This window comes from Wenyingzhuangia aestuarii (genome assembly GCF_011927765.1).
Taxonomy (GTDB): domain Bacteria; phylum Bacteroidota; class Bacteroidia; order Flavobacteriales; family Flavobacteriaceae; genus Wenyingzhuangia; species Wenyingzhuangia aestuarii.
The window spans coordinates 1-57,671 of record NZ_JAATJG010000012.1; the positions used below are offsets into that span (position 1 = coordinate 1).

34 protein-coding genes (1 of these 34 running past the window's edge) are annotated in these 57,671 nt (G+C 32.8%); 1 reads left to right on the forward strand and 33 read right to left on the reverse strand.

Translation table 11 applies throughout. From position 1 onward, the window contains the following. Positions 1–178: 178 nt before the first annotated feature. The 29 genes from GGR97_RS11450 to GGR97_RS11590 form a co-directional block, all read right to left on the reverse strand. Positions 179–370, reverse strand: a complete 192-nt coding sequence (locus GGR97_RS11450) for a cold-shock protein (protein ID WP_167898661.1) — start codon at positions 368–370, stop codon at positions 179–181. Positions 371–528: 158 nt separating this feature from the next. Then, entirely contained in the window at positions 529–3,411 is a 2,883-nt protein-coding gene (infB, locus tag GGR97_RS11455; protein WP_167898662.1) for a translation initiation factor IF-2, read from the reverse strand. Positions 3,412–3,470: 59 nt separating this feature from the next. After that, a complete protein-coding gene (nusA, locus tag GGR97_RS11460; protein ID WP_167898663.1) occupies positions 3,471–4,721 on the reverse strand; it encodes a transcription termination factor NusA in 1,251 nt (416 codons plus the stop codon). A 9-nt stretch (positions 4,722–4,730) separates the two neighbouring features. Beyond that, positions 4,731–5,195, reverse strand: a complete 465-nt coding sequence (gene rimP / locus GGR97_RS11465; protein ID WP_167898664.1) for a ribosome assembly cofactor RimP — start codon at positions 5,193–5,195, stop codon at positions 4,731–4,733. Positions 5,196–5,380: 185 nt separating this feature from the next. After that, the gene (locus GGR97_RS11470; RefSeq protein WP_167898665.1) at positions 5,381–6,943 is read right to left on the reverse strand and encodes a sulfatase family protein; all 1,563 of its coding nucleotides are present in this window, start codon (positions 6,941–6,943) and stop codon (positions 5,381–5,383) included. A gap of 132 nt (positions 6,944–7,075) precedes the next feature. Beyond that, positions 7,076–8,977: a right-handed parallel beta-helix repeat-containing protein gene (locus GGR97_RS11475; RefSeq protein ID WP_209272372.1), complete on the reverse strand. Its 1,902-nt coding sequence runs from the start codon at positions 8,975–8,977 to the stop codon at positions 7,076–7,078. Between the two features lie 136 nt (positions 8,978–9,113). After that, on the reverse strand, positions 9,114–11,465 hold the full coding sequence (locus GGR97_RS11480) for a glycoside hydrolase family 2 protein (protein WP_167898666.1): 2,352 nt from the start codon (positions 11,463–11,465) through the stop codon (positions 9,114–9,116). A gap of 5 nt (positions 11,466–11,470) precedes the next feature. Continuing rightward, positions 11,471–12,964, reverse strand: a complete 1,494-nt coding sequence (locus tag GGR97_RS11485; protein WP_167898667.1) for a sulfatase family protein — start codon at positions 12,962–12,964, stop codon at positions 11,471–11,473. Positions 12,965–13,044: 80 nt separating this feature from the next. Further along, positions 13,045–14,454, reverse strand: a complete 1,410-nt coding sequence (locus tag GGR97_RS11490; RefSeq protein WP_167898668.1) for an arylsulfatase — start codon at positions 14,452–14,454, stop codon at positions 13,045–13,047. 4 nt (positions 14,455–14,458) lie between these two features. Further along, positions 14,459–15,814, reverse strand: a complete 1,356-nt coding sequence (locus GGR97_RS11495; RefSeq protein WP_167898669.1) for a sulfatase — start codon at positions 15,812–15,814, stop codon at positions 14,459–14,461. A 167-nt stretch (positions 15,815–15,981) separates the two neighbouring features. Then, complete coding sequence (locus GGR97_RS11500) at positions 15,982–17,040, reverse strand: glycoside hydrolase family protein (RefSeq protein WP_167898670.1); 1,059 nt, start codon at positions 17,038–17,040, stop codon at positions 15,982–15,984. Between the two features lie 216 nt (positions 17,041–17,256). Continuing rightward, on the reverse strand, positions 17,257–18,654 hold the full coding sequence (locus GGR97_RS11505) for a sulfatase-like hydrolase/transferase (protein ID WP_167898671.1): 1,398 nt from the start codon (positions 18,652–18,654) through the stop codon (positions 17,257–17,259). Between the two features lie 47 nt (positions 18,655–18,701). Next, positions 18,702–20,486: an arylsulfatase gene (locus GGR97_RS11510; protein WP_167898672.1), complete on the reverse strand. Its 1,785-nt coding sequence runs from the start codon at positions 20,484–20,486 to the stop codon at positions 18,702–18,704. 6 nt (positions 20,487–20,492) lie between these two features. Next, on the reverse strand, positions 20,493–22,694 hold the full coding sequence (locus GGR97_RS11515) for a glycoside hydrolase family 3 C-terminal domain-containing protein (RefSeq protein ID WP_167898673.1): 2,202 nt from the start codon (positions 22,692–22,694) through the stop codon (positions 20,493–20,495). 11 nt (positions 22,695–22,705) lie between these two features. Next, a complete protein-coding gene (locus GGR97_RS11520; protein ID WP_167898674.1) occupies positions 22,706–24,481 on the reverse strand; it encodes an arylsulfatase in 1,776 nt (591 codons plus the stop codon). A gap of 72 nt (positions 24,482–24,553) precedes the next feature. Next, positions 24,554–27,076 carry a glycoside hydrolase family 2 TIM barrel-domain containing protein gene (locus tag GGR97_RS11525; protein WP_167898675.1) on the reverse strand — a complete coding sequence of 841 codons (2,523 nt, stop codon included), beginning with the start codon at positions 27,074–27,076 and terminating at the stop codon, positions 24,554–24,556. Between the two features lie 212 nt (positions 27,077–27,288). After that, positions 27,289–28,545: a glycoside hydrolase family 117 protein gene (locus GGR97_RS11530; protein ID WP_167898676.1), complete on the reverse strand. Its 1,257-nt coding sequence runs from the start codon at positions 28,543–28,545 to the stop codon at positions 27,289–27,291. An 11-nt stretch (positions 28,546–28,556) separates the two neighbouring features. Continuing rightward, the gene (locus GGR97_RS11535) at positions 28,557–29,822 is read right to left on the reverse strand and encodes a family 16 glycosylhydrolase (protein ID WP_167898677.1); all 1,266 of its coding nucleotides are present in this window, start codon (positions 29,820–29,822) and stop codon (positions 28,557–28,559) included. Between the two features lie 12 nt (positions 29,823–29,834). Further along, positions 29,835–31,634: a metallophosphoesterase family protein gene (locus tag GGR97_RS11540; protein ID WP_167898678.1), complete on the reverse strand. Its 1,800-nt coding sequence runs from the start codon at positions 31,632–31,634 to the stop codon at positions 29,835–29,837. A 264-nt stretch (positions 31,635–31,898) separates the two neighbouring features. Continuing rightward, a complete protein-coding gene (locus GGR97_RS11545; RefSeq protein ID WP_167898679.1) occupies positions 31,899–33,263 on the reverse strand; it encodes a sialate O-acetylesterase in 1,365 nt (454 codons plus the stop codon). A gap of 122 nt (positions 33,264–33,385) precedes the next feature. After that, positions 33,386–35,011, reverse strand: a complete 1,626-nt coding sequence (locus GGR97_RS11550) for a sulfatase-like hydrolase/transferase (protein WP_167898680.1) — start codon at positions 35,009–35,011, stop codon at positions 33,386–33,388. Between the two features lie 38 nt (positions 35,012–35,049). Next, a complete protein-coding gene (locus GGR97_RS11555) occupies positions 35,050–38,754 on the reverse strand; it encodes a VPS10 domain-containing protein (protein ID WP_167898681.1) in 3,705 nt (1,234 codons plus the stop codon). A 211-nt stretch (positions 38,755–38,965) separates the two neighbouring features. Then, a complete protein-coding gene (locus tag GGR97_RS11560) occupies positions 38,966–40,798 on the reverse strand; it encodes a sulfatase-like hydrolase/transferase (protein ID WP_167898682.1) in 1,833 nt (610 codons plus the stop codon). Positions 40,799–40,817: 19 nt separating this feature from the next. Then, complete coding sequence (locus tag GGR97_RS11565; RefSeq protein ID WP_167898683.1) at positions 40,818–42,194, reverse strand: family 43 glycosylhydrolase; 1,377 nt, start codon at positions 42,192–42,194, stop codon at positions 40,818–40,820. A gap of 7 nt (positions 42,195–42,201) precedes the next feature. Then, the gene (locus tag GGR97_RS11570) at positions 42,202–44,811 is read right to left on the reverse strand and encodes a WD40/YVTN/BNR-like repeat-containing protein (protein ID WP_167898684.1); all 2,610 of its coding nucleotides are present in this window, start codon (positions 44,809–44,811) and stop codon (positions 42,202–42,204) included. Between the two features lie 33 nt (positions 44,812–44,844). Further along, positions 44,845–45,732 carry a family 16 glycosylhydrolase gene (locus GGR97_RS11575; protein WP_167898685.1) on the reverse strand — a complete coding sequence of 296 codons (888 nt, stop codon included), beginning with the start codon at positions 45,730–45,732 and terminating at the stop codon, positions 44,845–44,847. 172 nt (positions 45,733–45,904) lie between these two features. Next, positions 45,905–48,265, reverse strand: coding sequence for a glycoside hydrolase family 3 N-terminal domain-containing protein (locus GGR97_RS11580; protein WP_167898686.1), 2,361 nt, complete (start codon positions 48,263–48,265; stop codon positions 45,905–45,907). A gap of 2 nt (positions 48,266–48,267) precedes the next feature. After that, positions 48,268–49,791 carry a sulfatase family protein gene (locus GGR97_RS11585; RefSeq protein WP_167898687.1) on the reverse strand — a complete coding sequence of 508 codons (1,524 nt, stop codon included), beginning with the start codon at positions 49,789–49,791 and terminating at the stop codon, positions 48,268–48,270. Between the two features lie 23 nt (positions 49,792–49,814). After that, the gene (locus GGR97_RS11590) at positions 49,815–51,458 is read right to left on the reverse strand and encodes an apiosidase-like domain-containing protein (protein ID WP_167898688.1); all 1,644 of its coding nucleotides are present in this window, start codon (positions 51,456–51,458) and stop codon (positions 49,815–49,817) included. Positions 51,459–51,812: 354 nt separating this feature from the next. Between GGR97_RS11590 and GGR97_RS11595 the strand changes: the two genes are divergently transcribed. After that, the gene (locus GGR97_RS11595) at positions 51,813–53,243 is read left to right on the forward strand and encodes a tetratricopeptide repeat protein (RefSeq protein ID WP_167898689.1); all 1,431 of its coding nucleotides are present in this window, start codon (positions 51,813–51,815) and stop codon (positions 53,241–53,243) included. A 56-nt stretch (positions 53,244–53,299) separates the two neighbouring features. Here the strand turns inward: GGR97_RS11595 and GGR97_RS11600 are convergent, their stop codons facing one another. The 4 genes in view from GGR97_RS11600 to GGR97_RS11615 are tightly spaced (at most 38 nt apart) and all read right to left on the reverse strand, a layout consistent with a single transcriptional unit that may run on beyond the window. After that, a complete protein-coding gene (locus GGR97_RS11600) occupies positions 53,300–55,204 on the reverse strand; it encodes an outer membrane protein assembly factor BamB family protein (protein WP_167898690.1) in 1,905 nt (634 codons plus the stop codon). Next, a complete protein-coding gene (locus tag GGR97_RS11605; RefSeq protein WP_167898691.1) occupies positions 55,205–56,215 on the reverse strand; it encodes a cytochrome-c peroxidase in 1,011 nt (336 codons plus the stop codon). A gap of 4 nt (positions 56,216–56,219) precedes the next feature. Continuing rightward, positions 56,220–57,539, reverse strand: coding sequence for an L-fucose:H+ symporter permease (gene fucP, locus GGR97_RS11610; RefSeq protein ID WP_167898692.1), 1,320 nt, complete (start codon positions 57,537–57,539; stop codon positions 56,220–56,222). 38 nt (positions 57,540–57,577) lie between these two features. Continuing rightward, positions 57,578–57,671: the 3' end of a DUF1552 domain-containing protein gene (locus GGR97_RS11615; protein WP_167898693.1), read on the reverse strand. It continues 1,259 nt past the right edge of the window; 94 of the gene's 1,353 nt are visible here — the last part of the coding sequence; its start codon lies beyond the right edge, outside the window — the gene reads right to left on this strand; its stop codon occupies positions 57,578–57,580.

Here is a 57,671-nt window from a genome sequence, read left to right on the forward strand (position 1 = left end):
TTTAGAGCTCAGTTCAGAGGTGTTAAAAACGTTGAATTCTTCCTCTTTAGATTGACTAATATTTTTGCCTAAAACACAACTTTTAGGTATGATCCACTTAAATTTAATAGCTAACTATAAGACCTAAAAAAACCTGATACTACAAGGCATCAGGCTTAATTTTGTAAAGGAATATATATTATAAAACGCTTACTTCTACTGCGTTTAACCCTTTTCTACCTTCTTTTAAATCGAATGTTACCTCGTCACCTTCACGAACTTCGTCGATTAATCCAGAGATGTGTACGAAATAATCTTGTTGTGTCTCGTTGTCAGTAATGAATCCAAAACCTTTAGATTCATTAAAAAATTTTACTGTACCTTTTTTCACTTTGTAATTGTAATAAATATTTAATAATAACAAACTTAGTGTTTAATAAATTAATTTTACAATTAAATCCTATTAATTTTAGTTCTAATAAAAATTGTAAAAGCAAAAAGCTCACCAAATGGTGAGCTTTTTGCTTAATTTATGTAGTATTTAAAAGACTATAATTTCTTTTTAATCTCTACTATATGGTATGATTCAATTACATCACCTATAGCAATATCGTTGTAGTTCTTAATCTGAACACCACAATCATATCCTTTAGTAACTTCTTTAACATCATCTTTAAATCGTTTCAATGCAGTTAACTCACCATCATGAACAACAATTCCGTCTCTAATAATACGTATTTTAGAATTTCTAGTAATCTTACCTTGAATTACCATACATCCTGCAATATTTCCTACTTTAGAAATCTTATAAACTTCTCTAATTTCTACGTTACCTAATACCTCTTCTTTAGTGTCTGGAGATAACATACCTTCCATCGCATCTTTTAAGTCATTAATAGCATCGTAAATAATAGAGTATGTTCTAATATCAACTTCTTCTGTATCTGCAACCATTCTTGCATTACCAGCAGGTCTAACATTAAATCCTACAATAATTGCATCAGAAGCAGAAGCTAATAATACATCAGATTCAGTAATAGCTCCAACACCTTTGTGTAATATATTTACTTGAATTTCTTCTGTAGATAATTTTTGGAAAGAATCTGTTAAAGCTTCTACAGATCCATCTACATCTCCTTTTAAGATAATATTCAATTCCTTGAAATCTCCTAAAGCAATACGACGACCAATTTCGTCTAATGTTAATGTTTTCTGAGTTCTTACAGATTGCTCACGTTGTAATTGAGAACGTTTAGATGCAATTTGTTTTGCTTCTCTTTCATCTTCAAATACATTAAACTTATCTCCCGCTTGTGGAGCTCCATCTAATCCTAATATAGATACTGGTGTTGATGGTGGTGCAAATTCTACATTTCTACCACGCTCATCAAACATAGCTCTTACCTTACCAGAGTGTTTACCTGCTAAAAGATAATCTCCAATTTTTAAAGTACCACCTTGTACCATAATAGTAGATACATAACCACGTCCTTTATCTAATTGTGCTTCTACAACAGTTCCTAATGCAGATTTATTTGGATTTGCTTTTAATTCTAAAATTTCAGATTCTAAAACAATTTTCTCTAATAAGTCTTCTACACCTAATCCTGTTTTAGCAGAAATTTCTTGACATTGATATTTTCCACCCCAGTCTTCTACTAACAAGTCCATGCTAGCTAACTGTTGTTTTACATTATCAGGATTTGCAGTTGGCTTATCAATTTTGTTTAAGGCAAACACTATTGGTACACCTGCTGCTTGTGCATGACTAATTGCTTCTTTTGTTTGAGGCATTACATCATCATCCGCTGCAATTACAATTACAACTAAATCGGTAACTTGAGCACCACGAGCACGCATTGCTGTAAAGGCCTCGTGACCCGGTGTATCTAAAAATGCAATTTTTTGACCTGTTTTAATCTTTACAGAATAAGCACCTATGTGCTGTGTAATTCCTCCTGATTCACCTGCTATTACATTTGCTTCACGAATATAATCTAGTAAAGATGTTTTACCATGATCTACGTGTCCCATAATGGTAACAATAGGAGCTCTATCAATTAAATCTTCGTCTTTATCTTCAACCTCAATAACTGACTCTTCAACCTCTGCACCAACAAACTCTACTTCGTAGTTAAATTCTTCTGCTACAATTTTGATCGTTTCAGCATCTAAACGTTGGTTCATTGTAACCATCATTCCTAACATCATACATGCCGAAATAATTTCAGTTACCTGAACATCCATCATGGTTGCAACTTCACTTACGGTAACAAATTCAGTTACTTTTAAGATTTTACTTTCTGCAGCCTCTTGTGCTTGTACGTTGTCAGCTTGTTGACGGTGTAAATCACGTTTTTCTCTACGGTATTTAGCACCCTTGTTCTTTTTAGATTTTCCTTGCAGTCTTTCTAAAGTTTCACGTACTTGTTTTTGTACTTCTTCATCCGTAGGCTCTTCTTTAGTAACAGGTGCAGAAAATCTTCCACCTCCTCTATTAGCAGGTCCTCTACGGTTTCCTGGTCCACCTCCTGGTCTGTTATTTCCTGGTCCTCCTGCTCTATTGTTAGGGTTTGGAGTTCCTGGTTTTACAATTCTCTTACGTTTCTTTTTAGCATCTGCACTATTTGCATTTGCTTTAGGATCTGGCTTCTTTTTCTTAGGTCTTTCAAATTGTTTTAAATCAATTTTAGTTCCCGTAAGTTTTGGTCCAGATAATTTTTGATATTGCGTTTTTAAAGCTTCTGGTTCTCCACCTTCTTCTGGTGATTTCCCTTCGTTTCCTTTAGGTTCAACTTTTTCAGCTTTTGGAGCTTCTTTTTGAACAACAGGTTTTGCTTCTTCTTGCTTTTTCTCCACTTTTGGAGCCTCAACAACTTTCTTTTCCTCTTTTACAACAGGTTTTGGTTTGGCTACAGGAATAGGAGCAGATTTTACAATTTTTAATCCTCCTAACTTAGGAGCACTAGCTTTGATAATTTCTGGTTCCTTAGGTGTTACCACCTCTGGAGCTTTTACTTCTTCTTTTGCTTTTGGAGGAGCTGGGGTTGGTTCAGGAGTAGCAGCTTTCACAACTTCTTTAGGCTTATTTAAATCTATTTTACCAACAGTTTTAACTTCAAGCTTTTCAGCTTTAGCCTTTAAGATTCTAGTTCTTTCTTCTTCTTCTTTACGCTTTTTTTCCTCTTGAGCTAAGCGTAGCTCTTCTTTTTCTTTACGCTTTTCTTCACCAACTTCTTTAGAAACGGCTTTCTTTTGCGCATCGGTTTGAAAACCATCTAACAAGATTTGATATTCTTGATTAGAGATTTTTGCAGTAGGACGTGCTTCGATTTCTATCCCTTTCGCTGAAAGGTGTTCTACCGCCCTATCTAACGATATGTTTAATTCTCGTAAAACTTTGTTAAGCCTTAATGTTTTGCTTACAGACATATATACTTTTTACTATTTTTTATTTAAGAAGATGTTTTGAAATACGGCTACTGACTACCCTATTTATCAAATTCTTCTTTTAATATACGTTGAACCTCCATTATGGTTTCTTCTTCCAAATCGGTTCTGCTCACTAATTCAGCCACATCTTTGTCTATAACACTTCTTGCAGTATCTAAACCAATGCTTTTGAACTCGTCAATAATCCATGCTTCTATTTCATCAGAAAACTCTGTCAATTCAACATCTTCATCGTCTTCTGCTCCTTCTCTTAACACGTCAATTTCGTAACCTGTTAATTGAGTTGCTAATCTAATATTTACTCCGTTTCTACCAATTGCTTTTGATACTTCTTCTGGACGTAAATATACTTCTGCTTTAGGTTTGTTATCACCTTCTGCTTCAAAAAGTTCCATTTTCACCACTTTAGCTGGGCTTAATGCTCTAGAAATGTATAATTGAGTGTTTTTTGTGTAATTCACCACATCAATATTTTCATTTCCTAATTCACGAACAATACCGTGAATTCTTGATCCTTTTATTCCCACACATGCTCCAACAGGGTCAATTCTATCATCGTAAGAATCTACTGCTACTTTTGCTTTTTCTCCTGGGATACGAGCTACTCCTTCTATAGTGATTAAACCATCAAATACTTCAGGAATTTCTTGTTCAAATAATTTTCTTAAGAACTCTGGAGAAGTTCTAGATAAAATGATAGCAGGTTTGTTTCCTCTTAACTCTACAGTTTTGATAATTCCTCTTACAGAATCTCCTTTTCTAAAGAAATCAGAACGAATTTGCTCACTCTTAGGTAATACAATTTCGTTTCCTTCATCATCTAATAAAATAACCGCATTGTGTTTAATGTGGTGTACTTCTGCTGAATAAATATCACCTTCTAGTTCTTTAAACTTTTTGTATAAGTTAGTACTATCGTGCTCATAAATTTTAGAGATTAAGTTTTGACGTAAAGCTAAAATTGCTCTACGACCTAATTGATGTAACTTAATTTCTTCTGAAACCTCTTCACCAACTTCAAAATCTGGTTCAATTTTTCTAGCTTCAGCCAATTCAATTTCTTCGTTATCGTCTTCCGAAAACCCATCTTCCACAACCACACGGTTACGCCATATTTCTAAATCCCCTTTATCTGGATTCACAATAATATCAAAATTATCATCAGAACCATATTTTCTCTTTAAAGCAGCTCTAAAAACTTCTTCTAAGATAGACATTAACATTACACGATCAATATTCTTGTCGTCTTTGAACTCTGAAAATGAATTGATTAAATCTATATTCTCCATTTAAATATTTTAACTAAATAATATTTTAACTTTTGTTTCCTTTATCTCGTTGTAAGTAAGAGTTGCAGTTTTAGCTACGGTTACTTTCCCTTTACCTACAGGTTTTGGCTCTCTTGCTTCCCAAGTTAACACAATGTTATCTTCGTTTACTTCTGCCAAAGTTCCTTCATATTTTTCTTCTGCGGTAACAACACTTACAATTCTACCTATATTTTTAACATATTGTCTTTTCATTACAATAGGCTTTGCAATATCTGGTGTAGCAACCTCTATACTGTAGTCTTCTTCTTCTCTGTCTAAGTCTCCTTCAACAAATCGACTAACGCGTATACATTCTTTTAAAGGGACTCCATTGTCACCATCTATAGTTACTGAAATTTTATTTTCAGCTCCTATGGTTAAATCAACTAAAAACAAAGAAGAATTTTCTTCTAATGCGTTATTAACTAATTTTTCAACCTTATTCTTGTCCATATATATGTATAAAAAGTGGGGCATTAAAGCCCCACTAATCCTTTTCAATTATTCCAACGCAAATATAAGAGTTTTTTCTTGATATACAAGAATATAGTCCCCAGTATTTTAAAACAAAACAATCCTACAAAGCTATTCAACTTAGTAGGATTGTTTTAACACCTATTTAGGAATTAGATTTCTACTTATTTTAAATCTAATTTCTTAGTATTTGAATAATCTTTACCTCTTATTGCCTCAAAACTAGCAATCATATCTTTTAAAACGTCAGGTTTAGACTTTGCCAAGTCATTTTCTTGTCCTAAATCTTCTTTTAAATTGTACAACTGAAAATCTTTTCCGTTCCCTAATTCAATATTTACTTTATCTGCTACTTTAGGTCCTTTGTAAGGTGGAATTAAAATCCAATCTCCTTTTCTTAAAGCTGTTCTTGTGTTTGCTTCAATAATTAAAGACTCTCTTCCTTTATCACTCTTACCTAAAAACGTATCTAATATATCTTGACTATCTGTGGTTTTTTCTTCCGAACCAATTAAAGTAGCTAAAGAAGCTAATAAATCCATTTGACAAACCAAAGCATCAGATACTTTTGGTTGAATGTGTCCTTTCCAATAAGTAATAAAAGGAACTCTTGTACCTGCTTCATACAAGCTGTACTTTCCTCCTCTTAATCCTCCTTTAGGATCGTGTAGATCTAAAGTTTCATCAGCACCATCATTATATCCATCATTTAAAACAGGACCGTTATCACTAGAGAATACAATTAATGTATTTTCTAAAATTCCTTCTTCTTCTAATGTTTTAATAAACTCACCAATTACCCAGTCAGCTTCTAAAATAACATCTCCTCTAGCTCCTAATCCAGATTTACCTACAAAACGTGGGTGTGGAGTTCTTGGCACATGTGGTTGTTGCATTGCATAGTATAAAAAGAAAGGACTCTTTTTGTGTTCTTTTACATAGGTTTTTGCTTTGGCTAAGAAATGATCTGCCATGTCTTCATCTTTCCATTTAGCAGCTTCACCACCTTTCATGTATCCAATACGTGGAATTCCGTTTACAATACTACTATTGTGTCCGTGGTGCCACATCATTTTTAACATTTCTGGATTGTCTACTCCTGTAGGTTGTCCTTCGAAATTTTCTTTGTAATTAATTTCAATAGGATCGTTTGGATCTAAACCAACTACATCGCCATTTTCTATATATACAGTAGGAACTCTATCTTGAGTTGCAGCCATAATGTAAGAAGACTCAAAACCAACTTCGTTTGGTCCTGGAGAAATATGCTTGTTCCAATCTGTATGTCCATCTCCTAATCCTAAATGCCATTTTCCAACAATACCTGTTTGGTATCCTTGGGCTTTGAACATTTTTGGTAATGTTTGTTGTGTAGTAGATATTAATAGAGGTGCTGTACCTGGTAAAATTCTAGCATCTTTGTTTTTCCAAGGATATACACCTGTTAACAAAGCAAATCTACTTGGTGTACATGTTGCAGATGATGCATAACCGTTAGTGAATTGTACTCCACCAGCTGCTAATTTATCTATATTAGGAGTTTCTAAACCTTTTCCTCCGTAAGCACTAACGTCTCCATAACCTAAATCGTCTAAATAAATAACGACTACGTTTGGTTTTGTTACTGTTTCTGATTTACTTTCTTTTTCTCCTTTAGATTTGCACGAAATAGTGCTACCTATAGCTAATACGACCAAACTAGATAAAAGGACTCTTCTTATATTCATATTTTTGTATTTAAGTTTTTTTTCGAGTTCGAATTTAACAAATTATCAACTATGTTATACTATAATTTACCTAGACTTTAACATGACATTTATTAATTATCAACTTTAATGCTTGTAATTTGATTTATTTAATTACCTAAACTTTAATTTAGAAATAGATTTATCTTTCTTTAAGATTATACCTGCCTTTCCTTTGTATTTATTTTTCTTAAAAACAATGTTTTTTGAACTCTTAACCGTTACCACAGGATTTTCTGGATGTAACATTTTAAAAGTTCCAGAATTGGTAATTGTATTTTTAGAAAATGTTAATCCATCCGTATTGGCTATTTCTAAAATTAAATTGTCAAACTGGTTGAATGTATTATTCGTAATGCTAATATTTTTAAACGCAATATTTTCATTATCGTCATCAGTAACAAAACGAATTACTCCTCTGTTTTGTCCACTATGTGTACAATCTTGAAAAACATTGTTTTCTATAACAATATTAGCTCCATTTCCAGATTCATACCAATGTCCACTTTCTACAGGAATTAAAATGGCTTCCATTTCTGTACTAAAAAAGTTATTTCTTACAATAGTATTTACTGGATTAGAAATTAACAATCCTCTTGCACGGTTATTACTTATAGTACAATTTTCTACCAACAAATCTGGATAGGCATCTAAATTTTCTATTAAATCTCCAGCTTTTACTTCTGTAGGTAATTCTTCATTAAAAGTAATAATTTGGTATCGTCCGTTAATAAACTGTACTTCTTTAATAGTTAACTTATTGTATGGAAAAAAAGAATCACTCAACCTTACCAAACCAATAACATCTCCTTTTTTTCCTATTTGAAAACCTTGTTGTTGTGAATGTCCCATTCTAACTCCAATACGATTTCCATCTAATACATCTACAATTTTTTGATACGTTCCATGAACATTCATAGCATCATCTAATTGATTTTGGAACGTAGAGTTTTTCAATACCACTTTACCTCTACATCCTACAAAATGCGTAGCATCTGCTGTCGTAGAAACCATTCTTCCTCTAGAGGGAGTAATGTTAAAATTATCTAAAATTAAGTCCGAAGAATTTTCTGCAATAATTCCCATTCCACCAGCATGATGAATATTTACATTGGTTCCGTTAAACCCATCAGTATTGGTAACTCTAAAAGCAGGTGCTAATCTGTTAAAAGATTGATCTCCTTTAGCGGTTAAAATCATTCCTACAGGAGGTAATTTTTTTCTATGATTAAAAACTCTTACCAAACCTGGCTTTAATTCTTTTACCACCAAATTATTTTCTCTACCGTAATCTTTAAACAACTTACCTCTATGGTCTACTTCGTACTTATACTTAATATTGTCTAAATTTCTAGAAATAGTATTCTTTTTAACTGCCGTTAAACTTGTATAACTTTCGGTATCAAACATAATGGCTTTTCTAACTGGATCGTACAATATGGTCTGCCCCAAATCATGCTCATAATATTCTTTGATAAAAACCAATTTATTATTTCTTATTTCATAAGGATATTCCTCTGAAATAGTCATGTCAAACGTTTTGTTCTTTTCATCAACGGCTACGATTGTTGTTTCACTATGAAAAGGAACTTCCCAATCTACAGATACATTTTTTACGGTAATGTTCTTAGAATTATCAATTAAAAAAGGAACCATTTTTCCATGAAAAATAAAAGTAGATCCTTGCCCGTCTATTGTAAGATTTTTAAAATCAAAAACAGGAAAAGCTGTTCTTACCATTACATCATCATGATTAGAGATGTAACAAAATTTTTCTAATCCTTTGTCTGAATAAAAGTGATACGTTCCTTTTTCAAACTTTAATTTATTTGCTTTAGTTTTATCTAAACTTAGTACTTTTTGCAACACAGCAGGAGTCGCATCCTCTGCTATATTGGTTTTAAACAAATAGCTTGTTTCTGGATTTGTATTTGCAAATGAACTTATAAAACAAAACATAAGTAGCAATAAAGTACTACTTATGTTTTTAAAATGTAACTGATTGTATTTTTTCATCTTTATAAAATATGAGTATTTGTTTTGTATTTACAAAGTTTAACTATCTACAGGTTTATTTGATACAAGTCCGTAAATGAAATGTATCTGCCCGTAAAAAATTGCTTTATTCAACATATTCTATAGCTCTTGACACTTAATTTACCTTAAAAGTAAACTCCTTTGTAAACTTACCTGACTTTGCTGTTACAACAACATTTCCAATGTTAGCACCTAATTGTAATACTCCTGTGGCAATTCCAGCTTCGGCATTTATCCTTCCAACATTCTTTAAAACAGCATTCTCATTACTATTAAAAGTTACTTGTTTATTATATTCAGGAACAATAGTTCCATTTTTATCAATAGCAGCTACATACACAAACACAATATCATTTACACCTGCTTGTGGTTGTTTTCCAGATTCATCTATCCAAACTTTTAAACCTACAACTTCTTCAGGAGTAATTACTTTTGTCTCGGCAACAATTTTTCCTTTTACTGTTCCTACAGCTTTTAAAGTTCCTGTAACAAAGTTTTTCATTTTAAAAGTAAATGGAGGATGCTTTAAATTGGTAGAATTTTTATCTGTATCTGGCTTTTGTGTTCCGATTAATTCATCATTTAAATACAAACTAACCTCATCACAATTGCTATAGACTTTAACATCTAAAGGAGATTTCTCATTCCAATAAGAAGCTATTTTTAACACTTCTCCTTCGGATACATCTCTTTGACTTTGATAAAAGTAATATGCAAATTTTGGAAGTCTAAAAATGTCCATAATTCCTGATTTCTCAATATCTGGATGATAGCCTCTATTATAATCATACATTACCCAATAACTATCTGAATAAGCTTTGGTATTTAAATTATCGTTATGAGATTCTTGTACATTGTACGCTTGTCTTAACATTCTTTCTTCACCATCTGCTCTAGACTGACGACTGCTGTATTCATCTCTAACATTATTTGGTAATTGATCTTGATTTAATCCTGCATTTTTAGAATAATACTCCCAATCTCCATATTCTGAAACCGAATAAGGTTGATTAGCTTTTAATTCATGCGGATGTAAAATTCTATGTTGACGAGCTTGTAAATAAATATCATACACATCATCCATCCAACCACAAGAGTACACGTTTTTACCAGGATATTCTGTATGAACAATTTCATGTAATTTTTCCATAAAGAAAATTGGCATTTGCGTTTCGTTTAAAGAAACTTCCCAAGCCAACACGCACGGATGATTACGATCTCTACGAATTAATTGTGTTGCCGATGTGTAACAATAATTTCTAAAAGCATCATTATCACCATAGTATTGCCATCCCATTATAGCATCAATAACTACAATACCTAACTCATTACAGGCTTGCATAAATGCAGGTGATTGTGGATAGTGAGACAAACGAATGTAATTACATCCTGCATCTTTAATTTTTTTAGCATCTCTATACTGAGCATTGTCTGACAAAGCATAACCTATAAAAGGATATTCTTGATGACGATTCATTCCTCTTAAAAACGTTTTTACTCCATTTATATATAGTTGATTGTCCTTAAACACAAACTCTCTAATTCCAATTTGGTTAGATTCCGTATCTATTACAATACCATTTTTAACAACCTTAGTTTCTAAGGTATATAAATTAGGTGCTGATGGAGACCATAATTTTGCGTTTTTAATAATCATATTAGTTTCATCATCTAAATCAGTTTCCTTAGGAACTACAGTTTTAGCTGACGTTTCTTCTGCTATTATTTTTCCATTAAACAATACTGTATTTACTATTTGAATAGTTGCATCTTCATTACCTTGATTTACAACATTTGTTTTAACCTTAATAACAGATTCAGATTCTGAAACTTTAGGATAAGTAACAAAAACTCCACCTCCTGCTACTTTGTTAGCAATAGCTGCATGAGAAATATGAACATTGTCTTTAACTAGCATCCAAGCATTTCTATACAAACCTCCAAACATATTAAAATCTAAACGTTTTAAGGGTTTAGGTCCTGTAACCAAATTGTCTGTATTATCTAATCTAACAGCAATTAAATTAGTTGCTCCTTTCTTTACATGTTTTGTAACATCTAACACAACGGGTAAAAAACCTCCTTGATGCTCTTTTACAAACTTTCCATTAATGTAAATTTTAGAGTAATTCATCGCTCCTTCAAACTCCAAATAAATTTTCTTATCAGCAGCTACATTTGGAACATTTAAATCTTTTCTGTACCAACAGATTCCTTGCCATTGATTGTTTACTACTAAAGGTTCTACATTAGAAGTATGAGGCAATACTACGTTTTCCCAATCTGCATCTGAATACTCAACAGCTTCCCATCCTTTTTCTGATGCATTTTCTTTTGCTAAACGCTTAAATTTCCAATTAGAGTTAATACTTATTTTACCCTGTACATTCTCTTTTTGTGTACAAGATTGTAACAAACCTATAGCAACACTTAAAACAGCTATAATACATTTATTCTTTAGCTTCATTTCTCTTATTTTTTACTTTTATGTGCTTTTTTATACAAACCTGTAACTCTTTTGTATCCTATTTCTTCTCCTGCCAACATTCTTTTGTAATCTTCTGGCAATTCTTTTTTCATCCACTCTACTACCTCTGGACCTTTGGTAATAATAGGTTCATAAACATTGCTTACAGGTTCCATTTCTTTATCAAAACACTTGGTTTCTTTACGTAATTTTTTAAGGATTTTAGCATACTTAGGATTGGTTGCCAAGTTGTGTAACTGATAAGGATCCTTTTTTAAATTATACAGTTCCTCTTTAGGTTTCGTTGGTTCAAAAAACGGTTTTTGAGCATCGTTTAATTTTCCTTCTTTGTATAACTCTCTCATTACATGTACAGCTGGTCTGTAAAATTCTAAATAAGCCTGATGTGCATCGTAAGGAATTTCTGGTTTGTCATTTCTTATGTATGACCAATCACCAGAAGTAACTGCTCTTGATTTCTCTTCTATCTCATCCCACAAATCACGAGCACCATAGACATATTCTCTGTTAAATTTTTTGCTAAAAATGGGCTGACCTGTCATGTATTCAGGAACTTTAACTCCTGCATAATCAATAATAGTTGCCGTAATATCTGTAGAAGAAACTACTTTATTACTAACTTGATTTGCTTTAATATTCTTTGGGTAGTGAATTAACAATGGAATTCTTAGTCCTGGATCTTGTAAATATCCTTTTCCTCTAATATTACAACGACCATTATCTCCAATAAAAATAACGATTGTATTATCTGCCATTCCTTTTTCTTCTAATTCTTTAAAAATCATTCCCACCTCATGATCCATATACTCTATTTGGTCTAAATATTTAGCCCAATCTAATCTAACAGCAGGATGATCTGCCATATACGGAGGCATATTTACTGTTTTAGGATTTACTGGATGTTTAGATTGTTCTCTTACATCGTTCCACCAAGGACCTCTATGAGTAACAACGCATTGAATTTGTGCAAAGAAAGGTTGATCTTCTTTTTCAAAAGTATCATACTTATCAAACAATCCAAATTTGGTTTTACCGTCCCATTCTCCAAGAGGTTCATGTTTAAAATTCACATCAATTTTTCTCCCTTTATTCATCACTCCATGATGCCCCAAAATAGTCGTATATCCAGCATCTCTCAACAATTTAGTAAAAGGTGTAAACTGATTATCTAGAGGTACATTTCTGTTACTTCGGTGATTATGGGTATTTGTTTTTACTTGATGTGTTCCTATCATCATAGATGATCTACTTGGTGAACAAATAGGATTGGTAACAAAAGCATTGTTAAAACGAATTCCTTCTGATGCCATTTTATTTAGATTAGGAGTTTTTACATCTGGCAAACCATAGCATTCCAAATCAGTACTCATATCTTCTGCCATAATCCAGATGATATTTGGTTTTTCTGATGTGCTTTTTTGAGCAAATATTAAGTTTACACTCAGTAATAGTGCACTACATAGAATTATTTTTTTCATAATTGAATGATACATATTTAAAACTCACAAAAGCGATTTTTAATATAAATCGCTTTTGTGAGTTTTCTAATTATTGTTATTTATTTTTTAAAAACTCCTCCTGAAAAAGGAAAATGAGGATTTACGTTACTTTCTCTTTTTAAAATTGCATTGGCTTTAGCTACCAATTCTGGATTCTCTTTAGAAACATCTGTAGTTTCGTACAAGTCTTTACTTAAATTGTACAATTCTGTATGATAATTATCTCCATAACGAACCGCTTTCCAATTCCCCATTCTAATAGCTTGTCTAAACCCTTTTACAGATGGTCCTTCTTGAATTTCCCAGTATAAAAATTCATGCTTTTGTTTTTGTTCTTTTCCTAACAAATGAGGTAAAAAAGAAATTCCATCAACATGATCTGGAGCTTTTGTTTTTGCAACGTCTGCTAATGTTGGCATAATATCATAAAACGCTGCTTGAAAATCTGTAGTTGATCCTTCTTTTATTTTATTTTTCCAGTAGGCAATTAAAGGAACTCTTACACCTCCTTCGTACACATCTCTTTTGTATCCTCTTAGATCACCCGAGCTATTAAAAAATTTATAATCGTGATGATTTTCTGCCGTTGGGCCATTATCACTAGAAATTAAGATTAAGGTATTTTCTAACTCACCTCTTTCTTCTAATTTGTCAAACAATCTTTTAATTTGCTCATCTAACATGGTAATTCTGGCAGCATGTCTTCTTTCTATTTCTGGCCACTCTTCAGTTTTATCGGCATACAAATTGTTTTTACTTAAAAAGAACTCATGTGCATGTGGTGTTCTATAAGACATATACAAAAAGAAAGGTTTCTTTTCTGATTTTTTTTCTAAATAATCTAAAGCAAAATTAGTTCTAAACTCATCTAAACATTTATAATTATTATAATTGTAAAAAATAGAATCTTGATTATTGTTTACCCAATGTACTCTTTCATCAATTTCTTTTCCATTCTTATCTTCTCCCCATTGTTCTTGCACAGCATAATCAAACCCTCTTCCTTTTGCCCAAGTAGAAGTATCTTCTGGAACTCCTAAATGCCATTTTCCAATCATTGCAGTTTGGTAACCTGCATCTTGTAATACTTCTCCAATGGTAAGTTCTTCTTTTTGTAAAGGTACTCTATCCCAGGTTCCATTTATAGCTCCTTTATTTCCTCTAATACTTAAATGACCTGTATGTTTACCTGTCATTAAAACTGCTCTAGAAGGAGAACAAACAGAAGTTCCTGCATAAAAATCAGTAAATCTCATCCCTTTTTTAGCTATACCATCTAAAAACGGAGTTTTAATTACTTTTTGACCATATGAACCTAATTCTCCATAACCTAAATCATCTGCCAATAAAATAATAATATTAGGTTTATCTAATTGTTTTTTAACAAACTTCTTCTTGTCTTGTTGTGTTCCACAAGAAAACAACCCGATTAAGAAACCTAATGCTATTGCTGATTTTATACTTTTCATATTCTTATTCTTTTAACTGATAAGGTCCAAAAGCAGGTACTGCCTTTTTTTCCCATTTTGCCAAATCTCTTTTTAATTTTTTCTCTATTTTTAATCCACTACCTATCAAATCATGAGATTCACTTTTATCTGTTTTGACATTGTATAATTGATATTTTCCTGAATGATACTTGATAATTTTCCAATCTCCACGAATAATAGATGTATACTGATCTTCGTAACTTCTAAATCCAAATAAGTTTCTTTCTTTAATGTTTTCTCCTTTTAACAAAGGCATTAAACTAACTCCTTGAATATCTTTATTCTTGTATTTTTTTCCTGATGCAATTTCCATAAGAGTAGGGAATACATCAATAGATTGCACGGGTACAAAAGATTCTGTATTTGCTTTTGTAATTCCAGGATATTTAATCATAAACGGAACACGTGCTCCACCTTCTGCCAAAGTATCTCCACCTTTTTTACCACCTCTTAAAGGATCGTTTGTATAAGCTCCTCCTTGATCTGATAATACAATAATTACCGTATTGTCTGCAATTCCTTTTTCTTCTAATGCTTGTCTTACTTTTCCTACAGATTCATCCATTGCCTCTACCATAGCATGGTGATCTGCATACTTACCCTCTATTCCTCTTGCTTTATATTTTTCTAACAAATCTTTTCTACCTACAGAAGGACCGTGTACCGAGTAGTACCAAAACGTTAACATAAACGGTTGTTTTTTATTGTAACCGCTAATAAAATCAACAGCACCATCTGTTAACACATCAGTTAAATAATCTCCTTTTTTGTAACCTTTCATAAATCCTTTTGGATCTGCTGCAGGATTAAAAAACGGATAATAGTAACTTTTAGGATGTCCTGCATCTGTTACTCCAAATTCACTATCAAATCCCTGATCTATAGGGTAACGACCCGTATGTCCTAAGTGCCATTTTCCTATAAAGTGATTGTAATACCCATACTCTTTAATTTTTTCTGCATAAGTGGTTTCTGCCAACGGCAAATAATTTAAAGACGGCATTTGTACAGGATCTGTTTCCCATGTTCCATACTTTGCATCTGGATTTTTAGGATCTAAAGAAATATGTCTTACCATTTGTAAACGAACAGCTTCTTTTCCTGTTAATAAAGACAATCTACTAGGACTACATGTTGGGGTAGGAATGTAAGCCCTTTGAAAATCTAAACTTTCTTTTTTTAACTGATCTAGGTTTGGTGTTTCAAAAGAACTGTTTCTATACCCAATATCTGCCCAACCATAATCGTCTACAAACAATAATACGATGTTGGGTTTTTCTTGTGAAAAAACCTGAAACGAAATAATCAAGGCTAAAAAAAACGAGATACTATTTTTCATTTATTCTGAATATTTTATGAATTAACTAAAACAAAACTAACCAAAAAAGGATTTTAGAATGTCTCTTTCCGTGTGTGAAATATGCCCATAAATACATATTTTTTATTTCCAAACTTTTAATAACATCCTTTAAACTTATATCAGTATGTTATTGATGAGTATTACATTTAAAAGGATTCACTCTTAACAAGATTTGCCATATAATTATCAAAAGCAACTCCATCAAAAGGCACAATTACAATTTTACTGGCATGATTATCATCTCCTCGATCTTTCCCTTTACTCACATCTATTACCGAAAACATAAAATGAGTTACATGTCCGTTTTCTACATAAGCTCCGGGTCTTTCTATATATTGCCAATCGTTGATAGTACCGTTAGTGTATTTAAAAATTTTAGTTTCTTCTTTTTTAAATGCAATTCCTCTGTATTTCCAATTATGAATTCCATCAATAGAAGAAAAATGATGTGATGTTTTTGTAGGCCAATGATTGTATACAATATGATACATACCGCCACTATACCAAACGGTAGGATCTTCGTTTTTTGTTTGAGGCAATTCTGGGTAGTCTTTATAAACTCTATCGTTCACTATTTTATAAGGTCCTAAAATCCCACTATCACTAATCATTACAGCAGTACTTCTAGCTACTATCATATATTTCCCGTCAGGTCTTAATAAAATTCTAACATTAGACATTCTTCCGTTGGTATTATACCTAGCCAAGCCCATGGAGTATCCATTAGGATCTACCTTAATTTCTCCTAATAATTTAAAAGGTCCGTTAGGTGAATTAGAAACAAAAACTTCTCCATTGGTAACTTCACTTGTTACTACTGCATAACGTCCATCGTGCATTTTTAATCCCATTACATTGTGTCCTAATCCTTCTTTCCATTCAGGATACACCAATCCAACATCTTTATAAGGTCCCATTATATGATTGCTAACAGCATGCATTCCTTTAGAACCTAATTTCCAACCTTGGCTGTGTGCAAATTTTTGATCCCATCTGCTGGCATATATGTGGTATTTTCCTTCCGCATCTTTTACAATACCTCCATCCCAATAACACCATTGTTTTAATTTACTATCTTCTAATCCATTTGCAGTATCTCTAGGCAACACATTATCATTTCCCCAAATTCCTTTCGCTACTAATTTGCTTTGAGGCTCCATAGGTAAAAAGAAATCTACCAATGATTTTTTTGTTTGGGAGAACATGCTATTAGAAAATATTAGAAGAACTAGTAATGTAAATTTTAAATTCATTTTTTATGTATTAGCAACTTTTAATATTGGTTACCAAACAAAGAACATAAAAGAAAATAGTTTTAGCGTTGCTCTTAGTACAATGAATGTACTTGTGAGTTATTTTATAAGCAAAAACAACAAAAGCTCTTGATTTCTCAAGAGCTTTTATTAATTATTAATTTTATATTAATCTAAAACGGGGGTTCTTTTGTCATCCATACGTTTCATTGCATTTACTTCATAAATACGTTTTAATTGCCATAAAGGTCTTTCTAATTCACCTTCCCATTCAAACAAATCTGTAAATAATTCTCTAACTTTTTCTGGATATTTATAAGCTAAATTTTTATTTTCTGTAATGTCTTTAGAAATATTATATAGCTCTGCTGGTCTATCTGGAAAACGTAATAATTTCCAATCTCCCTTTCTTACAATTCCTCTATTTTCTTTTTTCCAAAATAACATTTTATGCGGATCTGCATTATTTTTACCGGTTACGTATGGCAACAAATCAACTCCATCAATATTTTTAATTTTAGAGGCATTCCCCCCTGCAACATTTACAAATGTGGGTAACAAATCTAAGGTACTAATTGGTTGATTGTATTCCGTTCCTGGTTGAATTACTTTAGGTAATTTCATTACAAAAGGAACTCTTATTCCACCTTCTAGGTTGTTAGATTTACACCCACTTAAAGGATAGTTGCAAGTATGTGTTCCATCAGGACCTCCATTGTCATTAGAAAATACAATTAGTGTATTGTTTTCTAAACCTTCTTTTTTTAACTTTTCTAAAATTTGTCCACATGCTTTGTCTAAAGCCAAAGTCATCGCTGCTAATACTTTTCTTTTTCCTGTTAGCCCTTTTATTTTAGCTAAATCTTCTTGAGTAGCTTGCATTGGAGAGTGTACTGCATTAAAAGAAACATACATAAAAAATGGATTTTTCTTATTTCTACCTATAAAATCACAAGCTTCATCTGCTAAATCGTAGGTTAAGTATTTAGAAGGTTCTTTAAATACTTTATATCCTCTTTCTAACCTATCTTCTTTTTTATCAATAGCTTGTTTTTGAGTTAAAGGAAAAAAGCTTCTTGCTCCTCCTCTAAAACCATAAAACTCATCAAAACCTCTATATAAAGGATGGTATCTATCAGCATTACCCATATGCCACTTTCCTAAAACAATAGACTTATATCCTAGTTTTCCTAAATGATCGGCAATTGTTTTTTCCTTTAAAGGCAATCCCATATCATCTCCTAATAATTTAGAAGATTCACTCATGTAACCTGGTACATTGTTTTCTTCAAACCCAAAACGTTGTTGATACCTACCTGTTAACAATCCTGCTCTAGAAGGTCCACAAACTGCTGCTGTAGTATATGCTTCTTTAAAAATCATTCCTTCAGAAGCTAACTTGTCTAAATTAGGAGTGGTAAATGTTTTACTTCCTTGAAAACCAAAATCAAAATACCCGGCATCATCTGCAAAAAGAAATACAATATTTTTCTTTTTTTGAGCAAAACAAGTCACTGTCATAAAACTTAGTAATGCTACTATAATTGATATTTTTTTTTGAATCATATTTTATTTTAAAATTTAAATATTATAAAAAGCCTTTGTTAAACTAATTATTGAACCAATTCTATATAAGTATAATAAACACCATATTTTTTAGTTCTCTCAATAAAATCTGTTACTAATAACGTTTTACCTTTTTCTAAAAACACACGAAATACTACTTCTTCCTGATTTTCTTGAATTTCTTTTTCCAACATTTGATTGGCCAATTGTATTCTAACTTTTTGAGGAGAAATAGTTTTGTATGTAAATAAATTTTTAGGATTTTCTTTAGGAATTCCCAAAATAGGTCCAGAACATTCTTTAGGCCATCTTCTGCAAGAAATTTTATAAACACCTGCTTTGTCTACCTTTATTGCATGGGTGTTGTTCGTATTTTTCATTCCCGCAGCTACCTGTTCTGCTTTCCAAATACCTTTGTCTTCGCCAATAGCGTGTTGAATGGTTAATTTGATGGTTTTTTGTTGTTTATTACCTATTACATTTACAGGAAATTGTTGGTATTCAGATCCTGTTTTTGCTATTTTTAAAAACCGTTGATTGTCATTTAAAAACGATTTGACAATTTTAGGGTATTCTTTAGCTACATCGTTTTTCTGAAAAGCATCTTGTTCTACATTGTACAATGCTTTACCATTAACCAATCTCCATTTTCCTTTCATTAAACAAGTTTCATCTTCATCTTTTGGAGGTCTCCAATCTTGTCTATGATGAATAAACAATGTTCTATCATTTAATTTTTCTTTCTTATTTTTAAACAAGCACGAAAAATCAACTCCATCTAATTTTAGATCCTTAGGAAGCTCTAAATCACACAAACTAGCAAGTGTAGGCAACAAATCTATGTGTGCTGTTAAATCGTCTATATCTTTTCCTCCTTGAATGTTTCCGTTTGGCCAACGAATAAAAAAAGGAACCCTGTGGCCACCTTCTGTTTTAAATCCTTTTTTTCCTCTAAACCCTTTATTGTATCCTAATTTTCCATCTTTACTAACCCCTGTACCAGAACCATTATCTGTCATAAAAATAACAATGGTATTCTCTAACAAATTTTTATCTTTTAAAAAAGTTTCTAACTTTCCAAAATTTTCATCAATATTGGCAATCATTCCATAAAAATTAGCACTTGGAATTTTTGTTCCTTCTAAATACTGATAAGGAGCTGCATATTTGGGGTCTACAATTAATGGGCTGTGTGGTGCATTGGTAGGCAAATACACAAAAAAAGGAGTTTCTTTATTTTGATCTATAAATTTCATGGTTTCATCAAACCAAACATCTGTACAATAACCTTCAAATTGTTTGGGTTGATTATTTACGTAGTACATGTCATCAAAATAGCTATTTCCCCAATAGTCCGATAATTCTCCTACTCCACCTGCCTTGTGTTGTACTACAACATCAAAACCAGAATCTGTAGGTCTTGTTGGATAATTATCTCCTAAATGCCATTTCCCAAAAATACCTGTTTTATAACCATTCTTTTTAAAGACTGTGGACATTGTAGGAGCTCCCTCGCTTAACAAATCTCTTCCTTTGTAAGTTGCCCAAATTCCATTGTTTATTGGGTATCTACCTGTCATAATAGCCCCTCTTGTTGGTGCACACAAAGGACTTACATGAAAATCTGTAAAACGAACTGATTGCTTGTAAAATGAATCTATATGCGGTGTTTTAATCCATGGATTTCCTTGACAAGCCAAATCTCCAATTCCTTGATCATCTGTAAGAATTACAATTACATTTGGTGGTTTTGGCAATTTATAAGCTCCAAATAATGAAACGTTTGCAATTGAAAAAATAAAAATTATTGCAACCTTAAAAAACGATTTCATATTTAATTATTTTAAATATATAATTTGCTCTTGTGGTATTGCTGCTCCTAACTTTACACTTTGCTTACTTGGCGATGCGTTACCTACTATAATTTTATAAGCTCCTTTTCTCCATACTTTAGCTCCTTTAGTATCAATTACTTTTAACTCTTCTGCACTTAACGTAAAAGAAACTGTTTTTGTAATTCCCTTAGCCAGTGTAATTCTTTTAAAAGCTTTTAAACTTTGTAAAGGCAAATTGTCTTTGTTTTCCTTAGGACTTACATACAACTGAACCACCTCATCAATATCATAATTTCCTACGTTAGTAACCTCAACACTTACTTCTAAAGTTCCGTTTTTTCTAAGTTTTGTATTGCTCAATTTTAAGTTCTTAATTTCTGTTTTAGAATATGTTAATCCAAAACCAAAAGGATACATAGGTTCTTCTGTCATGTACTTATAAGTACGACCTTTCATAGAATAATCTTCATAAGAAGGTAATTGTTCTACATTTTTAGGAAATGTAATAGGCAAGTGACCCGATGGAGAAATATCTCCAAACAATACATCTGCAACAGCATTACCACCTTGTTCTCCAGGATACCACATTTGTATAATAGCATCACAATGCTCTTCTATTCCTTCTAAAGAAACAGGACTTCCACTTGCTATTACCAATACCAAAGGTCCTTTTTTCTTTTTTGCCATAGTTTGCACATAATCAATTTGATTTTGTGGCAATTTTAAATCAATTTTATCTCCTACGTATTCAGCTGCAATTGCATCTACTTCTTCTCCTTCTCTATCTGCAGATAAACCAACTACACATATAGTAACATCAGATTCTGCAGCTACATTAGGAGCCCAGTTTTTAGGGTTGATGTTTTTATGAAATGGTAAAGCACCACTTCTATAATTTAAAGAAGAACTTAAAGATACAGCATCTGCAATACCTGCTAATACAGTTACAATTCCAGGACTAATTCCGTAATAACTCCCCATTAACACATCTGCTGAATTGGCAAAAGGTCCTGTTACATAAGGAACTTTTACATCTTTAGAAATAGGTAATGTATTGTTTTTGTTCTTTAACAATACAATAGATTTTTGAGCTGCTTCTCTAGCCAAAGCAACGTGTTCTTTACTATGAATATGTTCGGGTCCAACGTTTAAATATGGATTTGTGTTTGACTTATCAAACATTCCCAATCTAAAACGAGTTTTAAACAGCTGCTTTGTTCTGTTATGAACTAATTCTTCTGTAATTAAACCTTGATCTATTGCTTTTTTTAAATTCTTATAAGTGTTTCCACAATTTAAATTGGTTCCCGCTTGTAAAGCAACGGCAGCCGCTTCTACTGGAGTTTTTACATATTTTAACTTGTTAGAAATTCCGCTAATAGCTCCACAATCAGAGGTTACATATCCATCAAAATTCCACTCGTCTCTTAAAACATCCTGCAACAAAAATTCACTTGCAGCAGCAGGTTTTCCATATACGGCATTGTAAGCAGCCATTACTCCCTCTACTTTAGCTTCTTTTACCAAGGCTTCAAAAGCGGGCATGTAGGTTTCATATAAATCTTGTTGTGTTGGTTCTGCATTAAAATGATGTCTCATGCTTTCTGGTCCAGAATGCACAGCAAAGTGTTTTGCACAAGCTGCCGATTTTAAATAATTAGGATCATTTCCTTGCAAACCTTTTACAAAAGCAATTCCTATTTTAGAGGTTAACAAAGGATCTTCTCCATAAGTTTCTTGACCTCTTCCCCAACGTGGATCTCTAAAAATATTTACGTTTGGTGTCCAAAAGGTTAACCCAGCATATTTACTATGGTTTCCATGTTTTTGAGAAATAATATATTTTGCTCTTGCTTCTGTAGAAATAGCCGAAGCAACTTTTTCTGCCAATACAGGATCAAAAGTGGCTCCTATACCAATTCCTTGTGGAAAAATAGTAGCTTTTCCGTTACGTGCCACACCATGCAAAGCTTCGTTCCACCAATCATAATCTGGAACATTTAAACGTGGAATAGCAGGTGCTCCGTTTCTTAATTGTTCTATTTTTTCCTCTAGTGTCATTTGAGAAACCAAAATCTCCACTCTTTTATCTATAGATAATTCCGTGTTTTCAAACGAAAAATCTACATTTTGTGCGTTTATTGTAGCTATAACTCCAAACACAGCTAAAACCACTACTATTTTACTCTTAATAAATCGATTCATTTTTTCTTTAATTATTTTGAACTTCCTATATACTTTATATACGTATAATACACTCCATACGTACTATCACCTTCTATAAAATCATTAGTTAATAGGGTTTTTCCTTTTGATAAGTTTACGCTAAAAGTAACTACCTCAGCATCTTCTTTTATTGATTTTTCATGCATTTGATTGGCTATACTAATTCTAACCTTTTCTGGATGAATGGCTTTATACTCATACAAATTCTTAGGATTTTCTGATGGAATTCCTAAAATAGGCCCTGAACATTCCTGAGGCCATCTGGCACATGATATTTCATAAACTCCCTCTTTTTCCACAAAAATTGCATGCGTATTGTTCTTGTTTTTAACTCCTTCAGAAACTTGTTCCGGTTTCCAAATCCCACCATCTTCTCCAATAGCGTGCTGAATGGTTAATTTTATTTCTTTTTGAGCTTTGTTTCCTACAACATGAAATGGCAATTCCTTATAAGCTTTTTTTTGTTTTGCTTTTTCTACAAATTTCTGATTGTTATATAGTAACTGCTTTACTAATTCAGGATGTTGATCAATTACATTGTTTTGTTGTTTTGGATCTTTTTCCACATTGTATAATTGATTTCCATTAATCAACCTCCAACTTCCTTTCATAATACAAGATTGAGCTACATCACTTGGCGGTCTCCAATCTTGATTATGGTGTATAAAAGCTATTTTGTCTTGTAATTTAGCTTTTGGATTAGATAGAATAGATGAAAAATCTCTTCCATCTAATTTTAGATTTTTAGGAATTTCTAAATTACACAATGCAGCTAAAGTTGGCATTAAATCAACATGTTCTGCTAGGTTTTGAATGTCTTTTCCTCCTTGAATTTTTCCATTGGGCCAACGAATAAAAAAGGGCACCCTATGTCCTCCTTCTTCTTTATTTCCTTTAATTCCTCTAAAGCCTTTATTATAACCTAATTTTCCATTTTTACTATAACCGTAACGAGTTCCATTATCACTCATAAAAATTAAAATGGTGTTATCTAATAAATCTTCCTTTTCTAAAAAATGCTGAAACTTTCCAAAATTCTCATCAATATTAGCAATCATCCCATACAAGTTGGCACTAATAATTTCTTTCCCTTCTAGATGTTTATAAGGTGCTGCATATTTTTCTGCAACAATTAATGGATCATGAGGTGCATTGGTAGGCAAGTAAACAAAAAACGGTTTGCTCTTATTTTTTTGGATGAATTTGGTGGTTTCCTCAAACCAAACATCGGTGCAATAGCCTTTAAATTGTGTAGGTTTATTGTTTTTATAATACACATCATCAAAATAGCTATTTCCCCAATAATCTGACAATTCTCCTACTCCTCCTGCTAAGTGATGAATGGCTTCATCAAAACCAAGATCTGTAGGACGTGACGGATAATTGTCTCCTAAATGCCATTTTCCAAACAAGGCTGTTTTGTATCCGTTATTTTTAAACATATTGGCCATGGTAATGGTATTTTCTGCCAAACCATCTCTACCTTTAAAAGTAGCCCAAGTTCCATTATTAATCGGGTATTTTCCTGTCATGATTGCTCCACGGGTAGGAGTACAAAGTGGACTTACATGAAAATCCGTCATTCTAACAGCTTGTTCATAAAAAGCATCAATTTCGGGAGTTTTTAACCACGGATTTCCTTGACATCCTAAATCACCAATTCCTAAATCATCCGTTAAAATTAAGATTACATTAGGCTTTGTTTGCGCTTTTAACTGAAGTACAAATATGGATAACAATAGGAAAAACAATATTTTTTTACACATCCTTTTATTGCTTTTAATAAAAAAACGGCAATGAGACTTAGTTAAGTCTCAAATACCGTTTTAGTTTATTTATTACTTAGCTTCTATCATCACTAAATTACTTTTTAGTTTTGGAGAAGTAGCTTTAATAATAACTGCTCCCTTTTTATTTTTTAAAGATTGTACCAATAACAAGGCACGACCTTTAGAGGTTACTAAACTATTGGTTTGATAATCTTGTATATTATCTAAAGCTCCATTATCTACTCCTAAAACCTTTATATCTCCCTCTACATCAAAAGATAGTTTTACATTTTCTGTAGTTACTGCTAATCCGTCTTTATCTACCAACTGAGCAACAACATGTGCTACTTGATACCCATCTGCATCTAAGCTAGTTTTATCTGTAGTTAACTTTATAGCTACCGGTTCAGATGTTGTTTTTAACTCATACTCCACCTCATGACCATCAAATCCTCCTCTAGCTACTAAAGTACCTGGATCAAAAGGAACTGCCCAACGTAAAATTCTATCAGGACTTCCACTTAAAGATCTCCATCCTAAAGACTTACCGTTTAATAATAATTCTGCTTTATGCAAGTTGGTTGGTACTTCTACAATAACTGTTTGTCCTTTTTTGTAGTTCCAGTTTTTTTGCGCACGACTATTGTTCCATTTTAAGAATTTAGCCGATTGTATTTTTACTTTACCACTTAATTCATCTACCATTAACGAATCTTTTACAGGGTAAGTTCCTACAGAAACATGAGGTTTGTTTACCCAAATAGATTTAAAATGATCCCATCCTTCTTTTTTAAATCCAGTAAAGTCTAAAATATCTCCGTCCCATCCTTTGTTAGGCCATTTTCTGTTTGCTTCTCCCATGTAGTCAATTCCTGTCCACATGTACATACTGTAAATCATAGGGTCTTCTATAATAGAATTCCACTCTTCCCAAGTACCTGCATTTTCGTTTCCAGTAAAATGCATATTGGGATAGTTTTTCTTACTCCAATCGTACTGATTTACTTGGTAACTAAAACCTACGATATCTAAAACATCTGCATATCCAGAAGCTAAACTTGCTACAGGAATAATTAAGTTGGCTGTTACAGGACGAGATAAGTCTAATTCTTTTACCCAACCTGCTAATCTTTTAGCCGTTTCTGTTAATTTGTATTTTCTATCTGGTAAAGCTTTATAACGGTCTTGCATTTCTTTGGCAGAAATGTTTGGAATTCTGTTCCAGTAACTTTTTGCACCTGGATCCCACAATCCACTAACGTGACGGTAGTGTTCATATGTCCATTCTATTTCGTTACCAATACTCCATTCAAAAATAGCAGGATGATTTCTGTCTCTTAAAATAGATCTCTTTAAATCACTTTCTGCCCATTTTTGAAAATGGTTTGTATATCCTTCTGTAATATAATCTGGTTCTCTTTCTTGCATGTTCCAACGCTTATCCTTAGGATTGTCAAACTCATCAAAAATTTCTGCCTGTACTAAAATTCCCATTTCATCACATAAATCGTAAAATTCTTCAGAAAACGGGTTATGAGAAGTACGGATTGCATTTACCCCAGCATCTTTTAAAGCTTGAATACGTCTTCTCCAAACTCCTTTAGGAACAGCTGCTCCTACCAAACCACCATCGTGGTGAATACAAACTCCTTTGGCAAACGTTGGTTTACCATTTAAAAAGAACCCTTGTTCTTTGCTGTGCTCAATAGTTCTAATTCCAAAAGGGGTTGTGTAAGCATCTACTACTTTTCCATTACAAACAACTTCTGTTATAGCTTTGTACATATGTGGAGTATCTAAATCCCATAACTTTGGATTTAAAACTTCTAAATTTTGTGTAATTGCTATTTCTTTTCCTGAAGAAACTCTTGAAGTGTTTTCTTGATTAGCAACCAATACATTGTTACCATCATAAATTTTAGTACTTAACGTAAACTTGGCTCTTTTACCACCATCGTTCTTAACTTTGGTTTCTAATTTTACGGCTGCTTTTGCATTGGTAATTTCTGGAGTAGTTACATAAGTTCCCCAAATAGGAATGTGTAAATTATCTGTAGTAATTAATTTTACATTTCTATAAATTCCACTTCCTGTATACCAACGTCCATCTGCATAACGAGAATGATCTACATGAACCGTTAATATATTTTCTGAACCATCTGTTTTTAATTTGTTGGTCAAATCAAAATACGTTGGTGAATATCCATAAGGATTTTCTCCTAACTTTTTTCCGTTTAACCAAAAGGTAGCGTTGTTATAAACACCATCAAACAAAATAAAAGCTTTTTGATTTTTAACATCCACCGGAGTTTTAAAATGTTTTTGGTACAATCCAACTCCTCCTGGCAAATATCCTGTAGCTCCTTCTAATTCTTTATCAAAAGAAAACTCCACACTCCAATCGTGCGGTAATCTAATATTTCTCCATTTTGCATCCTCTAAAGGAATGTTTGCTGGAATTTTAGTATCCTTAACTAAGTTGAATTTCCAATCAAAATTAAAATCATGTGTTCTTTCTTGTGCATTGATTGCATTCCCTACAATCAACAAAACAAAAAACGATATTAATCTTTTTACTACTTGATTCCTCATATCTTATTACTTTCTATTTTTGGTGAATTTTTATTATGACTTAAGTAAAAGTAATTTTTAGAATCAAAAATCATCAGCAGTATTAAACTAAAACATAATACATATGATTAATTCTAACAATCAATCTCTAAAAAATCACTCAACATCTACTAGACCAGAACAACAAACAACTGATTACAATACAATTACACTAAGCTTACTGTTTTAATTTCTTATGGATTTACTTTTATTCTATCTATCTGTTTTTTACTTAATCCTTGTCTAAAATATGCATCTGGCTTGTGCTTAACTCTATGTTGTTTCATTTCAGGATCGTGAAGATCTTGACTTAAATCACAATCAAAACGTAGTAACATAGAATGTGTTTTTCCTTTACCTCCTAGATTAATAAGATGTGCTGTTCCCCAAGTAATTCCTCTACCATTTTTTGTATCTGTAAAAGCATCTGCAACATATGGAGCCGCTGCATAAGGCATTAATTCTGTAATAGAAGCAATTTCAAAATTTACCCAATCTTTAGCGTATTGAATGGTATTGTGTTCCGGTCCATCTTTATAAACCAAAGCAGCAACACCTTCTTTAAACGGGAATAAACTTGTTTCATGGCCCGAAGTAATTAATGGGTTTAATGGATGTTTTGTAAATGGTCCTAAAGGATTATCTGCTGTAGCTAAGCCTTGCATACGTACTAAATCTGGTTTTTTTCCAAAATCAGATTTATAATAAATATATACTTTTCCATTATGTACTAACGGATAAGGATCATGAATAGAGAACTGATCCCACTCACCCTTAGCTCCATTTGGAATTACAATTTTATTGTGTGGAGTCCAAGGTCCATCAGGAGAATCTGCATAAGAAACCGCTACAGGGCAATCATCTCCACGCTTTCCGCTTGCTTCCATAAATCCTTGATAATATAAATAGTATTTCCCCTTCCACTCTAAAATATCCGTAGTTGTTACAGACCTCCAACCTACCATTGGCTTTTCTGGTCGTTGAATAGCCACCCCTTGTTCTTCCCAAGTAAAACCATCTTTAGAAGTAGCATACCAAATTTCTGACAAATCCCAATCTGATGAAGGAATTACATCCGTAGAATTAGCAGCTCCTTGAGGAGGAGTGGGTGTATTTCTATAAGTATACCACATATAGTATTTCCCATTGTGTTTTATAATTTTAGATGGATCTCTACGAGAAATAGTTCCATCGTGATTATGATAATCAAAACCCTTTAACTCTGTGTACTTAAACTGACTAAACAACTCGTTATGTTGCGGTTCTGGAGTGTCGTAATCTGTATAAATACGCTCCATAGCTGCACTCATTTTTCTGTTTGGTTTTTCCTTTGGTAAAATAAATGGAAAACCTCCCTGTTCTTTATTTAGTGTTTTTTCTGAGGTATCTTTTTCTTGACAAGACACTATGATTCCCGAAATTACTAAGCTTAAAACTAGTTTTTTTATCATACTATTTTTTATTATTTAACTTTTAAAAACAATGTATTGGTATCCAAAGCATCTTTGGGTTTGATAGATCCTTCTAACTTGTAAAGAAAAGTTTCTACTATATACGTAGACGATTTTGATAAGTTGTTTTTTAATTTAAAATCTACTTCCATATTTCCATAGCCTGGATACACTTCTATCGTTTTCTCTACTATTTTCTTGTTCCATTTTTGAGTTAATCTATCTGTAATTTCTGAAACTTTTATGTAAATTTTTCTAGGTTGATTTACTTTAAAAGTCAAAGGAATTTTTAATTCATCTGTAGCTAACACATCAATTTCTGTATTAGAAAACATGATACTTTCATGATATAAATCTAATCCCATTTCGTAAGACTGATCAACGTTTTTAGCTCTTACATCTACCAAATCGTAACCTCTTACCCAGTCATAATAAACTGTATTTTTGGTCGGATCTGCCAATTCTTTATCTGTTGGTAATTCTATCCATGGAAAAGGATAAGTTTCAGACACCATACGCATGTACATAGGTCTATTAAATGGTTTCCCAACCACTTGATCATAAAACTTCATATGCTTAGGCTCTCTGTCATCGTAATAAAAACTTGCTTGTTTTTCATTTTTCCACCAACCTCCATATACATGAAAGTCTTTAGAAGCTAATTCATTATGATGAAACTTTACAGCCGGAGCTCTTAAATCGTGTTTTTTCTTATTGCAGTCTGTATACCAAAAATGTCCATTGGAATTCATTCCATTTGCAAAATGATTTCCTAAGAAATCTCCGCTTCTACCAATACATTCTTGAATATCCCATTCCTGCCCATATTTATCACAGCCATTAGGTCCTTTTTCTACTCCATCTGTTGAAAACCAAAATGTAGTAGACATGGTAGTAGCTGCTGCTTTTACCCTACATTCATAATAACCTAAAAACGCAGCCTTTTTAGAAACTACCGCTCCTCCTGCAATGTTAAAAGTTAACTCTCTACCATATGCTTTTACAATGGTGTCTTTTTTTAATTTTTCTCCTTTAATTTGCATGTATCCATTTTTAACAGATACTTGAGAGGCTAAAAAAAGCCCTGGTTCTCTTCCTTTCCATTTTGGGTGATAATCGTACCATTTAGAAGCATCTAATTTATCTCCATTAAATTCATCTGAAAAATCTGGATTCATTACCCAACGTTTTCCTATAGGTGGTTCTGGGGGTCCCGATTGTGCTTGTACAGATATTCCACATACGAACACGAACAATAAGCTAACTATTTTTTGCATCTCTTATAGATTTTACAATTTTATATTGATTGATTTTTTATTTTTCTTAAGCGCTTCTACATCAAAAAAACGTTGAGTATTAGCTCCTTCCCCTACTTCAATAGTATATCTATTTGGATACATAACTGTAGGCTGATACATCTTTCCTTTTAATCTTAAAGAAGAAATTACCTCTTTGGTATATTGATTTTTTACAGTCACTACCTGATTTTCTTTATTCAACTTTAATTGGGGTAATTGGTATCCGTTTTTAATTAAAAAATTATCTGTTTGATGAAAGGTTACAGGCCATCCGTTATAAGGTTTGGCGTTAGGAGCAAACATATCTACATTTCTTGCCCAACACTCATAAGTAATATTTCTAGATGCTTTGTTAAAACGAATAATTCCATACCCAGAAGCTCTACCGTTTAATAAATTCACCTTTTCGGTATTGTCTTTATGTTCGGGATTTGCAATGGCCAAGACCGTCATTTTATTATGAAAAGCATCTAAATACTCTCCCGTATAATCTGGCATTCCTTTTACATGATTTTTTCCAGGAGCATCGGGCTTAAACCAACGCATCCAAAAATTAGAAGCAGCAGGCACAGCAAAGGAATATCCTGCATTGTTCCAGTCTTCTACTCCATGATGTAGTACCGATCCTAAATGTTGATCTCCCGCAATCATACAAGAAAAACTTTTACGAATAACAGATAAGGCTTTGTTTCGTCCTGCTTGTGGCCATCCGTTAGAATCTACGCTATACTTTTGTTTTTTGTCTAGCGTTGGCGAATGGGTAGTTACATTGGCAAAAATGGTTTGAGATAAAACAGCTTTCATTTCAGCATCTTTCCAATCGGTAGTCCAAGCTTCTAAAAAATCTAACTGTCTATCGCCTAACAAAGTGGCTTCTTTTACATCCATTTCACGAGTATCATGAAATCTAGATTTTCCTAAAACTCTTTTGGGTCCCGATTTAAATTTACGATCTTCTAAAATAGCAAAACTCATCCCTCCCCACTTGTAATCGGTATAATAAACTCCAATTCCTTGTGCTACTGGTGTAGGATCATACGGATCTGGTAAATGACTAGTTTGCGCTCTTTCTACTTCTTTTATATAATTTACAGGCATGTAATACCCACCATTATTTCCATCTCTATTTGCAGCCTTTCGTCCTCCGTCACCCCACAAATTACCTTGACCTATATCGTGATCGTCTGGAATTACAATAGTGGGTGTATTTCTAATAATATCTCCAAAGACTTCGCCAAACTTTAACCAATAACCATAATGATCACTATGATCATAAGATTGATCTCCTGCAAAAAACAATACATCAGGTTGTAGTTTTTTTAAATTATTAAGGATATCGTCCGCAGGACCTTGTCCTCCATGTTTTTTATAAATAGACCAACAAGAAAATGCTGCCATTATAATTTCCTCTTTCTCTTTAGGATTTTTTTGAATAATCCCATTATAAAAAAACTGATTTTTATACGCTACACGATATTCTTTTTTTTGAGCATCGTCCCAATCTTCTATTCTAAAGTGTGCTGTATAACCTGGGTATTGAATTCTAGCTTCTTGAACCGTTTCCCATTTTCCATTGTTTTTGATTTGCAAAGTAGCTTCAAAAGGATCGTAATTTTTTACAGGATAAAACTGAGCTGTTAACTTTAAAGTTTGTTCATGTACGGTATACAAGGCAAAACAAATTTTGTTTTTTGCTAATTTATCAGAAATTCCTGTAGGGTTTTGTCCATAACTAAAACTCAAAACAAATAACAACACAAATCCTATTGTTTTTTTTAAACGACTATTCATATTACTGATGATTAAAAACGTTAACAAACCAACTCAAATTCTAGAATTTAAAATGAGTTTACTTTTTTAGGATAGATAAAGCTACTAGAATCCATTCAGAGATAAAAACAAATAACCATATGTCGTTTATTTATCTATAAAATATGCTTCTTTTAACTTTTTTAGAAAAAAGAAACATCTAAAAAACTCAACTAGATTTTTACTAGACAAGCTCTTAAAAAGAGAGATTTATACAATGATCTTATTACCTTTTTAACAAGAATCTTATTTCTTAAAAATTTGACTCCATCCTTCTGTAGAAAATGACGATGCTGGCAAACCTGCTGTATTAAACAAAGACCCTTCTATATAGCTTTGCCAACCATATCGTACATTTTTTGGTTTTTTAATTTCATCATTCCAAACTTGTAAAACAGTTCCTTTGTTGATAATTTTAGCTTTTGCTTGATAATAAATTCCATCTTCTCCTGCAATTTCAAAATCCTTTAAAGTTTTCCCCATACTTGTAATTCCTAAAGGAGCTTCCTCAAAATCAATCAAAGCTTTGCTTCCTACTATTTTAATGGATTTATAAATAGGTCCTGAATATTGAATTCCTTCTACTTTATAATCTTTAGCCAATGCCCAAAGTGCCAAACGCTCTCCTACTTCTTTCTTTTTAGGTGGATGAATTCTTGTTTTGTATCCCATATCATTAATTACTGCCATTCCTGTATTAGGAAGCGTTAACATGGTTTTTAACTGTGCTTGTTGCACTCCAACCCAACCTTTTAATTTATTTCCAAAAGGTGCTAATTGTACAAAGTAAAACGGAAATACACCCTGCTTCCAATTTTGTCTCCAGCTCTTAATCATAGCAGGAAATAACCTTGCGTATTGCTCTGGATCCCATCTATTTCCTTCTCCCTGATACCAAATTGCTCCCTTAATGGTAAACGGAATTAAAGGATGAATCATACCATTATATAAAACGGTTGCTGATTTTGTGTTTTGTTTTTTAGTAAAATCCTTTTTATACTCCGGAAACTCTTTTACAATGGTTTCTTTGGGAGTCCAAGCCTGTGCAGGAGTACCTCCAACATTACTCGAAATTAATCCGATAGGAACATGTAAATATTCTTGAAGTCTTTTTCCAAAGGAGTATCCTACCGCACTAAAATTAGCGGCTGTTTTTGGAGACGATACTTCCCAATTTCCTTTGCAAGAATTTAAAGGAGTGCTACTTACTTCTCTAGAAACCGTGAAAAATCGAAGATTAGCATTTGAACTGTTTAAAATTAAATTATTGCTATTTTCTAATTCTTGTCCTGGACCTCCTTTTAAAGGCATTGCCATATTAGATTGTCCAGTACAAATCCAAACTTCGCCTAAAAGAATATCTTTTAAAATAATTTTATCAGATCCATTTACTGTTAAAACATAAGGCCCTCCAGCATTGGTAGTTTTTAAAGTTGTTTTCCAATGCCCTTTTTTATCTGTTTTTACTTGTTCTTTTTGTCCCCAACTTCCCTCTAAACTTATGTCTGTATTAGGAATATCTGTACCCCATATTTGAACATTTGAGTTTCGTTGTAATACCATATGATTTCCAAAAATACTCGCAATTTTTGTTTGTGCTCTTGTAGACATTGTAAGTATAAAGAAACAGACAGTTATAGTTATTTTCATCATTTTGTACTTCTTAATTTTATGTTATTTAACGAATGTTTTAAACACTAAAAACATCCCATATAAAAAAAAAATTTCTCTTATTAGTTTGATGTTCTTGTCAAAGGAGCTACTTTTCCATAGCCGTTTTTAGGAGCATCGTGTTGGCTCTCATGTAAATTGTATCTTGGAATAATCTGTAACAATTCATCTCTTTGTTTTCTGTGAGCAGCAGTTACCTTACTCCAATCTTTAATTTTTGGAAAACTAATTAAATCAGAAGGAGTTTTACTCACATCGCACCAAACATTATTTCCATCTTTCATCACTAAATTTCCTCTTATAATTTGAGTTCCTTTGTGGTACCCATAAATCCACTCTCTATGTTTTTCTTTTTTTGTTGTTAAAAAAGGTAATAAGCTTTCTCCATTAATTTCGTAGGATTTTGGAATTTTAACTCCAACAATATCTGCAATTGTTGGCAAAACATCGGAAATATTTACCAATACATCTTGCTCCCCTTGTTTGGTCATTTTTAAAACAGGTGCATAAATAAGCATTGGAACGTGTGTTCCTCTTTGAGATACAGGGCTAGATTTTCCGTAGCCACTTGTACCGTTATCTGCACAAAAAATAAAAATCGTATTGTCTTCTATTCCTAATTCTTTTAGTTTTTCCATATACAAAGAAACTTGATAATCTAAATAGTTTACATGATTGTGAATTCCATCTTCTGTAATAGTTCCGTGAGTATTATACACACCATGATCTCCTGTAATATTAGGCTCTGTACGTGTATATTTTTTTCCATCCCAATGTATTTTTGGAGTTCCTGGCCATTTATTTCCACTTTTAGGATGTAAAAAATCAAAGGCATCGTGTCCTAAATGACTGGTATGATAAATAAAAAAAGGTTTGTCTTCTTTTTCTTTTCTTTCCATATAATCAAAAACATATTTTAATTCAACATCTGGTCCAAAAGTATTTAGTCCAAATTCTTTTTTAGATTTTTGATCATTAGGCCACCATTCTAAATAATTTTTAGCGTTTGGATTGTTCATTAATTGTACATGAGGTTTCCAATACCACCCTGATTGCACATAACTTTTTTGAGTTAATTGCTCCCCCGTATCCGCATTAAATATCTTTTTCTTACCACTTTCTTTTCTAGTTTCTAATCTAAAATCTGTGGTATGAATAGCTTTATTATACGATCCTTCTCCAGGTGTAAAACAACCTTCATCAAATTCAAATCCTTTGATATTCATTTGTGTTTTTCCTGCCCAATAAGTAGCATAACCACCTTTCTTAGCTATCATAGAAATAGAGTGTGGAGAACTTTTATACAAATCCCAAGAACCTTTTCCATTAGGAGCTTTTCCTTTATCACTATTGTGCCACCATTTGTGTAAATGAGCATATCTACCTGTCATCATCATAGCTCTACTTGGTCCACAAACCGTAGCTGCCCATGTTGTTTTTATATACACTCCTTTTTCTGCTAACGCATCTAATACAGGAGTCTTAGCTCTGTATTTCACATCTTTCGTATCTCCACCTTTTAAATTTCCTCCTTTAGGTAAGCTCCAGGTATCCGACCCGTAAAAGGGTAACTCACGAGCGCTAATATCATCTGCATATAACAAAATAATATTCGGTTTTTTTTGTGCATTTGCAAAGAAAGTTGCCAAACCACAAACTAGTAATGTTACTTTTTTTAGTTTATTCATATTTTATTGATTCATTAACTACAACAAGTGCTATAGCTTTATTTTTGGATAATTATTTTACGTGTTATATTTATGTTTAATGATTTAACAATTAGTAAATACATTCCGTTTTGCAAGCTAGAAACATCAAGTGTATTGTTTAAAAACATTCCTGAGCTTATTGTTTTCCCATGAATACTTACAATTCTATATTCAGTTTTTTCCAATTCAGAAATTCCAGCAATAAATAATTGATTTCCTTGAACAGGATTTGGATACAAACGAACCTTGGGTTCTATTGTCTCTTTTTGGCTAGCTAAATTTTCTACTTGAATTACTGCTTTGTACCAAGCGCTTCCCCAACCAGCACACCACAAGACATCCTGATTTACTGGATCTGGTTTTAAATCTACAATTCTGTCTGAATGTGCCAATCCTTTATTTATTTTAATCCATGTTTGTCCTGCATCTTGAGATAAATATGCTCCTGGATTTAAAAATTCATCAACTTTATTTGGAACTTGAGCAGCTACAGAAATAGTAATTATATCAGAATTGGCTGGAGATACTTCTATTTGCCATACATAAGGAGCTTCAAAAATTCGTTCCCAAGTAACTCCATCATCAGTACTTTTCCAAACACCACCACCTTCTAAAGTACCAGAACGTGATCCGGTAGCAATAAATAAATCTTTGGTATTTCTATCTATAAAAATATTATTTACCGACTTTATCACCGATGGAATAGTCATCTTAGCAAAGTTTACAGCTCCGTCTACAGACTTATACAATCCGCCTGAATCATTAGTTCCCCACTGATTCATAGCCGCAAAAATTACTTGAGGCTTGTCTGGATGCATAGCAATTCTATTGATACTAGATCCTGCAGGAAAATCATCATTACTAACCGACCAATTGTATCCACCATCCGTAGAGCGATACACTCCATATGCTCCTTTGGTTAAATCTATATTTTTTCCACCACCAATTTCTGAAATAGGCTTATATATAGAAGTAAAATAGATATTATTTGGATTTACAGGATCTATAATTAAAGAATATTGAGTTCCTACAGATTCCCAGGATCCATTATCGGCTTCAAAAATAGTGGCTATGTTTTCCCAAGTTTTCCCTCCATCTGTTGATTTTCTAAATTTCCCTCTGTGTTCTTGTCTCCAAGCTATAAAGTAAATGATATTAGGATTGTTAGGGTGAACGGCAACTGTAGAAATAGAATGTGCTCCGTGATTTCCACTATGATCATGTACTTGTCCTTCTATTTGCTCAACCGCTACAGCATCAGAATCAGGCCAATCTCCAATATCAGTAGTTTGCCATAATCCATGTTCACCACTACACAATAATTTTCTTCCTGGTACTCCTGTTTCTAACAACAAAAACCTTCCTGGTAAATTTGTGTTTCCTCGTCCAATCCACTTATTACTTCCTTCAGATGTTTCATCATCATCAACCTGAGACCAAGAAACTCCTTTGTTGTTAGATCGTAGTAATTGTTGATCTATTCCTGTAAAGACCTGACCAATTGAATTGATAGCTAACATTCTAGTTCCAGCACCTTCGGTTCCTTCATCTTGAGCTACTTGTAAATGCGCAAAATCAATATTAGCTCCAGTTGGATTGTTTTTAGCTTCCCAATAGGATTTATTTTCTTCTTGAATCCAATAAGATCCACTTCTAGCACAAGCAAACCAAGTAGCACCTCCATCTTCGGACTTCCATACATCTCCTGGTCCAAAACCTTTGTCGTGTTTTTTATTATGTACCAAATACAATTCGTTCTTATCAATAGGATTCACGACCAATCTATTATAAACAGGTAGTGTCCAAGTAGGGTAGGTAGTATACGTATTTTTGGATGCTGCTTTTGAAATTCCCAACCAATATGCTACTGCTCTATGATATCGATCTCTTACCCAATAATTATTTATTACCTGAAGGTTTAGTCCTAAGTTTCCTGTTATGCTTTGCCAAGTTAAACCTGCATCTGTACTTTTATACACTCCCCCAGTAGTCGTAATACTTGTCCCGTTAGGAGTGTATTGGGTTTGTTCTACTGTGTATAGTATAAATTCTCCTGTATCTTTATTATAATACGAAGTTAAATCCCTGGGTAAATTATGAGGCAATCCGGTAGCACTTTCCGTCCATGTTTCTCCCGTATCTGTACTTCTAAACATTCCTTGCCCTGTGGCCATAATTAGGACAGATGGATCTGCTGGGTTAAAAATAATTCTACCAACATCTAAATCTGATGAAATTGCAGTCGCTACTTTTCTCCAATTTTTTCCTTTATCTGTCGTTTTCCATACATAGCCATAGTCTGCCCTTCCTATTTTAATTCCGTTTGGCTTTGTTAAGCTTCTGTGATTTTCTTTTACGTTCCAAAAATCACCAGCTCCTAAAAACCAAATATTGTCGTTTGTAGGGTGGACTGCTAATTTAGAATGGGCTTTACCCATTGTTTTTAAATAGGTCCAAGTTCTTCCTCTATCTTGAGTCTCAAAAATTTTCCCGCTCGTACTACTTCCTGTTTGGTTGTTATCAAACAACATTCCATAATCTGGATTTGTTAAGGAAAATTTAATATCAATAACACGTCTTAAATCTACTCCTGTACCATCGTAATCTTTTAAGGTTTGCCACGTTTTTCCATTGTCCCAGGTTCCAAAAGCTGCATGCATATCTGGCCCACTAAACATCACATTAGGGTCTGTAGGATGACACCAAAACTCTTCGCAATAACCAGAAGTTCCTGGTCCAAAACTTTTCCAAACTACTTTATTGCTTGATGTTACTCTTTGTGTTTTAATTTTCTCGAAAAACGGAATTTCTGCGACTACATTAATAGTATTTAAAACTGCATACCCCAATGTTTCGTCAATTTTCCAAATAGTAGAAAAATCAAAGGCATTGTAATTACTCTTGTTTTGTAATTCACTAGTATTTAAAGCTATTGCATTAGTATCTGATGCTCCTGTACTACTTGCATAAAAAGAATGTGTGGGTGCTTTACCATTTTTTCCTCCCGTAGGATTGTCATCTTGAACGGTAGTAATGGCTATGTTATTAGATATAGCTCCATAAAAAACAACTCTATCAATAATGTGCTGACCTCTTGTAGCTCCTACTACACCTCCAGAACCCCAACTTGCTGTTATGTTAGCAGAACTATAACAGTCTTGAACAGTACAAATTGCAGCATCCCACAAAACCCCCACAACTCCTCCTGCCCACCCGGAAGAACCTACATTGATCGTTCCGTTTTTTGTATAGCACTGGGTAACAGAACCTCCTGTCATATACCCTACAACCCCACCAACTCTAGAGATTCCACTTGCTGTAATACTTATATTTTCTATTCCTAAATTGGTAACTACTCCCTTAAAACATCCAAACAAACCAGTTCCTACATTTGCTGCGTTAGGAGCAATTGTTAAGTTTTTTATTTTGTGATGATTTCCATCAAAAGAACCACTAAAAACTGTGGTTAAATTTCCTATGGGACTAAAAGATTGCCCAAACATATCAATAGTATTGGTTAACTTAAAAGCTTTGTTATTCCAATGACTAGTATTGGTTGATAAGGCTATTAAATGTGCTGCTGTTTTTATTAGATAAGGATCTGTGTCTGTTCCTGATCCTCCACCATATTGTGCATTTGAATTTGTTATACTTCCTAGTAAGCATAACAAAAATAGGACTCTATAGACTACTCTTCTTTTTGGGTTTGTAATTTTATGCATATGCCTTTTTTAGATGCTCTAAATTCTATAGAACTTAACGATTCGTAATATTAGCTCAAAAGACAATAAACAAACAGACGATATGTTCTTTTATGTGTAAATAATGGTTAATCTATTTGTTTGTTCAATGAACAACTAAAATCAAAAAAACAGTTTAGTCTAAAAATTTTCTTAGGCTAAACTGTTTTTTAAATTCTAAAAAACTAAAAACTTATTTTTTTAGTATCAATTTATAATCATGTGCTCCTGGAGCAAAATTGCTATGAAAAACTTGAGTTCCATCCCCTCTTTTCCCCCAATTAACTTCTACTCGATTATCTCCTAAAACAATATTGATTAACTTTTCTTTCATTTGTTTTGCAATCTTCGCATACTTTTTATCAAAAGCTAAATTGTTAATTTCATGAGGGTCTTTTTTCATGTAATACAAAGCAGGATCTAGTTCTTTATAACTAGCATTTAAAGCCCAATTCATATCTTCTCCACGTTTTTTAGTAGGACGAGTTTGCATAGAAAACACATAATCTTTAGTACGAATGTAAGCTCTTGGTCCTGTTACTGCATGACTTTCTCCCACAATATAATCTCTTTTAGGGGCTTCTTTTGATGCTACTTTCTGCATGTCTAAACCGTCTAAATATGCATATTCTGATTTTTCTAAATCGGCACCTCCTGCAGCCATAATTGTTGGGGCAATATCTACAAACTCTGTAAAGTCTTTTACCACTTTTCCTGCTGGAAATGCTTTTTTATCCGAAGAAACGACCACTATTGGGTTGTGGCTATCTATATCCCAAGAAGAAAATTTAGAAACAGATCCGTGGTCATTTAATTTCCATCCATGATCTCCACAGACATAGACAATCATATAGGGTTGGTTTTTACTTTTACTATATGCAACAAAATCATCAACTGCTTGTCCAACTAATGCATCTCCATAGGCACAAAAAGCATAATAATCTTGAATCATTTTCTGTTTCTCTGCATCTTTAAAATGGTCAGAATAACCCGCTTCTACTTGTTTTTTTAACTGTTTAGGCATTGTTTCTAACTCTTTTTTATCAAAAGAAGGTACGTTATAAGTATGTTTTTTAAAACGTTCTCTGTAGCTCGCTGGTGGTAGTACTGGTGTATGAGGAAAATCGAACCCTATTTGACAAAACAAAGGTTTATCTGGGTTTACACCTTTAAATTCTCTAGAACCTGCTTTAAATTTTTTATTTTCATTATCTAAATATTTTTTAAAAAATTGAGTGTAATAACCATCTCTTGTTTCTCCTGCTTTTCTAGAACTTACACCGGCTAATATACCTGGAGTAAACGGAGTAAGTGGTCCTTTCTTTTTGTTATAATGTCTAAGTAAATCATACTCTTCCATTGCTTTTTTAGCTGTCCCCTTATAATTTGGCAATTTGTTTTCTAATTCTTTAGAGATATATTGAAATTCCCCCTCTTCAGTTACAAAAAACTCTACGTTTTGTCTTTTTATTTTTTCTCCATTTATTTCATCAAACCAATCTTTACCCCAGCCCGTTAAACCATCTTTTCTTAATTCTTTAAAACTAATGTCTTGTTGGTACATTTTAGCAGATTTTAGCTTTCCACCTTCTTTGGTTTTTAAACGAACTCCTAATTTACCAATATGCAAAGTTTCGTACCCTAACGTAGCCATTTGTTCTGGTAAAGTTGGTTTAGAGCTTGATGCATTGTTGTTATGATATTCAAACTCATACACCCCTGAACGAAATGGATAACGACCATAATGCATAGAAGCACGAGATGGTGCACAACCTGTAGCTTGACAATAGGTATTGATAAACGTAGTTCCTTCTTTAGTTAATTTATCTACGTTTGGAGATTCTACATAACCTAACTTACTCATTTCTTTCCCATCAATCATTTTATTAAAGGCTCTAATAGCATCGTAACGTTGATCATCTGTTAAAATCCAAAGTACGTTGGGTTGTTGCTTTTGTGCCCATGTTGTTTTAGGCAAAAAAATAAAGGCTAACAAGCATAGCAATATTGCTTTATTTAGTTTCATAATTCTTTTCGTTTTTTAATTATTCTATAATGATTTCATCTATTTGCCAAGATCCTGAACTTGCTTTACTTGCAGGTTGAATTCCTACTTGCATAATTCTTTCTTTGATATGTGAAAACTGAGACAAATCCATTGTATAAGTTTTAAATCCTTTATCATTAGCAGAAATAGGAATAGAAATCCATTCTTGCTCGTTCCAATCTACAGGTTCATTAATAGCCCAAAAATTGCCACTGTAACCTCTACTGTACAATGCTACTTTTATACTTTTAGCCACACTGCTGTTTTTAATTTTAAAAGTTATTTTTGAACACAGTTTAGATTCTGTATACAACCATGGAGCACTGGTTATTATCGCATTTTTATCCGTAATAGTTCCCGTAATAACTCCGTCTTTAAACAATACATCTGTTCCCGATCTTGCATGCCACCCCATAGTACTATTGATAAATTTAAATGGCCTCCCTGGTGCAGGGTACATACCATCTTCTTTGGGAATTACAATTGTTCCATCTTGATTAAAAAACACCGGTTTTAAACTAGCACCTCTATAAAAAGCACTGATATCGTGATTCTCTTGTAATACATATTTTTGTCCATGCCAATCAAAAAAACTAGTATGCCCTCCTTTTAAAAATGCTCCTTTTAATTCATAAGGACCATATAAATTTTTAGACATGGCATAGGTAGAACCATAAACTAAATAATACCATCCATTACGTTTAAACAAGGTTGATTTATCATCTGTATTTACTTTATTTCCCTCTTTATCTTGTACTAAAATAGCTTTAGGTTTAGTCGTTAAAGACTTCATATCTTTAGCCAAAGTAGCCATATAATATGTATTTACTCCAAAACAAATGGTATACACATCATCTTCTACAAAAATTTCTGGATCATAAGGGTGTACAGGTACAATTCCTTTTGGTAACAATGGTTTTCCTAATAAATCTTTGTATTCGCCAGTAATTTCATCGGCAACCATTACTCCGGTATCTATATTTCTATTAGAAAAAAACCAGTAATACTTACCGTCTCTTTCTGTAATATCGCCTGCCCAACAATTAGGTTGATTTCCAATATAAGTATCCTTAGGATCTAAACTTCTTGAATAGTTCCAATTTTTTAAATCGGTACTATACCAAACTTCCCATCGGTCCATTCTAAAAGAACCTTTTCCTTCCCAAGATTCATCATGTCCGCAGATTGCAAACACAGTATCGTTCTGAACCCAAGCATGAGGATCTGCCATTCCATGTTCTGGAGCAATGACATCAACTTTTATTGCTTTTTTATACAAATCTTTAGAAGTATAATCATCTAAACCTAGATTTTTTTGTTGCGCAAACACAAAGGACGAAACTCCACATAAAAATAAAAAAACTGTAGTTTTCATTTTGTTTTTATTTTAACCAACCTTCTGTTGATTTGTTTAAGTAAGTAATAAACCATCCTGATCCCCAAGCAGCACTCCACAATACATTTTTATTGTATGGATCTGGTTTTACATCTACCATTTTATTAGGTTGCCCTAAGCCTTTGTTAATTTTTTTCCAGCTTTTTGCTCCGTCTTGAGATAAATAAATTCCAGGATTCATAAAGTTTTTAGAAATATGTCCTGCTTGTGCAGCTACACTAATCACAATTAAATCTTTATCTATTGGAGAGGTTTCTATTTGCCATACAAAAGGAGCTTTAAAAATTTGTTTCCAAGATTTACCGTTGTTTTTACTTCTCCATACTCCACCTTCTTCATAAGTTCCAGTACGTCTACCAGTAGCAATGTATATATTGTGATTATTTCTATCTATAAACACATTATTCACTGCTTTTATCACTGATGGAATCTTCATCTTTTCCCAAGAAGTTCCTTTGTTTGTAGATTTATACAAACCTCCATTATTATCATTTAAAGCTGCATAAATAATATTTGGATTTTTAGGGTCTAGCTCAATTCTTCTGACACTTGCTTTTTTGTGAAAACCTTTATTGCTTAGCTCCCAGGTATAACCACCATCAAAAGAACGATAAAAACCAAATCCTCCTTTGGTTAATTTTGCCGATCCATCTGCTACTTCTGCAATAGGTTTTAAAACGGTACAGAAATACATGTTTTTTGGTTCTTTAGGATCAATTGTTAAAGAATATTGTGTTAATAAACCACGGTACGATGGATTGTTACCTTCAAAAATAGTTGCAATATTTTCCCACGTTTTTCCTCCATCTTGTGTTCTACGTAATTTTCCTCTGTGCTCTTGTCTCCAAGCTAAAGAATAAATTGTATTTGGATCGTTAGGGTGAACTGCCATCGTAGATGTTGAATGCTGTCCGTGCATTCCGCTATGATCATGTACTTGACCATCTATTTGTTCTACAGCTACCGCTTGTTTATCTGGCCAACCATCTAAATCTGTTGTTTGCCACAAACCATGTTCTCCACTAGCTAATAATCTTCTTCCTTTAATTCCAGTTTCGTGCAACATGTATCTACCAGGTAAATTACTATCTCCTCTACCAATCCATTTATTGCTTCCTGGTGATGTTTCAAAATCATCTACTTGTTGCCAAGTTTTTCCATGATCTGTAGATTTTAACGTTTGCTGATCTATACCAATAAATACTTCTCCCTTTATATTGATTGCCAACATACGGTTTCCTGAGCGTTCTGATCCATTGTCCATATTTACTTGCAAATGCGCAAATTCAATATTATCTCCTATAGGGTTGTTTCTTCTTGCCCAATACGCTTTGTCTTTTTTGGCTTTCCAATACATACCGTTACGCGCACAAACTATCCATGTTTTACCACCATTCTCTGTTTTCCAAAGATCTCCTGCTCCAAAGCTTTTATCGTGTTTTTTGTTAAAAACAACATAAATTTCATCCTTATTTAGTGGATTTACTACCAATCTATTAAATACTGGTAAAGCTTCTGTTGGCAATGCTTTTAACTCCGTTTTAATTTCTTTTTTAGATTGTCCAAACCAGTAACCAATAGTATTATAGTATCTATCTATTTCAGGATAAAAACTAATTTTAGTTAAATCAATAGCTAAATTCCCTGTAATATTTGTCCAAGATTTTCCTTCGTCAGTACTTTTGTACACTCCTCCTATAGAAGTTGTGGTGTTTCCTGCTTTTTTATAAACAGTTTGTTCTACTAAAAACAATTCAAAATCTCCCGTTTTAGGATTGTAATAAGAAGTTAAATCACGAGGTAAATTATTTGGTAATCCTTTGTTGGCAGCTTTCCAATTATCACCTCCATTAGTACTTACAAACATCCCATAATTGGTGGCTATAAAAATAGTTGATGGATTTTTAGGATGATAAATAATTCTAGCTACATCTAAATTTCCAGATATATCTGCTGCAATTTTAGTCCATGTTTTTCCTCCATTTTTAGTTTTTAAAATATATCCATAGCTTGCTCTTTTATGAATATTTCCATGAGGTTTTGCTAAACTTCTATGGTTTTCTTTTATATTCCAAAAATCTCCTGCTCCTATTAACCATTCTTTATCATTTTTAGGGTTGATGGTTACTTGTGTATGTGCATTACTTACGTGTTTTCCGCTAGTTCTAGGAATGTCGTAAATTAAATTCCATGTTCTTCCCCTATCATTAGAGGTATACACACCACCTGCACGTTCTATAGCCACACCAAAATCTGGATTTTGTTTAGAGAACGTAATATCGTGTACACGCTCCATGTCTACTCCAAGACCATCAGAGTCTTTAAGAGTATGCCAAGATTTTCCGTTATCCCAAGTACCATAACTTACATGCATGTCGGGGCCCATAAACATTACATTAGCATCTGTGGGATGACACCAAAATTCTTCGTTATATCCTGACATTCCTGGTCCAAAGTTTTTCCAAACAATAGAAGGATTCGAAATAACTTTTTCAGTTTTTATTTTCTTAAAAAACTTTTTTTGTGCTTTAGATTCTTGAGCATTTGCTTGAAACGCAAACAAAGCTGCTACTATAAATAATTTAATATTTCTCATTATTCTAAACGTTGATTATTCTCTAGCTGTTATTTATTCTACCAATTTCCAAGCTCTTACCCAATCGTAAGAAGTTGTTCTTTCTTTTTTAGAACCCGTTAAACCACCATCTGCAGGCACTGGATTCCAGTCGTAGGTTTCTGTAACCATTTTTAAGTGCATTGGAATATTAAAATCTGCAGGAGGTGTAACTTTATTTACCAATTCTCCATCTAAGAAAAACAAGACTTCGTTTTTGTTTTTCCACCAAACTCCATATGTATGAAAATCTTCATACACCTTTCCTTTTTTTAAAATAGCCTTAGCTCCTTTGGTTCCTTTTACAATATCACAATCTGCAGGAATACCTCTACTATGCGTATTAGACCCCATTCTTACATCAGCATCTTTTGCCCAAGCTTTATCTGTTACAATTCTACCTACACATTCTTGAATGTCTAGTTCTGTAGTTCTTTTATCACAGCCTGACAACTCTCTTTTATCACTTATTAACCAAAATGTAGAAGACATAAATGTTTTACTTGCTTTCATTTTACATTCGTAAAAACCGTAAGTCATTGCTTTTTTTGAACTGACCAAACCACAGGCATGTGTAAACTCTTTTTTGTTTTTTACAACAGGTGCTGGCAATTTATAATTGGTAATTCTTAATTCTCCTTTTTCTACTTTTACTGTATTGGGAAAAAATAAACCAGGTGGTCTACCAATCCATCCTCCTATAGAGTTTACCCACTTTTTGGAATCTAATTTTTTCCCATTAAATTCGTCAGACATTTCTTTTATTAACTTCCATTCTTTGTTTAAAAGTTGTAATCCATCATCTTTAATAATGTAAGGTCCTTTTTGAGAAAAAGCTTGTAAGCTCATCATTACAGAAAAAGCAATGAATAAAACTGATTTGATAAAATTCTTTATTTTCATAAATAGTTTAATTATAATAATTCATATGATAAAGTTATTTCTAAAACCGTTAAACAATAGCACATATTGATTTTATATGAAACATAAATGTGTTTTTAACCCAAAACACCAACACTTTTACAAATTGTAAAGTACTGGTGTTTAAGATTTAACTAAAAAAATAAAAACAATCCTATTTTATTTCATTTTGGGTGAAAAATATTTGTCTTCCGTTTTCTAAAACCAAGTCTTTTCCTTTTAATTTAAGAGTCTTTTTTAAACGAATATCTGTACTAGAAGCTCCTATTTTAAATACATAATCTCCTGATTCTACCAACCATTGGTCATTTTTATATTGAACCATTTGTTGTGGTGAAACTTTAAAGGTTACCGTTTTTTCTTTTCCTGATGGAATAGATACTCTTTGAAAACCTTTTAATTGAATAGCTTTCATTGTTGAGGTGTTGTCTAGTGGAGAAACGTACAATTGTACAATTTCAGTTCCATCCATTTTCCCTGTATTTTTAATAGCTACTGAAATAGAAAAACGATCATCTGTTACTTTAGCTGATGATTTTATTTTTAGATTAGAATATTCATACGTAGTGTAAGACAATCCATAACCAAAAGGATATAATGGTTGATTATTTACACTGTAACCATTTTGATAATTTACCTCTTCTCTTTTTTGAGAATTAGGATACGTAACACATAGTTTTGCTGATGGATTTACGTTTCCTAACAAAATATCTGCAACAGCATTTCCTCCTTCTTCTCCAGGAAACCAAGCATTAATAATGGCAGCACATCTACCTTCTAATTTATCAATCACTTGTTGTCTTCCTCCAAATAATACCAAAATAACAGGTTTACCCGTTGCTAATAACTTTTCTACAAAAGCTTCTTGTTCTCCTGGTAAGCCAATTCCTTTTCTACTTCTACCCTCACCATTTAAAGAAATATTTTCTCCTACGGCAGCAATAATTACATCGCTTTCTTTAGCAATAGCAATGGCTTTTTGCAAATCTGGTTGAGGCAAACCTTGTACGGTTAACAATTTTAATTTTCCTAACCTACTGTCACCAAAACCACTTTTATCTATGGTAGCCTCTAGGTCGGCACTCCAATCACAACCACGTTCGTGTTTAAGTTCTACAGAATTTCCTAATCTATTTTCCAATCCTTCTTTTAAAGTTACTAGCTTAGGATTATTAGGATTGTATTGCTCTCCTTTCCAAAAAGCTCTCATTGCTTGATAGGTATAATCACCTAACAAGCCTTGTGTTGTGGCAGCATTTGGACCTACCAAAGCAATTTTTTTAACAGTACTTTTTAAAGGTAAAATTCCATTGTTTTTTAATAGTACTATAGACTGACAAGCAGTTTCGTAAGCTAATTTTCTAAAAGCAGGAGGATCAAAATCTAAAGCTCCATCTTTTCCTATTTGTGGATTTTTAGCCAGCAAACCTAACTTTTCCTTCATGATTAACGATCTTTTTACAGCAACATCAATAGTTTCTTCTGTAATCAATCCCTTTTTAATAGCTTCAGGCAACAAAGGATAAGTTGTTGGCGATGACAATTCTATATCTACTCCTGCATTTAAAGCCATAGCTCCTGCTGTCATTAGATCTGGAGCTTGTTTGTATTTTTTATAGACCATATTAATGGCTCCATAATCACTCACTACCAATCCGTCAAAACCAATTTCTCTTCTTAACATTCTATCCAACATTGTTGGACTTACCGATATAGGTAAAGATTGATACACTCCATAAGAAGGCATTACACTTTTTGCACCTGCAATTTTAATTGCTGCTTCGTGAGGCATTAAATACTCTTCATACAATGTTTTAGCATCGTTATTTTTAGTTCCATAACCTGCAAAATGCTTAACAGTAGCTGCAACTCCAGTATTAAAATTATCTCCTTGTAATCCACTTACAAAGGCAACACCTAAACGAGAAGTTAAGTAAGCATCTTCTCCATAACTTTCTTGATGACGGTTCCAATGTGCTGTTCTACTTAAATCTAACATAGGAGACAAAGCAAAAGTAGCTCCGGCTGCTCTCATATTCTGAGTTGTAGATGCTGTATTTTTTTGCACCAATTCTGGGTTCCAAGAACATCCTACCCCTATTTGTTGAGGAAAAGTGGTAGCTCCTTGTGTAGCAAAACCTGTAATGGCTTCTTCGTGAAAAATAGCAGGAATTTTTAATCGTGTTTCCGTCATTAAATAATGCTGAATTTCACGAACTAAATCTCTTAACTTTTCTGGCGACAAAGCTTGTCCTGTAGAGAACTGACAAAAATGTCCTATTCCATTAGGAATGTGTTCTCTACATTTTTCTAAAGAAAGTTTTCCATCTACCATTAGCTCTCTAATTCTAGTTCCTGTAATTTGAGCTAATTTTTCCTCCATTGTCATGGTAGACATAATGGCTTCTACTTTTGCATCAATTTCTGGAGTACTAAAAGGCTTTGCTAACTTTTCTTGTGCAAAAAGAAAGCTATTGGTCATGAATAAAACGAATAAGATGATGATTTTTTTCATTCTTATTTTTTCTTAATATTTGAATAGTCTTTTCCTCTAATACTTTCGAATTTAGCCAATAACTTATTTAATTGCTTAGGATTTGATTTTGCTAGGTTGTTTTGTTGACTTGGATCTTCTTTTAAATTATACAATTGAAACTCCATATCTATTCCAGATTCTACAAAAGAATGCCAACTCATTTTAGCTCCTTTGTACGGAGGAATCATTACCCAGTCTCCTGTTCTGTATGATGTTTTAGAACCCGCTTCTAACACAATATCTTTACGACCCTTTTTCTTTTTACCCAACAATGCTGGTAATATATTTTGACTATCTGTTGGTTCTGCATCTACTCCAACTAATTCTGCCATGGAGGCTAATAAATCTATCTGACAAACTAAAGCATCTGATACTTTTGGTTTTACAGTACCTTTCCAATACACCATAAACGGCACTCTTGTTCCAGCATCAAACAAACTATATTTTCCTCCACGTAAAACTCCTCCAGGAGTATGTTTTCCTATTTTCTCCATGGCATCATCGTAGTATCCATCTTGTAAAACAGGACCATTATCACTAGAAAAAACAATCAATGTGTTTTCTAAAATTCCTTCCTGCTCTAACGTTTTCATAAACTCACCAATACACCAATCTGCTTCTAAAATTACATCACCTCTTGGTCCCATTCCAGATTTACCTGCAAATCTAGGATGTGGCGTACGTGGTACGTGTGGTTGCTGCATAGCGTAGTACAAAAAGAAAGGACTTTTCTTATGTGTTTTTACATAGTCTTGTGCTTTCTTTAAAAAATGATCTGCCATGTCTGTATCTGTCCATTTTGCAGCATTACCACCTTTCATATATCCAATTCTAGGAATACCATTTACAATACTATTGTTATGTCCGTGGTGCCATTTTAACGTTGTTAATTCAGGGTTATCTTTTCCTGTAGGCTCACCTTCAAAATTCTTTTTATAGCTTACAGAAATAGGATCTTTAGGATCTAATCCATCTACATAACCATTGTCTATATAAACCGTAGGTACACGATCTTGAGTAGCGGCTAAAATATAAGCATCGTCAAAACCAACCTCGTTGGGACCTGGAGAAATATGTTTGTTCCAATTTACATTTCCTGCTCCTAAACCTAAATGCCATTTTCCTACAATAGCAGTTTGATATCCTGCTTTTTTGAACATTTTAGGCAATGTTTCTTGCTTTGTAGTAATAATTAAAGGTGCAGAACCTGGAAGAATTTTTGCTTTTGGATTTCTCCAAGGATACACTCCGGTTAACAAACCATAACGACTTGGTGTACAAGTTGCCGATGTTGCATATCCGTTTGTAAATTTAACTCCTTCATTTGCCAACACATCTATATTGGGAGTGCTTAATTCTGTAGCTCCATAAGAACTTAAATCTCCATACCCCAAATCATCTAAATAGATAACTATTACATTTGGTTTTCCTGGATTTTTTGCTTGTACACTTGCCTGAACAACGAATAGTGCTAACAAAAGTTTCACCGTTAATTTGATTCTCATTTTATTCTATTTGTTTTTATTGATTATTTTTTATCTAAATTTCTTATAATTAAAATAGCATCTGCTTGATTTTTCCAGGGTCTAGAATCCCAAAACTCTAAAGCAATTCCTTTTTTTACATATTTTTCTTCTTTAGTAAACTCACCTGTTAATGTATTAAACCATTGCTTTGTAGCATTTTTATAGTTAAACTTATCAGCAATTACCTTGCTAGCCCCCACCCAATTATTTTCTTTTGGAGCATACATAAGTACAATACCATCTTTTACATTGGTTAAATTATAACCCGCTGAGTTATAATGAGACATTGGTTCACAATTTTCAAAATTTACCGTATCAAACAAGGTTCTCATGTTTTTAAAATAGTTAAACTTAGGTTTGATAAAATTAGCTGGTTGCTCAAAAGGATTGTGAATTACTGCATTCCAAGACATTCCTTGCCAATAATAGGTTGTGTAACCACCTGCAAACAAACACATATAATTTCTTCTTAAACAAGCTTCTGCATTGTCATAAGCTCCAGGAAAAACAACATATGGAGATTCTTCATAACCACCATGTTCTATGTTAAAAATAGGTTTGTTAGGGAAGTCCTTTTTTGCTTTTAACATATTTTGATACAAAGTATGTTGCCAGTTTTGCATAGAAATAAAATCAACCTCATCTTTATGGTTTCTACAAAAACCATAATCGTGTACAGACACCAACCTGTTAAAAGCATCTAATTTTCTAGTTCTTGCAATACGTTCTGAAATGTATTCTTTGGTAGCACGTTCATAATGTAAAGCTTCTTTAGAAACATCCCATACAATATTTGGAAAAGCTTGATATCTTTTTACCACATAATCGTAATACATATTGTCTGCTTTGCTTTGCATGTCTGGCCAGTTTACCAACTTATTCCATACATAAATCATTAAATGGCTTACAATTTCTTTATCATGCATACTAGAAATTACTTTGTCAAAATGACGAAAGAAATCAACATTTAAAGCACTAAAGTCTGGATTTGAATTGGATCCTAAAAACGGAAAAATATCTTCTCTACTTCCATATTCATGTTCTGGGTATTTTAACAATCGTTTGTCTTTAGGCCATTTTACATCGTAAGAATACACATTCATTACAATTTGATTGAAACCATATTTTTCTACCAAAGACAACAGATGTTCTGTTTTAGGAATTGTTTTTTGATTGTAATCTAAAGCAAACAACCAATCACATTCAAAAGCTAGATTAAAATAGTGAGAACCGTCTTGGTAAAATAAATGCTGTGGATTTTCTTTGTTTAAAACCACTCCTCCATGACGATTTTTCTTTGTATTCTTTGTAACTACTATTTTACCTTTCTTTTTGTGTAACTCTTTAATTTCCGATTCTAGAACAAATGTCTTTTTTCCTACAGATGCGCTAGAATATCTAAAAACCCATTGTTTGTTTCCGTTGTAAAATATTGGGATTTTTTGCGTTCCGTTTTCATCTGATACAATGGCATAAACTTCCTTAGAAAAAGGATCTTTAATTTCTGATTTGGTTTTATAAATTAAATCGTTTACTTCCCACTGAACAGTTTTTACAGTTTTAGGATGACTCCATGTTTTAATTTGTGCAACCAAAAGTTGACTACAAAAAAGAAGAATTAAAAACGAGCCTACATGTTTTTTCATTTTTACGAGTATTAAGTGATTGTTTAAATTGAACCAAAGCTTTTATTTAAAAGCTAACATGTAAAATTCATCATTACTCATGACTAATTTTTAACCAAGAGGTATTCAAAAACTATTCAACAGTAATTCAACCCTATCAATAACTAGTCTAGCTTATGCAATATTATTAGTTTAAAAACCAAACTAACAACACGTATGTTTTTCTTAATTAGTCATATGTTTTATTTAAGGTTATTTGTTATCCTTATTTTTGAAAGCATGACTACCCACAAAACAACCTTTTTTTACATCATTCTTTTTAATACAATTTTTTTAACTCCATTTGTGTATGCTAAAAACAGTATAGACAAAAAAATGAACATTACTAATTCTTTAAAAAATGTAGATACCGAAAATGACACTTTAGAAGTTATTAACTGCCTATTAAAAGAAAATAATACACATCGTTACAGAGGTGAGTATGATTTAGCTTTTCAGAAAATTTGGGAAGCTTGGTTACTTGCTGATCAAAAAAAGGATCAAATTGTATTGCAAGAAATTCATAGAAGTTTAGGAATTTTATATGATATTTTTAACAAAGATTCGCTTTCAATACATCACTTAAACACATCATTAAGTATTACAAAAAAGTTGCTCACTCAAAAAAAAGCAAAAAAACACATTGCTATTTCTACATATTTTAGTTTGTCTAGTTTTTGGAGAAAAAGAAAAGATTATACTAAAGCATTAATTTATTTAGATTCTTGTTCTTTTATTGATAATTACAAAAGAGAATTACCTTACGTAATTACAGACAGAGGCTATTGCAACTTACAATTAGGATATTTAGACAAATCCGAAAAATTACTTTACAGAGGAAAAACTCTTTTAGAAAATATAAAATCTCCCTATTTGGTTGTTAATTTAAAGTTTTTAGGAGAACTTAAACGTGAACAAAAAAATTATACCGATGCTTTATTTTTTTACAAACAAGCGATAGCCTTACAAAAAGAGACCAATGTACATTCTGAAATGAAACCCGATTTATTTGACAAAATAGCGGATTTATATATTCTTAAGGGGGATTATATAAATGCTGTAGCTAATTTAAAAGCATCGCAAAAAAGTTTTAAAAGATTGTTTGGTACTACTAACAAAAACAATCAACGTTTGTTTGAAATTAAGAACAACTATTTAGCTGAAATTACCGAAAACAAAAAAGTAATTGAAACACAGGAAGCAATTATTAAAACTAAGAATAAAAAACTAGCGCTTATTTTTAGTTTATTAGGAGTTCTTCTTTTATTTAGTATTGGAATGTATCTTTTGATTTATCAGAGAAATAAAATCAAAAAAATATCATTGATTAATGATTTAGACAAAGAAAAAAATAAAGCCATTTTAAGAGTAAAAAGCAAAGAGCTAACCTCTCATGCTTTAAAGATGATAGAAAAAGAAGAAGCTATTGAAACGTTATTAAAAATAATCAAAGAAAATAATCCTACAGAATACAAACAACTTCAACATAAATATGCAAAAGGAAATGATAATTCTTGGGAAGAATTTAACAAACGTTTTACGGAAGTAAATGTTCATTTTCATGAAACTATTTGTAAAAAATATCCAAATTTATCGCCTACAGAATTAAAACATTGTGCCCTTATTAAATTAAATTTTAATAGTCACGAAATGGCTAAAATTCTTAATATTTCTTTACAAAGTGTACATACTTCTAGATATAGAATTCGTAAAAAAATGGGATTAGATTCCAACGAGAGTTTACAAACTTATATAGGATCTATATAATAAAAAAGCCAACTTGACTCAACAAATTGACTTTTTATTATAAGTTCATAAATTAGTTACTCTATACAAATAACCTCTTTCATCGTTCTGTGATAAATTTTTCCATTGGCATAACTCAAAGAGTTCACTGTCCATGTTTTTCCACTTTCTCCTAAGTCGTTTACAGCAACCAAAGCAGATGCATCAAAAGTTTTTGCATTCGCATCTATTACATACACCATTCCCACAGCATTGGTAAAATAGATATAATTGTTTATCATGGTAGGAGAACCTAAGAAACATTTCTGAAAACCATTTCCTCTAGTTCTAGCATCGGCAGCATTCAATTGTCCCTTAGAGTTCAATCCATCGTTTGTTTGCGTATGTCCGTATACATAGTTCCCTTGATCGTCTATATCTCTAGGCATTTCTAAATGTTCGTTTACACCAGTAACCGTATTGTGTTTTGCCAAATAAGGACTGTATCTTACCATATAAAACAAATCATCTCCTGTAGACAAATTACAATGTCTTTGGTTTTGCAGCCCTTTAATTTTTACATTTTCTTTTAGCTCATAAGCTTGCTTATCTTTATTAAAATTATACTGATTCACAATATTCAATGGCTTTTTAGCAATTAACTCACCTGTCGTTGTATTAATTGTTGCATGATTATCTCCTTTATAAAACCAAGAAGCTTTTTCTTTATCCCAATGCTGTGTACTCAACGCACCCCAACCAGAAATATTATTAGCATCCTTAGGCTTCCAACTCCAAACCAAACGTCCTTGATTTTCTTTTGCCAAAGAAATTAAACTCAAGCCAACAGGTCTTTCTGGAACTCCATGCGGACCTCCTCTACCAATTAGTACAGCAGGTTTTCCATTGGAAGTTTCTCCAATTATTGGAGTATTGTAATGTGTTAATGCCTCTTTGGTAACCCAAACACGTTCACCTGTATTCTTATTAAAAGCATGCAAATAATTCCAATCTTTTATTCGCTCTTGATCTCCTTTTACAGGAGGCTCAACGTTAAAAATTAAATCTTCAAACAACATTGAGTCAAATTGTTTGTTAAATGGTTTTCCTCCTGTGGTTGGCATCCATGTTCTTTCCCTAACAAGACTTCCATCTAACGTAAAACAAGCCATTCCTCCGCTTGCATTTATCGCCCAAACATATTTTCCATCGGTCGCAGGAGCTGGAGTAGTTGCATCGCTAAAACCATAATTATACTGGCTTTCAATTGTCCCTTTTATCGTTTTTTCCCACAAAATTTTTCCTGTTTCTGAATTTAAACACAATAAAACAATGTCTTTGCTACTAGCTCCTCCGTTTTTTAATTTTCTCAATCGCTCTAATTCTTCATAAGCTAGTTTTAAATCTTTAAATTGCTGATGAACATAGTCTTTATAATTTTTTGTAGCTTTTGATAATTCCTGACCAACCTTATGCTTACGCATTAGATTTTTTTCTATTCCTGGTTTTTCCAAATCGGAACCATGCTGATAATATGCATTTTTATCTAATATGTGCTTCCAAGCTTCTAGCAAAGGCTTTAATTCTTTTTTGTAGCTTTTTAACTGACGGTCGTTCTTTTTCTCTAAAACAAGAACTTGATATTCAAAATTAGATTGATAAATTGATTTTGCTTTTTGATATTCTTTTACAACCTCTATGTGCTTTGGGTTGTTATTGGGTGGATTGATGGTTAAAAACAACTTGTCTTTCCATACTGCTATTCCACTTTGCCCACCTTCTGGTAAAGTTGTTTTCCATTTTATATTTTCTCCTGTCCTTACCGACCATTTTATAGGAACATGTCCATCTGTTTTTACTTTCCAACTACCATTAGGTCCGCCAGACATTGGCCATTGGTTTTGGCTATTAGCTACTGTGGTAACCGTATTTTCTGGTGTATTGCAAGAAACCATCAACAAGACAGCAACAACTCCAATAACTTTTTGTTTAAGTCGATTCATTTATTTTGATTTATTCATTTTTATGTATTCTTTGGGAATTTCTCCTGTAAAAGATTTTAAAAATTCTTTGATTTTTGCTATTTCAACAACTTTTAACTGAATTCCTCTTTCGTGAATTCCCATTAATTTGATGGCTTTATCTAAAAGAACTACCGTAGCATCGTGAAAATAAGGAGCCGTTTTTTCTACATTTCTTAAAGGTGCTACCCTAAAAAACATTTTATAAGCAACTTGTTTTTTAAGATGATAAAACCCTAAGTCCTTTTGATTTGGCCAAGGCACTTCTACACCCAATTTGTTAATCATTTGCCCTCCAAAATTAGAACCTGTATGACAGGAATAACAAGCCCTGTTTACAAACAAAATTCCTCCTTCTATTTGAATTGGAGTTAAAGCATTGGTGTCTCCAGTTATAAAAGCATCTATAGGTGCTGGAGTTTTTAACTCACTCATAAATTTTTGCATAACCTCCAGAACATTCTTAAAAAGAATGGCTTTGGATTGCTTAGGAAAGGCTTTTTTAAACTCTTTTTTGTAAACCTTACTTTCTTTTAGGTAAGTAACAATTTCATCTTCGTTACTTCCCATTTCGTGCTGACTCGTAAAAGCTTGTTGTATTTTTTTAGCATAGTTACTTACACCTCCATCTACATTAAAAAGTTCATAACTCAAATTGTTGTATACCGAGGGTACATCTCTATAAAAATTCTCTTTATTTTTTTGATTCAAATAATAAGTTCCATTGGTTCCATATTTCTGTAAATCGTGACAATCATTACATGAGACACCTTTTCCTAACGAAAGCTGTTTGTCAAAAAACAATCGTTTTCCTAATGCTATTTTTTCTTTGTTGCTTTTTATAAAACTCTCATTCTTTTCTACCGCAACAAAATAAGGTTCTAAAGAAGTCCTAAGCTGTGTGGCTTTACCCTCTACAGGTTTCTGAGCAAACAGAAATCCTGTAGACAATACGTAAAGCGCTAACCAACAACTGTATCTTTTATTTTTCACTAAACTATGCTTCTTTAGCGTTGGAATACCCGTAAAAAATCACTGGAATTAAACAGATCATAGGCATGATAAAAGAAAATTTTATTTCTGGCACTCCTAAAATAGTTGTGTTTGCCAACTCTGGCCCTCCTATATCTATAATCAATCCTTGCATAGGAGGAAAAATAGCCCCACCCACAATAGCCATCACCAAAAATGCAGATCCCACTTTGGCTTCTCCATCCATATCTTTTAAAGCAATTCCGTAAATAGTTGGAAAGTTGATAGACATAAACAAAGACACAAATACCAAACTTACCAATCCAGCCATTCCTGGTATTACAATAGCTCCAAAACAACATAACACAGACATGATAGCATATATAAACAACAGTTTAGGTGCTTTAAACTTACTCATTAGCCCAGTAGCAATAAAACGTCCCGCTAAAAAGATAGACATGGCAAACATATTCCAATAGGTTGCTTGCAACTGATCATCTGCTGGTCTAGACTGGTTTAAATATTCTACATATTGAAAAATAGCTGTCCAACACATAATTTGTGCTCCTACATAAGTTGCTTGTGTTATAACTCCTGGTAAGAATGCTTTTTTAGCAAATATTTTTTGAAACGATTCTTTCAATGTAATTTCCTCTTCTTCTTGTACTTTAGGAATCTTAGTTAACCAAACAATAACCAATACTACAAGCACTACTGCTCCAATTCCTAAATAAGGACTACTTATTATTCCTAAGTCTTGAGTTTTTATAGCACTCTTAGCTGCTGTGTCTAAAGCACTATAATCCTCTTCACTTATTTGGTTTGACTGTATTTGACTCAATACCACAAACTGAGCAATCAACATTCCAGACAAAGAGCCTATAGGATTAAATGCCTGTGCTAAGTTCAATCTTCTTGTCGCTGTAGATTTATCTCCTAAAGACAAAATAAGAGGATTGGCAGTCGTTTCTAACAAAGACAACCCACAGGTAATTACATATAACGAAATCAAAAAGAAATTGTAATCTTCAAATGACGAGGCTGGGTAGAACAAAAATGCTCCCACAGCATACAAACCTAAACCTAATAAAATCCCCGATTTATAGCTAAATTTTCTAATAAATAGAGCGGCAGGTAATGCCATACATCCATATCCAAAATAAAAGGCAAATTGTACCAAGTAGGCCTGAAACCAACTTAGTTCTGGCATTACTTTCTTAAAAGCAGTCACCATAGGATTGGTAACATCGTTTGCAAATCCCCAAAGAGCAAATAAGGAGGTAATTACAATAAATGGAATTAGTAATTCCTTACTCACTACAGGAGTATTTTTTTGATTTGACATAAAAGTTGTTTTAGTTGTTGGTTATATATGTATTGTTGTTATGTTAGTATTGATGGCAAAGTACCCGTACTATCTGCAAATTTTTCAGTTTCTAAACCTACCGAATTTAACATACTCACAAATAAATTAGAC

What these genes read in the sequence shown, in the direction of transcription:
- infB (WP_167898662.1), bottom strand. Translation starts at nt 3,411, where the DNA reads ATGTCTGTAAGCAAAACATTAAGGCTTAACAAAGTTTTACGAGAATTA.
- nusA (WP_167898663.1), bottom strand. Translation starts at nt 4,721, where the DNA reads ATGGAGAATATAGATTTAATCAATTCATTTTCAGAGTTCAAAGACGAC.
- rimP (WP_167898664.1), bottom strand. Translation starts at nt 5,195, where the DNA reads ATGGACAAGAATAAGGTTGAAAAATTAGTTAATAACGCATTAGAAGAA.
- GGR97_RS11470 (WP_167898665.1), bottom strand. Translation starts at nt 6,943, where the DNA reads ATGAATATAAGAAGAGTCCTTTTATCTAGTTTGGTCGTATTAGCTATA.
- GGR97_RS11475 (WP_209272372.1), bottom strand. Translation starts at nt 8,977, where the DNA reads ATGAAAAAATACAATCAGTTACATTTTAAAAACATAAGTAGTACTTTA.
- GGR97_RS11480 (WP_167898666.1), bottom strand. Translation starts at nt 11,465, where the DNA reads ATGAAGCTAAAGAATAAATGTATTATAGCTGTTTTAAGTGTTGCTATA.
- GGR97_RS11485 (WP_167898667.1), bottom strand. Translation starts at nt 12,964, where the DNA reads ATGAAAAAAATAATTCTATGTAGTGCACTATTACTGAGTGTAAACTTA.
- GGR97_RS11490 (WP_167898668.1), bottom strand. Translation starts at nt 14,454, where the DNA reads ATGAAAAGTATAAAATCAGCAATAGCATTAGGTTTCTTAATCGGGTTG.
- GGR97_RS11495 (WP_167898669.1), bottom strand. Translation starts at nt 15,814, where the DNA reads ATGAAAAATAGTATCTCGTTTTTTTTAGCCTTGATTATTTCGTTTCAG.
- GGR97_RS11500 (WP_167898670.1), bottom strand. Translation starts at nt 17,040, where the DNA reads ATGTTCTCCCAAACAAAAAAATCATTGGTAGATTTCTTTTTACCTATG.
- GGR97_RS11505 (WP_167898671.1), bottom strand. Translation starts at nt 18,654, where the DNA reads ATGATTCAAAAAAAAATATCAATTATAGTAGCATTACTAAGTTTTATG.
- GGR97_RS11510 (WP_167898672.1), bottom strand. Translation starts at nt 20,486, where the DNA reads ATGAAATCGTTTTTTAAGGTTGCAATAATTTTTATTTTTTCAATTGCA.
- GGR97_RS11515 (WP_167898673.1), bottom strand. Translation starts at nt 22,694, where the DNA reads ATGAATCGATTTATTAAGAGTAAAATAGTAGTGGTTTTAGCTGTGTTT.
- GGR97_RS11520 (WP_167898674.1), bottom strand. Translation starts at nt 24,481, where the DNA reads ATGTGTAAAAAAATATTGTTTTTCCTATTGTTATCCATATTTGTACTT.
- GGR97_RS11525 (WP_167898675.1), bottom strand. Translation starts at nt 27,076, where the DNA reads ATGAGGAATCAAGTAGTAAAAAGATTAATATCGTTTTTTGTTTTGTTG.
- GGR97_RS11530 (WP_167898676.1), bottom strand. Translation starts at nt 28,545, where the DNA reads ATGATAAAAAAACTAGTTTTAAGCTTAGTAATTTCGGGAATCATAGTG.
- GGR97_RS11535 (WP_167898677.1), bottom strand. Translation starts at nt 29,822, where the DNA reads ATGCAAAAAATAGTTAGCTTATTGTTCGTGTTCGTATGTGGAATATCT.
- GGR97_RS11540 (WP_167898678.1), bottom strand. Translation starts at nt 31,634, where the DNA reads ATGAATAGTCGTTTAAAAAAAACAATAGGATTTGTGTTGTTATTTGTT.
- GGR97_RS11545 (WP_167898679.1), bottom strand. Translation starts at nt 33,263, where the DNA reads ATGTCTACAAGAGCACAAACAAAAATTGCGAGTATTTTTGGAAATCAT.
- GGR97_RS11550 (WP_167898680.1), bottom strand. Translation starts at nt 35,011, where the DNA reads ATGAATAAACTAAAAAAAGTAACATTACTAGTTTGTGGTTTGGCAACT.
- GGR97_RS11555 (WP_167898681.1), bottom strand. Translation starts at nt 38,754, where the DNA reads ATGCATAAAATTACAAACCCAAAAAGAAGAGTAGTCTATAGAGTCCTA.
- GGR97_RS11560 (WP_167898682.1), bottom strand. Translation starts at nt 40,798, where the DNA reads ATGAAACTAAATAAAGCAATATTGCTATGCTTGTTAGCCTTTATTTTT.
- GGR97_RS11565 (WP_167898683.1), bottom strand. Translation starts at nt 42,194, where the DNA reads ATGAAAACTACAGTTTTTTTATTTTTATGTGGAGTTTCGTCCTTTGTG.
- GGR97_RS11570 (WP_167898684.1), bottom strand. Translation starts at nt 44,811, where the DNA reads ATGAGAAATATTAAATTATTTATAGTAGCAGCTTTGTTTGCGTTTCAA.
- GGR97_RS11575 (WP_167898685.1), bottom strand. Translation starts at nt 45,732, where the DNA reads ATGAAAATAAAGAATTTTATCAAATCAGTTTTATTCATTGCTTTTTCT.
- GGR97_RS11580 (WP_167898686.1), bottom strand. Translation starts at nt 48,265, where the DNA reads ATGAAAAAAATCATCATCTTATTCGTTTTATTCATGACCAATAGCTTT.
- GGR97_RS11585 (WP_167898687.1), bottom strand. Translation starts at nt 49,791, where the DNA reads ATGAGAATCAAATTAACGGTGAAACTTTTGTTAGCACTATTCGTTGTT.
- GGR97_RS11590 (WP_167898688.1), bottom strand. Translation starts at nt 51,458, where the DNA reads ATGAAAAAACATGTAGGCTCGTTTTTAATTCTTCTTTTTTGTAGTCAA.
- GGR97_RS11595 (WP_167898689.1), top strand. Translation starts at nt 51,813, where the DNA reads ATGAACATTACTAATTCTTTAAAAAATGTAGATACCGAAAATGACACT.
- GGR97_RS11600 (WP_167898690.1), bottom strand. Translation starts at nt 55,204, where the DNA reads ATGAATCGACTTAAACAAAAAGTTATTGGAGTTGTTGCTGTCTTGTTG.
- fucP (WP_167898692.1), bottom strand. Translation starts at nt 57,539, where the DNA reads ATGTCAAATCAAAAAAATACTCCTGTAGTGAGTAAGGAATTACTAATT.